The sequence below is a fragment of the Mycobacterium sp. NPDC048908 genome, assembly GCF_043197955.1.
Taxonomy (GTDB): Bacteria; Actinomycetota; Actinomycetes; order Mycobacteriales; family Mycobacteriaceae; genus Mycobacterium.
Genome location: NZ_JBICUE010000027.1, coordinates 1 through 52,774, shown reverse-complemented (window position 1 = coordinate 52,774; position 52,774 = coordinate 1). Strand labels below are relative to the sequence as shown.

Below are 52,774 nucleotides of genomic sequence, written 5' to 3'. Positions count from 1 at the left end.
CCCGGACCCATCCCGAACCCGGAAGCTAAGCCTGCCAGCGCCGATGATACTACCCAACACGGGTGGAAAAGTAGGACACCGCCGAACACAAATTAGGAATTGCCCCCCACACTTCGTGGGGGGCAATTCTATTTAGTATTCGCGAATGCGAATTGCGATTCCGCAAACGGCGGAATTGTCGCCGAATCGGTCGCGCCGTATCCTTTTGCGGGGCGGTTCGTGAAGGCAGGAAGGCAGCAGTGGGCGAGGACAGGCAGGGCCGAAGCGACGATCGGCGTCCCATTCGGTCCCCCAAGCGTGCCGCCGGCTCGAACGGTCCACGGCGCGGACAGCGGACCGACCGGCAGGCGCCGCGATCGTCCGGGCCCAATCGGGCGCGCAATGCTCAACCCGAACACGGCGAGGGCGAAGCGCCGCGACCGCAAGGGCCGCCGATTCCCGCGGAGATCGAAGCCAAGCAACTCTCACCCGAAATCCGGGGCGAGCTAACCACTTTGGATCGCTCGACCGCCGATGTGGTGGCCCGGCATCTGGTGGCGGCCGGCGAACTCCTCGAGGACGATCCACAAGCCGCGCTGGCGCATGCGCGCGCCGCGCGCGCTCGATCCGGGCGCATCGCCGCGGTGCGCGAGGCGGTTGGCATCGCCGCCTACCACTGCGGAGACTGGGCTCAAGCACTGGCGGAACTGCGCGCGGCACGCCGGATGGGCAGCAGGTCGCCGCTGCTGCCGTTGATCGCCGACTGCGAACGTGGCGTCGGGCGTCCCGAGCGCGCCATCGAGCTCGCCCGCGGTCCAGAAGCCGCACAACTCACCGGCGACGACGCCGACGAACTGCGCATCGTCGTGGCGGGCGCGCGCGCCGATCTGGGCCAGCACGAGCAAGCCCTCGCCATGTTGTCGACTCCGAAACTCGATCCGACCCGCACGGGCCAGACCGCCGCTCGGCTGTTCTACGCGTATGCCGAGACGCTGCTCGCGCTCGGCCGCAACCAGGACGCGCTGCAATGGTTCATCCATGCCGCGGCCGCCGACGTCGAGGGCGTCACCGATGCCGAAGAGCGCATCACGGAGCTTTCCTGATCGTGAGTACCCTTGCGCAGGACCATGATTGCTTACTTCTAGATCTCGACGGCACCGTCTTCCGCGGCCACGAAGCCACCCCAGGAGCCGTTGAGACGCTGAAGGTAGTCCGCTCCCGCATTCTGTTCGTCACCAATAATGCTTCGCGCGGACCCGCCGAAGTCGCACAGCACCTGTGCGCGATGGGCTTCACCGCCGGCCCGGACGACGTCGTCACCAGCGCCCAAGGTGCGGCGCATCTGCTGCAACAGCAGTTGCAGCCCGGCGCGGCGGTGTTGATCGTCGGCACCGAGTCACTTGCGGCCGAGGTGCGCAGGGTCGGCCTCACACCGGTCCGGCAATGGGCGGACGATCCTGTCGCCGTCGTCCAAGGACATTCGCCTCAGACTTCGTGGCCCGATCTCGCGGAGGCAGCGCTGGCCATCCGCGCCGGCGCTCTGTGGGTAGCCGCGAACGTCGACAAGACACTGCCCTCCGAGCGCGGGTTGCTGCCGGGAAACGGTGCGATGGTCGCCGCCCTGCGTGCGGCCACCGATACCAAGCCGCAGGTGGCCGGGAAGCCCGAGCCGACACTGTTGATGGATGCGTTGGCGCGCGGCAAGTTTCGCAGCCCGCTTGTCGTCGGCGACCGTCTCGACACCGATATCGCGGGTGCCAACGCCGCCGGGCTGCCCAGCCTGCACGTGCTGAGCGGCGTCAGCACGGCCGCCGACACCGTGCGTGCGGCGGTGGGACAGCGCGCCAACTACATCGCCGAGGACCTCCGCGCGCTCGACGCGCGCGCCGACTCACTTCGCATCGGACCGCATCCGGCGTGGTACGTCGACGTAGGCCCGACAGCGGTGACGGTGCAGTCCACGGGACGCGATCCCGGCGACCCGCTGTCGGTGGTTCGCGCCACCGCCAACGCGGTGTGGAGTGCTCAAGTCGACGGCAGCCGTGTCGTATTGACGGCGGGCGACGACATGGCGCGACAGGCCATGGACCGCTGGTCCCTGCTCGGTCCGCCGAATCGGCTAGCGTAAACACCGAAATGAGTACCGACCCCGACCAGATCCGCGCCCAGATCGCCGAGTTGCTGGCAGACGTGCCCGATCCCGCCCAGGAGGGCTCTGGCTTCGATCAGCTGGCCGATTCGGATATCGAGGCCGTCGCGGCGCGGCTCGAAGAGGCCCACGACCTGCTGGTGCATGCGTTGGAATCCGTCGAGAAGGGTTAACCGCTCGTGACGCGGCGCGCTCGTGTGGACGCCGAGCTGGTGAGGCGCGGCCTTGCGCGTTCCCGCCAGCAGGCCGCCGAGTTGATCGGCGCCGGGCGGGTCTCCATCGACGGCATGCCCGCGGCCAAACCAGCCACCGCGATCGCGGTCACGGCGTCCCTTCGGGTCGAGGGCGCTGACGAGCGGACCTGGGCATCGCGCGGCGCGCACAAGCTGATCGGTGCCTTGGATGCGTTCGCATTGCCGGTCGACAACCGGCGCTGTCTGGACGCGGGCGCGTCAACGGGAGGTTTCACCGAAGTGCTGCTTGACCGGGGTGCCCGGGAGGTGGTCGCCGCCGACGTCGGCTACGGCCAGTTGGCCTGGTCCTTGCGCAACGACCCGCGCGTGCACGTACTCGAACGCACCAACGTCCGTGACCTGACCTCCGAGGCGATCGGGGGGCCGGTCGACCTGGTGGTTGCCGATTTGTCGTTCATCTCGCTGTCCACCGTGCTGCCGGCGCTGACCGCCTGCGCCTCAGCAGAGGCGGATATCGTTCCTATGGTGAAGCCGCAGTTTGAGGTTGGTAAGGACCGGGTCGGAGCGGGCGGGGTGGTCTCAGACCCCGAACTGCGCGCGGAGGCGGTGCGCACCGTCGCGGACAAGGCCGCCCAGCTCCAATGGCATACCGTCGGCGTCACGGCCAGCCCACTGCCAGGGCCGTCCGGCAACGTCGAATACTTCCTGCACCTGCGCGCCATGGCCGACGCCCCGCTGCGGGGCGACGCGCTTGCGCACGCGATCCACCAAGCCGTCGCGGAGGGGCCGCAATGACCTGTGAACGCAACATCCTGCTGGTGGTGCACACGGGCCGCGACGAGGCCACCGATGTCGCGCGGCGTGTGGAAAAGGTGTTGGGCGACAACGGTATTGGGCTGCGACTACTTTCCGCGGAAGCTGTCGACCGCGGGCCGCTGCGTCTGGCGCCCGACGACATGCGTGCCCTCGGTGTCGACATCGAGGTGGTCGACGCCGACGAACGCGCCGCCGAGGGTTGTGAACTGGTGCTGGTGCTCGGCGGCGACGGCACGTTTCTGCGCGCCGCCGAACTCGCACGCAACGTCGAGATTCCGGTGTTGGGCGTGAACCTCGGCCGCATCGGTTTCCTGGCCGAGGCGGAGGCCGATCACATCGACACAGTGCTCGAGCACGTCGTCAAGCGCGACTACCGCGTCGAGGAGCGGATGACCCTCGACGTCGTGGTGCGCGCCCACGGTGAGATCGTCGAGCGCGGTTGGGCGCTCAACGAGGCCAGCCTGGAGAAGGGACCTCGGCTGGGCGTGCTTGGCGCGGTCCTCGAGGTCGACGGCAGGCCGGTGTCGTCGTTCGGCTGCGATGGCGTGTTGGTCGCAACGCCGACCGGGTCCACCGCATGGGCGTTCTCCGCCGGCGGACCGATCGTGTGGCCGGACCTGGACGCAATCATTGTGGTGCCCAACAACGCTCACGCACTGTTCGCCCGGCCGATGGTCACCAGTCCGGACGCCGCGATCGCCATCGAGGTGGAGGCGTCCGGCCACGACGCGCTGGTGTTCTGCGACGGTCGCCGCGAGATGACCGTCCCTGCCGGCGGCCGGTTGGAGGTGACGCGCTGCGGTACCCCACTGAAGTGGGTACGGCTGGACAGCGCGCCGTTCACCGACCGCCTGGTGCGCAAGTTCCGGTTACCAGTCAAAGGGTGGCGCGGGCAGTAGTGCTATCCGAAATCCGTATCGAGTCACTCGGTGCCATCAGCACCGCGACCGCCGAGTTCGATCGCGGGTTCACCGTGTTGACCGGTGAGACCGGTACGGGCAAGACGATGGTGGTCACCGGCCTGCATCTGCTTGGCGGCGCGCGCGCCGACGCCACCCGCGTACGCTCGGGCGCCGGTCGTGCGGTGGTCGAAGGCCGGTTCAGCACAACTGAACTCGGCGACGGCGTGGCGGCCAGGATCGACGACATCCTGGAGTCCTCGGGCGCAGAGCGCGACGATGACGGCAGTGTCATCGCCGCGCGATCCGTCAGCCGCGACGGTCCGTCAAGGGCCTACCTCGGTGGCCGCAGCGTGCCCGCCAAGTCGCTCAGCACGTTCACCAACGAACTGCTCGCCCTGCACGGTCAGAACGACCAACTGCGGTTGATGCGACCGGAAGAACAACGCGCGGCCCTCGACCGATCCGTCGACGTCGAATCGCAATTGAAACGCTATCGGCGGGTGCGCGGCGACTGGCTGGACGCCCGTCGCGACCTGGCCGACCGTAAGCAACGCGCCCGCGAGTTGGCGCAGGAAGCCGACCGGCTCAAGTTCGGGCTCAACGAAATCGACGCCGTCGCACCGGAACCCGGCGAGGACGAGGCCCTCGTCCTCGACATCAGGCGGCTGTCGGAACTCGACGCGCTGCGCGAGGCTGCGCAGTCGGCACGCGCCGCACTCTCGGGATTGGACGACGATCCGTCGGGCGCGTCGGCCGCCAACAGCGTGGGGCATGCGAAGTCGGTCCTCGAGGCCACCGATGATTCGACGCTGCGCGCGCTGTCCGAACAACTGGCCGGCGCGTTGGCCGTATTGAGTGACGTCTCGACCGAACTCGGCGACTATCTGGCCGGACTGCCCAGCGACGCAAGCACTCTGGAGACCAAGTTGGCCCGGCAGAGCGAGTTGCGCACCCTGACCCGCAAGTACGCGGCAGACATCGACGGTGTGTTGACGTGGGCGGCGGAGTCGCGAGAACGCCTCGAACTGCTTGACGTCTCCGAGGAGGCGCTCACCGAACTCGAGCGGCGTGTCGGTGAACTCGAAAGCAAAGTCGTCAGTGCGGCAACGGACCTCACCAAGTCGCGGGCCAAGGCCGCGAAGAGCCTCGCGAAGGCGGTCACCGCCGAACTGGCGGGCCTGGCGATGGCCGACGCGGAGTTCACCGTGACGGTCGCAGCCCTGCCAGCCCGCACCGACGATTCCGCGCCGCTGACTCTGCCGAACGGAGTCACCGTGCACGCCGGCCAGGACGGTGTCGACGCCGTCGAGTTCGGCTTCGCCGCACACCGCGGCACCGACGTGTTGCCGTTGAGCAAGAGCGCCTCCGGTGGCGAACTGTCGCGGGTCATGCTGGCCCTTGAGGTGGTGCTGGCGGCGTCGGCGGAAGGCACGACGATGGTGTTCGACGAGGTGGATGCCGGTGTGGGTGGACGCGCGGCGGTGCAGATCGGTCGTCGGCTGGCCAGATTGGCCCGCACGCATCAGGTCATCGTCGTGACGCATCTGCCTCAGGTCGCCGCCCACGCCGACGTTCACTTGATGATCGACAGTGCCGGCGGGCGCACCAAATCGAGCGGGGTGCGCCGCCTCGACGATGACGAGCGTGTCGCCGAACTCGCACGGATGCTCGCTGGGTTGGGGGAGTCTGACAGCGGCCGCGCGCACGCAAGGGAGTTGCTGGACGCGGCGCAGAACGACCGATCGGACTAGCGGCCGAGCACGGTGTCCATCAAGCGCGTGACGAACTCCGCGTCCGGCGCATCCACCGTGATCAACCGCCGGTAGAACATCGCGCCCGCCAGCGCAACGGAGGCCACGTCGGGGTCGATGCGGGACGGGAGTTCGCCGGCCTCGACGCCGGCCGCGATCGTGGCGGTCAACCTTTGCCGCCTGCGCCTCGAATAGCCGCGCAGGAAGTCCCGAACCGCGGGTTCCGTGTCGGCGGCGTGCACCAGCGCAGGCACACACGCCGACAACGGCGAATTGTGCAGGGCCTCGACCAAATGCTCGAGAATCAGCGCGACTCCTGCGCGCGCGTCGCCATCGGAGAACTCGGGCGCGGGGTCAGGCTGCACATTGAGCGTCTCGAGCGCGTCGGCGATCAACGCGGCCTTGTTCGGCCAGTGCCGGTACACCGTGCTTCGGCCGACGCCGGCGATGGCCGCTACCGACTCCATCCGGAAGCCGCGGTAGCCCGCCGTCGCGAACTCGTCGAGCGCAGCGCGCAGGATGACGCGACGCGACTCCTCGATGCGCGGGTCGAGGCGGTGCATCTTTTGGGACACTTCTGTATCATAACTTCTAGGAGGTGTAATGATGACCGAATTCAGCGTTCGCTACATCGTCGAGGATGTCGATGCGGCAGCGGACTTCTACACACGTCACCTTCACTTCGATGTGGTCATGAAACCCGGTCCGGGGTTTGCGATGCTGCGCAAAGATGACCTGCGCCTGCTGTTGAACACTCCGGGCGGCGGCGGTGGTGCCGGCCAGACGCTGTCCGACGGTTCGACGCCGCAACCGGGCGGGTGGAACCGCTTCCAAGTGCAGGTCGAGGACCTGGATGCCGCGGTGGCCGAACTCACGGAGGCGGGCGTCGCGTTCCGCGGTGACACGATCACTGGCCGGGGCGGGAAACAAGCCCTGGCAATGGATCCGTCGGGCAACCTCGTCGAGTTGTTCGAGGCGTATCAGGGCTGACACGACACTGTTGCACTTGTGACAAAAGGTGCTTCTGGGGCTGATGTTACGGCGCGCCTCCGACACCGCCGGATATCGGCCGAACAGAATGAGCCCCTATGAAGATGTCAGCGCTGCTCTCCCGTTCTGCCAACTCACGGCCGGGCATCACCGGCACCGCCCGAGTTGACCGCGACATCGATCGGCTGCTTCGGCGAGTCACCCCCGGCGACATCGTCGTCATCGACGCACTGGATCTCGACCGGATCACCGCCGACGCGCTCGTCGAGGCCAACGTCGCGGCGGTCATCAACGCGTCGCCGTCGATCTCCGGCCGATATCCGAACCTGGGCCCCGAGGTGCTCGTCGCCAACGGCGTCACGCTGATCGACGAGACCGGCCCCGAGGTCTTCAAGAAAGTGAAGGACGGTGCCCGCGTGCGACTGCACGAGGGCGGGGTGTACGCCGGAGATCGGCAACTGATTCTCGGTACCGAGCGCACCGACCTCGAGATCCACGAATTGATGCACGAGGCCAAGAGCGGCCTTGTCGCACACCTCGAGGCGTTCGCGGGCAACACGATCGAGTTCATCCGCAGTGAGTCTCCGTTGCTGATCGACGGCATCGGCATCCCCGACATCGATGTCGACGTCAACCGCCGACACGTGGTGATCGTCGCCGAGGACCTCAGCGCGGCGGCCGACTTGAAGGCGCTCAAGCCGTTCATCAAGGAGTACCAGCCGGTCCTGGTCGGGGTCGGCGTCGGCGCCGACGTCCTACGCAAGGCCGGCTACCGACCACAGCTGATCGTCGGTGACCCCGACAAGATCAGCGCCGAGACGTTGCGCTGCGGGGCGCAGGTGGTGCTGCCCGCCGACGCCGACGGCCACGCGGCAGGGCTGGAACGCATCCAGGATCTGGGCGTCGGCGCGATGACGTTCCCCGCCGCGGGGTCCGCTGCTGACCTGGCCCTGCTGTTGTGTGATCACCACGGCGCATCGCTGATCGTCACCGCAGGCCACTCAGCCAGCATCGAGGAGTTCTTCGACCGGTCACGCCAGCAGAGCAACCCGTCGACCTTTTTGACCCGGCTCAAGGTCGGCGAAAAGCTGGTGGACGCCAAGGCAGTTGCCACGCTGTACCGCAGCCGGGTGTCCGGCGGAGCGATCGCGCTTCTGGTACTCGCCATGCTGATCGCGGTGATCGCGGCGCTGTGGGTGTCGCGTGCCGACGCCGCGGTGCTCGACTGGGTCGCCGACTACTGGAATCGGTTCTCGCTCTGGGTCCAGGGCTTGGTTGCCTAGGGAGCTCTCATGATTTCCCTCCGCACGCATGCGATTTCCCTCGCTGCCGTGTTTCTGGCGCTGGCGGTCGGTGTGGCGCTCGGATCGGGTCTGCTGTCCAACACATTGCTGTCCGGGCTGCGTGACGACAAACATCAGCTGCAGAACCAGATCAACACGCTCACCGACGACAAGAACGCACTGAACGAAAAGCTCAACGCCGCAGGTGAGTTCGACGCTCAGATGTCGCCGAGGATTCTGCACGACGTGTTGCAGACCAAGTCGGTGGTGGTGTTTCGCACACCCGACGCCGACGACGATGATGTCGACGCACTGACCCGAATGGTCGGACAAGCCGGCGGCACGGTCACCGGCACCGTCGCGTTGACGCAGGAGTTCGTCGATGCGAACTCCGCAGAGAAGCTGCTGTCGGTGGTGAATTCGCCGATCGTGCCCGCCGGAACGCAATTGAGCACCAAGTCGGTGGATCAGGGATCGCAGGCCGGTGATTTGTTGGGCATCGCGCTGCTGGTCAACAGGGATCCGAAGGTGCAGGCGGTCGACGACGCTCAGCGCGACACCGTACTCACGGCGCTGCGCGACACCGGTTTCGTGACGTACGGCACTCAGCGCATCGGGGCCGCCAACACCGCGCTGATCGTCACCGGCGGGGGACTGGGCGACGGTGCGGGCAATCAGGGTGCCACGGTTGCGCGCTTCGCAGCGGGGCTTGCTCCCCATGGCTCGGGCACCGTGATCGCCGGCCGGGACGGGTCGGCGTCCGGCACCGCCGCCGTCGCGGTGACGAGGTCGGACGCCGGACTGAGCAGCGCGGTGAGCACAATCGACGACGTAAACGCCGAGCCCGGCCGGATCACCACCGTGCTTGCGCTGAGCGATCTGATCAGTGGCGGACGGCCCGGCCAGTACGGCGTCGGCCAGGGCGCCGCATCGGTGACCCTGCCCCAATAGCCCGCCTGCCCGCTCACCGAAGACGCGGGTCGCCCACTGGGCATATGGCCGTCAAAGGGGCTGCCCAGCGTCGAGGACTCGAAACCGCCTCTCAGACAGCACTATTCGTACTGTCGGGCCGCAAATCGACACAGTTTCTCGTGCGATCGCCTGAGGCCACGAGGTGACGTCATCGGGTCATCACATGCCCGTGCAATACTCGGTTGCGGGTCGGCCTCGCGGGGTATACCAGGCGTTTTCAGGAGGGGAATTCTGCAGTGATAATCGAACCCGCAAAGACGTTTTCTCGCACATTCAGGGGCTACGATGCGGCCGCGGTGGACGCCTACATCGAGGCATCGACCACCAAACAGCGGTTGCTGATGAACGATGTCGAAAGCTTGAGAGCGCGGCTGAAGGAACGCGACGACGAGGCCACCGCGTTGCGGAAGGAAGTCGCGACCCTCACGGATACCTCACCGGCACCCCAGGCAGTGCAACAGCGCATGGCAAAGATGCTGCGGCGGGCGGTCGACGAAATCGCCGAGATGCAGTCAGAAGCGCGCGCCGAGGCGGATGCGCTGATCACGGCGGCCAAGGACGAGGTCGATGCCGAGCGACGCACGCACGAGGAAGTGTTGGCGGATCTGGTCGCGAAGCGGACCGCCTTGACGGCAGAGAATGAGGCAACCAAGAAGGAGCTCGACGCCGAACTGGCCCGGATGCGTGCCGCAACCCGAACCGAGATCGAGGAGGCGTCGCAGGACGCCCAGCAGGAGCGCGAACAACTTCTCGCCGACGCGAAACAAGAAGCCGACTATTACCGTGAGCAGGCCTGGCGGGCGGTGAACGACGCACATGAGCAACGAATCAAGGTCCTGGAACAACTGATGGGCGTGTACCGCGACCTAGAAGCGGTTCCGGCGGCTCTTGAGTCGGCTTACCAGGAAGCAAAGAATGCCACGCAACCCAGCGTCGCGGCGCAACTGGACTGATCCGTTGCGGGCGAGCGACGATCGCACCGCCTGCGGCATCCTGCGAGCCAGAATGGGGTGATGCTTCGTCTCGACCCAGCTGTCGCCTGGTTACCGCTCGAGGTTCCGTCAACGTGACTTGCCCGTATTGCCAGGCACCTGTGGGCGAGGGCGGCGTGTGCGACAAGTGCGGACCGGCACAGAAAGACGTCACGCTGTCGGGTTGGCGGCCCGACCCGACCGGACGCCATGAAGGTCGGTATTACGTTGGGGGGCGGCCGACCAGCCGGGTCCGCAACGGGCGAGCACAAGCCAGCGACCCTACCGGCGGCGCCATGCTCCCGGACTACGTCGACCTTCCGGCACCCAACAAGCTCAGCATCCGATCAACCTGGCTAGGCACCGGGGCAGTCGTGGCGATCATCGTCATGCTGGCGCTGGTGTGGTGGGCGATGCGTGTATCGCATCGGCCTCAGTCGCCGCCTCCCGAGGAGCTCTATCTGTCAGTGCTGCACGATGCTGGGCTGGCGGGGCAATTCAACTCGGATGCCAACGCGGTCGCCCACGGCAAGCAGGTCTGCCGCGCGCTCGACGACGGCGGACCGCAACAAGGGTCGCCCGCCGACAAGATCGCAGTCGACGCCTTCTGTCCGCGATTCACCAGCGGTTTCCACATCTTCGAAACTGTCACCGCTACAGGGACATTCGTGCTGACCGCGGCTGGCCCCGACGCGCTGGTCAGCTCGATCGCCTCAGATGGGTCGTCCTGTCACGGAGTCAACGGGTACGCCGACATCAATGGCGACACTCAAGTCATCGTGCGCAACGGCCACGGCGACATCCTGAGCACGACCGCATTGGGCCAGGGCCATGGCGACGATCAGACCTGCACCTTCTCGTTCCGCTTTCCGGTCACGGAAGCCCAGGACCGCTATGTCGTCTCGGTCAGCCATCGTGGCGACTTCGTCTACACCTTCGATCAGCTAGCACATCAAGGCGTACACATTCGCCTTGGCGGCTAGTCACGTTGTGGAAAAGGGGCTTTCATGCGAATGCCGCGTACCGTCGCAAATTTCAACCGCCGTGTCACTAATCCAGCGGCTCGTTCGATCACACCGTGGCTTCCCGGTCTAGGGACACTTGAACATGTCGGACGTAAGTCCGGCAATCCATATCGAACACCTCTGTTGGTTTTCAAGACCCGAGACGGCTTCGTCATTCTCATCGGCTACGGGGTGAAGTCGGACTGGCTCAAGAACGTATTAGCGGGAGGCCCGACGGTACTGCACAAGCGGGGCCAGGTTGTCCATTTGGCCAGCCCGCGGCTCGTGAGTAAGGCTGAGGGTGCGAACCTCGTCACACCGGCATTCCGACTGTTCTATCGCCTGTTCCCTTACGACGAAGCAGCGTTGGTGTTGACGAAGACCGCGTAAACGCGGGTCTGCCCGGAACGGGCCTGGTCGCCGGCCGGGACGGCTGTGCGGCGGGTACCGCGGTCGTGGCGGTGGCCAGGTCGGACGCTGGGCCGAGCAGCGCCGTGAGCACCGGCCAGGGCGCGGCATCGGTAACCGGGCCGCAGTGAACGCGGATGGCGTGTCAGCACCGGCTTGTCGGCGTCGGTGTTAGGGTGGGGTTCCGTGGGTCGGCAGGCCCCAGCTAGTTCAGCGATCCCCTGCCCGTCGTCACGGAGGTTGCTCTTGCCAGCGTTACGCAAGCACCCGCAAACCGCCACCAAACACCTCTTCGTAACGGGCGGCGTGGTTTCTTCTCTCGGTAAGGGCCTGACGGCGTCCAGCCTCGGCCAGTTACTCACCGCGCGGGGCTTGCAGGTCACGATGCAGAAGCTGGACCCCTATCTCAACGTCGACCCCGGCACCATGAACCCGTTCCAGCACGGCGAGGTCTTCGTCACCGAGGACGGCGCCGAGACCGATCTCGATGTCGGGCACTACGAGCGCTTCCTGGATCGCAATCTTTCCGGCTCGGCCAATGTGACGACGGGACAGGTCTATTCGTCGGTGATCGCGAAGGAGCGCCGCGGCGAATACCTCGGCGACACCGTCCAGGTCATCCCACACATCACCGACGAGATCAAGAGCCGGATCCTGGCAATGGCCGCAGCGGACGCCGAGGGTCACCGGCCCGACGTCGTGATCACCGAGATCGGCGGCACCGTCGGCGACATCGAATCGCTGCCCTTCCTGGAAGCCGCCCGCCAGGTGCGCCACGAGGTCGGCCGGGAGAACTGCTTCTTCCTGCACTGCTCGCTGGTGCCCTATATGGCGCCGTCGGGTGAGCTGAAGACCAAACCGACGCAACACTCCGTGGCCGCCCTGCGCAGCATCGGTATCACGCCCGACGCGCTGATCCTGCGCTGCGACCGCGACGTGCCCGAACCGCTGAAGAACAAGATCGCGCTGATGTGCGACGTCGACATCGACGGCGTCATCTCCACTCCGGACGCACCGTCGATCTACGACATCCCCAAGGTGCTGCACCGCGAGGAGCTCGACGCCTATGTGGTGCGTCGGCTGAATCTGCCGTTCCGCGACGTCGACTGGACCCAGTGGAACGACCTGCTGCAGCGGGTACACGAACCGCACGAAACCGTGCGGATCGCGTTGGTGGGCAAATACATCGACCTGTCCGATGCCTATCTGTCGGTGGCAGAGGCACTGCGGGCAGGCGGCTTCAAGCATCGCGCCAAGGTCGAGATGCGCTGGGTGGCTTCAGACGACTGCGAAACCGAGAGCGGTGCCGCCGCCGCGCTCAACGATGTGCACGGCGTGCTGATCCCCGGCGGGTTCGGCATCCGCGGCATCGAGGGCAAGATCGGCGCCATCACCCACGCGCGTAAGCGGGGGTTGCCGGTACTGGGGCTGTGCCTTGGGCTGCAGTGCATTGTGATCGAGGCGGCCCGAACGGTTGGCCTCACCGAAGCCAACTCCGCCGAGTTCGACCCCAAGACACCGGATCCCGTCATCTCCACGATGGCCGACCAGCGCGACGCGGTGGCAGGCGAAGCCGATCTCGGCGGCACCATGCGACTGGGTGCCTATCCGGCCGTGCTCGAATCGGGATCGATTGTGGCGCAGGCCTATCAGGCCACCGAAGTGTCCGAGCGGCACCGCCACCGCTACGAGGTGAACAACGAGTACCGCGACCGTATCGCCGAAAGTGGGCTGAAGTTCTCCGGCACCTCACCGGACGGACATCTGGTGGAGTTCGTCGAGTACGCCGCCGACGTTCATCCGTTCATCGTCGGCACCCAAGCGCACCCGGAACTCAAGAGCAGGCCCACCCGGCCGCATCCGCTGTTCGTCGCGTTCATCGGTGCGTCGCTGAACTACAAAGCCGAGGAACGGTTGCCGGGCATGGATATTCCGGAGCAGCGTGCGAATGGCGTCGAGCATCACGACAACGGCACGCAACTGCTGCAAGAGCCTGCGGCCCGTGGCTGACCACGAGTTCGAGACAGTCACCAGCGAAACAATCTATGTCGGTCAGATTTTCGCGCTGCGCACCGACCAGGTGCGAATGCCGCAAGGCAACATCGCGCGACGGGAAGTCATAGAGCACTACGGTGCCGTGGCTGTTGTCGCGCTGGACGCGGGCAACAACGTCGTCATGGTCTACCAGTACCGGCATCCGGTCGGCCGCCGACTATGGGAACTGCCCGCCGGTCTGCTCGATCTCGGTGGTGAACCGCCGCACCTCTCCGCCGCCCGCGAACTCAGGGAAGAGGCCGGACTCGAGGCGGCCGAGTGGCGCGTTTTGGTCGACCTCGTCACGGCGCCCGGATTCAGCGACGAATGTGTACGCGTCTACCTCGCGACCGGCATCACCGACGTCGGCCGTCCAGAGGCTCATGACGAGGAGGCCGACCTGCAGGTGGATTGGGTCCCTCTGGAACAGGCCAGACGCATGGTGTTGAACGGCGAAATCGTCAATTCCATTGCGATAGCGGGCATCCTCGCTGCCCACGATGTCGAGGACCCGGCCACGCTTCGGCCCGTGGACGCGCCATGGATCGACAGGTCGAAGGCGTTCGCGGCGCGCCAGGCGGACAAATGACCGCGTTCCGCTGCGCGCTCGATGATCAACTGCAGGGCTATCTCGACCACCTCACCATCGAGCGCGGCGTCGCGGCCAACACCCTCAGTTCCTATCGCCGGGACTTGCGCCGGTACTCCGAGCACCTGACCGAGCGGGGCATAGACGATCTCGCGAAAGTCACCGAGGCCGATGTCAGCGACTTTCTGGTATCCCTTCGCCGCGGCGATCCGGAGACGAAAATCACGCCGCTGTCGGCGGTTTCAGCGGCGCGTGCGGTGGTGGCCGTGCGGGGCCTGCACCGCTTCGCCGCCTCCGAAGGGCTCACGGCGGTCGACGTGGCGCGGGAGGTCAAGCCACCGACCCCGAGCCGGCGACTGCCCAAGAGCCTGTCCATCGACGAGGTGCTTGCCCTGCTCGAAGGCGCGGGCGGCGACGGCGAGGCCGACGGGCCGCTGACGCTGCGCAACCGGGCCCTGCTCGAACTGCTGTACTCGACAGGCGCGCGCATATCAGAGGCGGTCGGTCTCGACATCGACGACATCGACACCCAAGCCCGCTCGGCGTTGTTGCGCGGTAAGGGTGGCAAGCAGCGACTGGTCCCGGTCGGCAGGCCAGCCGTCAGCGCGCTCGACGCCTACCTGGTGCGCGGCCGCCCCGACCTGGCCCGCCGCGGCCGCGGGACGCCCGCGATCTTCCTCAATGCCCGCGGCGGACGGTTGTCACGACAAAGTGCCTGGCAGGTGCTGCAGGACGCCGCCGAGCGGGCCGGAATCAAGGCCGCGGTCTCACCCCACGTGCTTCGGCACTCCTTCGCGACGCATCTGCTCGAGGGCGGCGCCGACGTCCGGGTGGTGCAGGAGTTGCTCGGACATGCTTCGGTCACGACGACGCAGATCTACACCATGGTCACCGTGCATGCGCTGCGTGAAGTGTGGGCGGGCGCCCACCCGCGGGCGACGTGATCCTGTCAGTCGACCAGGTACTCCGACTCCAGGACAAGATCGGGCATCAGCGATTGGTACTCGCCGTGCGTCTTGTGCTCGATGGTGTCGAAGAGGCTGCCCTGCTGCTGGTTCATGAATTCGCGGTACTTGGGTGAGCCTGGAAGCAGGATGTTGTCTGCGACGACGATCGAGCCCCGGTGCAGCCAGCTCCTCTCGAGGATGCTCTGCAGGTCCGGTAGGTAGGCGCTCTTGTCGTGATCGATGAACACCAGGTCCAGCTTGCGAGCGGCGAAGCCGTGTTCGTTGGCCAGCGCGTCGAGGGTCACGCCGCCGTCGCCGATGGTGCCCACCACACATGTGACCCGGTCGGCGATGCCAGCGTGTGCCCAAATACGCTGCGCCACTTTGGCATTGGCCGCTGACAGCTCGACAGAGAACACCCTGGCGGACGGCGCCGCACGAGCGATTCGCAGCGAACCGTAGCCGCAGTAGGTGCCCAACTCCAGCGCCAGGCCGGGGTGGGCCCGGCGGACCGCGGCATCCAGCAACTCACCCTTCTCATCGCCGACGTTGATCAGGAACGACTTCTCGTAGGCGAACTGGTCGACCTTGGCGATCACGTCGTCGATGTCACCCCTGCGTGCGTTGGCGACGACGTAGTCAGCGGCGGCGGCTTCGCGTCCGTCACCGATCTGGCCGGTCTTGGTGATGTTGTGGGCGCCCATCGCGAGCCGCCAGAACGACCAGCGCAGGAACGGCAACCGCCGCTTGAGGCTCATAGCCGTCAGCGTATTCGGACGATTCGGCTGATTGGGCTCGACGTTGCCTGCGGGTCTGCCAGTCCAGGCAGTCACCGCCCGTTAAACTTGCCCGGATGTTCGGAATGCCTTCTGCGTGCCTGACCAGCGACGGTCCGGCATGACCGACGAAGCAGAAGGGTCCGAACTGGGCCTGACCGGTCGGCTACCGAGAACCATTCCAGAGCCGAAGCCGAAGAACGTGCACGGCCCGGCCAAGGTCATCGCGATGTGCAACCAGAAAGGCGGCGTCGGAAAGACGACGTCGACCATCAACCTCGGCGCGAGCCTCGCGGAATACGGTCGCCGGGTGCTGCTGGTCGACCTCGATCCGCAGGGAGCGTTGTCGGCCGGGCTGGGCGTGCCGCACTACGAACTCGAGAACACGGTGCACAACCTGCTGGTCGAGCCACGGGTGTCGATCGACAACGTGCTGATCCACACCCGGGTGCCGGGCATGGACCTGGTGCCCAGCAACATCGACCTGTCGGCCGCCGAGATCCAACTGGTCAACGAGGTCGGCCGCGAGCAGTCGCTGGCCCGTGCGCTGTATCCGGTGCTCGACCGCTACGACTACGTGCTGATTGACTGCCAACCGTCGCTGGGCCTGCTCACGGTGAACGGGCTGGCGTGCAGCGACGGCGTGATCATCCCGACCGAATGCGAGTACTTCTCGCTGCGTGGCCTAGCACTGCTGACCGACACCGTGGACAAGGTGCACGACCGGCTCAACCCGAAGTTGTCCATCAGCGGCATCCTGATCACCCGTTACGACCCTCGCACCGTCAATTCCCGCGAAGTGATGGCCCGCGTGTTGGAGCGGTTCGGCGATCTAGTGTTCGACACGGTCATCACCCGCACGGTGCGGTTCCCCGAAACCAGTGTGGCGGGTGAGCCGATCACCACCTGGGCACCGAAATCCGGTGGGGCCGAAGCGTACCGGTCGTTGGCGCGCGAGGTCATCGACCGGTTCGGCGCGTGAACGACGTCCAGTCAGCGCCGCAGGAGCAGACCGAGCAGAGCGGTTTCCAGGTCCGGCTGAGCAATTTCGAGGGTCCGTTCGACCTGCTGCTGCAACTGATCTTCGCGCACCGCCTGGACGTGACCGAGGTCGCGCTGCATCAAGTGACCGACGACTTCATCGCCTACACCAAGGCGATCGGTCCGCAGTTGGAGTTGGAGGAGACGACGGCGTTCCTCGTCGTCGCGGCCACGCTGTTGGACCTCAAAGCCGCGCGGTTGCTTCCCGCCGGTGAGGTGCACGACGAGGACGACCTGGCGCTGCTCGAGGTCCGTGATCTGCTGTTCGCGCGGTTGCTGCAGTACCGGGCGTTCAAACACGTCGCGGAGATGTTCGCCGAGCTCGAGGCCGCGGCGCTGCGCAGCTACCCGCGGGCGGTGGCGTTGGAGAAGCGCTACGAGCAACTGCTGCCCGAGGTCATGCTGGGCGTCGACGCCGAGAACTTCGCGCAGATAGCCGCCGCGGCGTTCACCCCGCGCCCGGTGCCGACTGTGGGCACCGACCACCTGCACCAGGTCGTCGTTTCGGTGCCCGAGCAGGTGAGCAATCTGATGAACCTGCTGGAAACCCGGGGCATCGGGCAATGGGCGTCGTTCGCCGAGCTGGTGGCCGACTGTGGCGCGCCGATCGAGATCGTTGGCCGATTCCTGGCGCTGCTCGAGCTCTACCGGGCGCGGGCGGTAGCATTCGAGCAACCAGAACCGCTTGGTGTGCTCCAGATTTCGTGGACCGGCGAACGGCCCACCAACGAACACCTGGCGGCGGAAGTAGACCAATATGACTGACGATTTGCCGGCCGAAGCCGCCGCGGACCCTCCGACCGATCTCGATTTGGGTATCGACGTCGCGACCGCACCCGAGCTGGACGTCTCCGAACTCGGCGCGGCGCTCGAGGCGCTGCTGTTGGTGGTGGACACCCCGGCGACGGTCGATCAGTTGGCCGCTGCGACAGACCAGCCGGCGTACCGGGTGGCGACCAGGCTGCAGACGATGGCCGAGGAGCTCGCGGCCAGAGACAGCGGCATCGATCTGCGGGAGGCCGGCGGTGGCTGGCGGATGTACACGCGGGCACGGTTCGCTCCGTACGTCGAGCGGCTGTTGCTCGACGGTGCCAGGTCCAAGCTGACCCGCGCGGCGCTGGAGACGTTGGCGGTGGTGGCCTACCGCCAACCGGTGACGCGCGCGCGGGTGAGCGCGGTGCGTGGCGTCAATGTCGACGCGGTGATGCGCACGCTGCTGGCGCGCGGACTGATCACCGAAGCCGGCGTGGATCCCGATAGCGGGGCGGTGACGTTCGCGACCACCGAACTGTTCCTGGAGCGGCTGGGATTGACGTCGCTGGCCGATTTGCCGGACATCGCGCCGCTGCTGCCCGATGTCGACGTGATCGACGATCTGAGCGAAACACTGGCCGAGGAGCCGCGTTTCATGAAGCTCAACGGCGCGGCGCCCGCCGGTGGCGAACCCATGTCATTCGACGTAGACCAGGAGTGAGATGGCTGACTCCGAAGGCGTGCGTCTGCAAAAAGTGTTGTCGCAGGCCGGAATTGCATCGCGCCGCGTCGCCGAGAAGATGATCCTCGACGGCCGGGTCGAGGTCGACGACAGGATCGTCACCGAGCTCGGCACGCGAGTGGATCCGGACGTGTCGGTGATCCGCGTCGACGGGGCCCGCGTTACGCTCGACGACACCTTGGTACATCTGGCGATCAACAAGCCGCGCGGTATGCATTCGACAATGAGCGACGATCGTGGCAGGCCGTGCATCGGTGACCTGGTCGAGCACCGAGTGCGCGGCAACAAGAAGCTGTTCCACGTCGGGCGGCTCGACGCCGACACCGAGGGGCTGATGCTGTTGACCAACGACGGCGAACTGGCGCACCGATTGATGCATCCCTCGTTCGAGGTACCCAAGACGTATGTGGCGACGGTCGACGGTGCGGTGCGGCGGGGACTGGGCCGCACGCTGCGCGACGGCATCGAACTCGACGACGGGGTCGCACGAGTCGATGATTTCGCGTTGGTCGACAAGGTGCCCGGTAAGACGTTGGTCCGCGTGACATTGCACGAAGGGCGCAAGCGGATCGTGCGCAGGATGCTGGCGGCGGTCGGCCATCCCGTGCTGGAACTGGTGCGCACTGACATCGGATCGGTGTCTCTCGGTGATCAGCGGCCAGGCAGTATCCGGGTGCTGAGCCGCAAGGAGGTAGGGGAGTTGTACAAGGCGGTGGGCCTGTGAGCTCCTCGCTGGTGGTCGCCGTCGACGGGCCCGCCGGAACTGGAAAGTCCTCTGTGTCAAGAGGTTTGGCTCGGTCACTGGACGCACGCTATCTGGACACCGGTGCCATGTACCGGATCGTGACGCTTGCGGTGTTGCGTGCCGGCGTCGATCTGGACGATGTCGATGCCATCGCCGCGGCGGCGGCCGACGTCGACCTCGCCGTCGGCTACGATCCGGACGCGGACCGCTCTTACCTTGCCGGAGAGGATGTTTCGACCGAGATCCGCGGCGACGAGGTGACGAAGGCGGTGTCGGCGGTGTCGGCGGTGCCCGCGGTGCGGGTGCGGCTGGTCGAGATGCAGCGTGAGTTGGCGGTCGGTCAGGGCAGCGTCGTGGTCGAGGGCCGCGACATCGGCACGGTGGTGCTGCCCGACGCCGACGTCAAGATCTTCCTCACCGCGTCGGCCGAAGAACGGGCGCGACGGCGCAACGAGCAGAACATCGCCTCTGGGCTGCCCGACGACTACGAGGCGGTGCTGGCCGACGTCAAACGGCGCGATCATCTGGACTCGACGCGGAAGGTATCACCGTTGCGGGCCGCCGAAGATGCGCTCATCGTCGACACCAGCGATATGACCGAATCTCAAGTGGTGGCCCATCTGCTCGACCTCGTCAAGCAGCGGGCCGGGGCGCCGCGATGAGTGACGACACGTGGAGCGACGAAACCGATTGGGAACTGGGCGCCGAAGAGGTCGCCGAGGCCATCGAGGAGGCCGCGGCGCCGCCGCCGGTGGTTGCTGTCGTCGGCCGCCCGAACGTCGGCAAATCGACACTGGTCAACCGCATCCTTGGCCGTCGCGAGGCGGTCGTTCAGGATGTGCCGGGGGTGACGCGCGACCGGGTTTCCTACGACGCGCTGTGGAGCGGCAGGCGTTTCGTCGTGCAGGACACCGGCGGGTGGGAGCCGGACGCAAAGGGCTTGCAGCAGTTGGTCGCCGAGCAGGCCTCGGTCGCCATGCGCACCGCGGACGCAATCATCTTCGTCGTCGATTCGACGGTCGGGGCCACGACGGCCGACGAGGCGGCGGCCCGGCTGCTGCAACGCTCGGGCAAGCCAGTCTTCTTGGCCGCCAACAAGGTTGACAGCGAACGCGGTGAAGCCGACGCGGCGGAGTTGTGGTCACTGGGACTCGGCGAGCCGCATCCCGTCAGTGCGATGCACGGTCGCGGGGTGGCCGACCTGCTCGACAAGGTGACCGAGTCGCTGCCCGCCGTCTCGGAGATGGCCTCGGGCGGAGGAGGTCCGCGCCGAGTCGCGTTGATCGGCAAGCCCAATGTGGGCAAGAGCTCGCTGCTGAACAGGCTGGCTGGTGACGAGCGGTCGGTGGTGCACGACGTGGCGGGCACGACGGTCGATCCGGTGGACTCGCTGATCGAGATGGACGGCAAGCTATGGCGTTTCGTCGACACAGCGGGATTGCGCCGCAAGGTCGGTCAAGCCAGCGGTCACGAGTTCTACGCCTCGGTGCGCACGCATGGCGCGATCGACGCCGCGGAGGTGGCGATCGTGTTGATCGATGCATCGCAGCCGTTGACCGAGCAGGACCAGCGGGTGTTGTCGATGGTGATCGAGGCGGGCCGGGCGTTGGTGCTGGCGTTCAACAAGTGGGACTTGGTCGACGAGGACCGGCGCTATCTGCTGGACCGCGAGGTCGACCTGCAGCTCTCCCAATTGCAGTGGGCGCCGCGGGTGAACATCTCGGCGAAGACGGGCCGCGCGGTGCAGAAGCTGGTGCCCGCGCTGGAGACGTCGCTGGCGTCGTGGGACACCCGCGTGCCCACCGGACGGCTGAACACTTTCTTCAAGGAGGTGGTGGCGGCCACACCGCCACCGGTCCGTGGAGGTAAGCAACCGCGAATTCTGTTCGCCACTCAGGCCACTGCGCGGCCACCCACGTTTGTGTTGTTCACCACAGGTTTTCTCGAGGCCGGCTATCGGCGCTTCCTTGAGCGGCGGTTACGCGAAACGTTTGGGTTCGAGGGCAGCCCGATCCGGATCAACGTCAGGGTGCGGGAAAAGAGAGGCGCTAAGTCTCGATAGGGTTGGGCAAATGCCCGTCTCCCACATGATCCTGATCGCCCTGGCGGGTGTCGGGGCGGGAGCGATCAACGCCGTCGTCGGTTCGGGCACGCTGATCACGTTTCCGACCTTGGTGGCGCTGGGCTTTCCGCCGGTGACGGCGACGATGTCGAATGCCGTCGGCCTGGTCGCCGGCGGGGTGTCCGGCACGTGGGGCTATCGCCGGGAGTTGCGCGGGCAATGGCATCGGCTGCGCTGGCAGATCCCGGCGTCGTTGGTCGGCGCCTTGTTGGGCTCGTGGCTGCTGCTGCATCTGCCGGAGAAGGTGTTCGAACAGGTGGTGCCGGTCCTGCTGGTGCTCGCGCTCGGCCTGGTCGTCGTCGGGCCGAAGATCCAGGAGTGGGCGCGGCGGCGCGCGGAGTTGTCGGGCCAGTCGCCAGAGCACGTCAGCGGTAGGCGGATGGCGGCGCTGGTGTTCGGCACTTTCGCGATCGGGATCTACGGTGGCTACTTCACGGCGGCGCAGGGCATCATGCTGATCGCGGCGATGAGTGCGCTGCTGCCGGAGGACATGCAGCGGATGAATGCAGCCAAGAATCTGCTGTCGCTGTTGGTGAACATCGTGGCGGCGGTGGCGTACACCCTCGTCGCATTCGACCGGATCAACTGGGCGGCGGCTGGATTGATCGCGGTGGGGTCACTGCTCGGCGGGTTCCTCGGTGCGCACTACGGACGACGGCTGTCGCCGGCGGCGTTGCGCACCGCGATCGTGATGGTCGGCGCAATCGGGCTGTATCGCCTGGTGACCGTTTAGAACCGGCGCCGGTTGGCCTCCTGTTCGAGGACGGCGTCGAGGTCGGACAACCGTTCCATCGACGACACCGCGCGCTGGGTGCGGTTGTTCTTCGACAGCCGATCTCGATGACGGTTCACGAACGCCCAGTAGCCTGCGGTGAACGGGCAGGCGTCCTCGCCGAGGCGCTTCTTCGGATCGAATGCGCACTCGGCACAGTGGTCGCTCATCTTGTTGATGTACGCGCCGCCCGCGGCGTAGGGCTTGGTGGCGAGTTTGCCGCCGTCCGCGTGCTGGCTCATCCCGATCACGTTGGTGGGCATCACCCACCGAAATCCGTCGACGTAGGCGGTGGCGAACCACTCGGCGAGGGCATCGGGCCGGTAGCCGCGCTGCAGGGCGTGATTGCCGAGCACCATCAGCCGCTGAATGTGGTGGGTCCACCCGCGGTCACGCACGCCGGCCAGTGCATGGCGCAGGCACTCGGCGGTGACGGCGTCGGCGTCGAGTTGTGTCCACCACTCGGGCAGCTTCGTTCGCGCCTGCAGTTCGTTGTTTCGGGTGTAGGCCGGGCCGAACTGCCAGTACAGGTGCCACATGTATTCGCGCCAGCCCAAAATCTGGCGGATGAAGCCTTCGACGGCAGCCAGCGGGGCCTTCTTGGTGCGGTAAGCCTGCTCGGCGGCGTACACCGCGTCGAGAGGATGCAGCACACCTAGATTCAGCGGCACAGACAGCAGCGAGTGCGACATCGCCCAGTCCTGTCCCATGATCGCGTCTTCGTACCGGCCGAACGAGGGGAGACGGTGCTCGATGAATCGGGCCAGCGCGCGCCGCGCCTCCGACGGCGTGACTGCGAACAGCCGAGGACCATCGACCCCGACTGTGTCGAGGTTCATCCGGTCGAGGTCACGGCGAACCTGTTCATCGATGTCGTCTTCTCGAGGTTTGTACGGCGGCGGCACACCAAGTGTGGACTGCTTTCGTGGCGGCGGCTCGCGGTTGTCCGCATCGTAATTCCATTGGCCACCAACGGGTTCCGAGCCATCCATCAGAACGTCGAAGCGGCGGCGTTGGTCGCGGTAGAAGTCTTCCATCCGGAAGCGGGTGCGGGTGCCCGCCCAATCCGCGAATTCGGCCCGTGGCAGAGCGAAGGTCGGGGTGGGCAGGACGTCGGCGACGAGTCCGCGTGCCGCGAGGCGGTGAACGAACCTTTCGGCGGCATGTGAGGTGGGCTGATGCACCAGGACCGGTCGCCCGAAGCGTTCGAGCGCATCGGTGTAGGTATCGGACTGGATCAGCGTGGCGCGATCGCCGAGGTCGCGGGCAGCGTGCCGCAGGGCGGACAGGACGAGGTGAAGCTTCTGGCGGTGATAACGGCGTCGACGTAGCGCGCTGGTGGCCTCGACGAGAAGGACCTCGCGATGGGCGTGTTCGCCGCCGTGAACCGCAGGACCGAGTTGGTCGGCGAAAAGCCAGAGCGGAATGTCGTCGTGTGCGCTCACCGTGTGGAAGTACCCACTGGTGGCGGTTGGGATTGTGACGTCACGCTGCGGTAGGCTTTCGACCTGCTGCCGGCGATCCCGGCAGCACCGCGGGCTGTGGCGCAGTTTGGTAGCGCACTTGACTGGGGGTCAAGTGGTCGCAGGTTCAAATCCTGTCAGCCCGACCGACATTGACGCAGGTGGGGAGCGGTTTTGGAGGTGGCCGGAGCCGCCTTTTTCATACCCGGTGGGGGTGTGGATAGCAACACGGATAGCGACGGCTACTTAGCCAAGGATGCCGAGGTGACTGGCCAGGGATTCGACTGCTGCCCGAGCAGTGTCATCGCTGGTATGCCCGTATGTCGCCGGTGATGGCGATCGAGCTGTGCCCGAACAGATCGGCCACCGCCTTGATGTGCACTCCTGACTCCAACCAGGCTACGGCGGCGCTGTGCCGAAGCGTGTGCACGCCGACGTCGGACATGCCCGCCTTCTGCGCCGAGATCTGGACGGTGCGCAGAATGTTGCTCGGGTCGACCGGCGTTCCGAGCTCGGTCGCGACCCAGCCCGTTTTCGGGCCTCTGGTTGCCAACCGCAAGTCGCTCGGCTGCCTGCGGTGCGGTTGGCGCAAGAGAAACGGTCAAACGCCTCCCCGATGCTGATTTGGTGACAGCATCCCCTGAGCTGCCGCTCCACAGGGGAAGCCAGCGGCGCTGTCCGCCCAGTGCTGAACCACAGGGATCAAGGAGGGTCGGTAGGCGACGACTGCGGCGGCGATGATCACGCCCATGTCGTGCTGGGAAAACCGCTCCTCGCCGGTGCTGACTATGGAGCCGACACTGGCGTCGCCCTGCGGAGAGGCGCTCAGTTCATCCAAGAGGTCATGAGCGAAAGCGACCATCGCCTGAGGATCGGGGTGAGACACCCCGTTCTCGTCGAGCAACCCCAGATAGGTCGCGTCGCCGTGGGAGTCGGGAATGGCTGAGGCCAACGCTGATGCACCGACCATCAGGCCCAGTATCGCCATCAGTAACGCTGCCGCCTGTATCGGAACTTTCATCCTGTTCTCCTTCACGCTCGCGACGTGGCCTGGCGGATGACCCCCGCATACAGCTGGGCCTCAAAGTTGTTGATCTGGAGGATGGTTCGGAACTACAGGACCTGGTTTTGTCGGTGCATCATGTCGGATAACGTTCTCAAACACCCCCATGACGAAGACCATTGAGAACAACAACGGCCACGCCTACATAGAACAGATGCAGCAGATTCGGGTACTCCAAGGTGGCCCGCCGGGCGACAACCCCCGGGCGTCGCCCGGCGGACAGTCGCCAAGTCCAAACCGCCCGCATTGTCGGCAGAACCAGACGAAGCACCGCTAACATATCGGCGGTTCTGTCATGGCGTGTGGACGGCGCAGTTTGCATCGTTGCACCGACCCCGTCAGATCGCCTCGAGGGTACCTATGGGGTACCTATTCCGGTGGGATGGATGAAATCGACGAGATAGACGCTCCGCTTCCGGACGCGTAGTCATACGCCGACTCGATCTCCGCCTGGGCGGATGCATTCTCGTCCGCCAGCCTTGTGCTGACTTCAGTTGAAACGACCATCGAATACGCCTCCGCGAGGTGAAGCAACTCTAAGTCGCTCGCCTTTCCCGCCTGTTCTCGTATCGCTACGAGCAATTCTTCGGCGGCTTGGTCGGCTAGCTCTTTGAGGTCAGCCATTTCTCCTCTATCGGGCTTGTTGCCGCGGAACGCCGCTGCTTAATCGCCTTTCAAGGCGTCTTTGACCTTTTCGCCAGCATCCTTCAGGCTCGATTTTGACTGGTCGACCTTGCCCTCGTTCTGGGTGTCCTTGTCGCCTGTCACCTTGCCGAGGCCCTCTTTCGCTTTGCCGCCTAGGTCCTCGATTTTGTTGCTGGCTTTGTCGTCGGCGCCCATGGTGGGCCTCCTTCGGTTCGTGGTGGCTTATGGCCCGGAGTGGGGCTGTGCGGTGGATACCTCTGGGACGCTCATTCCAAACCGCACCGCGGCCTAGATACCCAACCGGGCCGCCACCCTCGGGAGAGTTAATCGGCGGCGGGGGCGTGCAATCGACAGTGCTCGATTGCACCTGCTGTTTCACCATGTCGAGCTTGTTATCCCACTCCCCAAGGGCCTTCCGTGAACGCGGTTAGTCCTTCGGCGAGGAGCTTGGCCGTCGGGTTCTCGGTGGCTGGCGACTTCGCGGAACTTATTAGCGGCGGTCGAGGGCCCAGGCGCTGCCTAAGACGTTATCCAAGGGCACCGACGACCCATCGTGGATGTTTTCTGACGCAACGCAGGTTAGAGACGCGCGAGAAGTGGTTAATACCAGCTATTGACGGGTGAGAAAATATGTCTCCCGGACCCCTTTCCGGTCAGGCGCTCACCGGTCGGGCGCCCAGGGGCCCCGCCAGGCGCCTAATCCCCACGCGCCTGACGGGGCGGGACGGCGTTCGGCGGGCCAGGCTCGCTGCTGAACTTCCAGGGTCACCCCGTCGAACACCTCACGCCGACCCAAGACGTGACCAACCTCAGCGCCGACGCTGTTGAGCGCATTCCTCGTATGGGTCGCCGCTAAACGGGATTCGATCCGCCACCAAGGGAGCGCGGGTGGGGGCCGATCACTTAGATACGACGTGCGCTGTCGTTATCCGGCTCCCACTACGGACTGAATACGTCGGCGCCGACGTGCCGGGCGACCTTCTCGAGCCTCCGCATGATGGTCGATTCCTTCACGATGCCGTCGGGCTGTCCCCAGTGGCGATCAACTGCGCGGCGAGCTGACGCGCTTCGCCCGGGGTCAGCTAGCCCATGACTTCCAGGCCACCACTCTCCAATTCACGCGCTACCTCTCGGTGGGCATTGCTAGCGCCCTGATGGACTAGTTCACATGTAGTTCACGCTGTCCGATTTAGGCCTGGGAAAGTGGCTGTGAGCTCTATCGAAAGACCGTGTCGACGGATTGTGTCGTAACGCCGGATGCCATCAGGTTTGGCCCTCGGCTTTCCGCACCCGGGTACCCCCGCACCGGGTCCGACGAGGAGGCCGATCACCGGGTCGGACACCGTTGATCCGCCTGAACCGCTTCAGCATTGGCCTGCTGCGCCGTCAACATCGTTGCCTGCCTTGCGCTTTCGCCAGTGTGCGTTGCCGGACCCGAAACTTTGCTGACATTCACCCTGTCGGCCGCCAACGACGTTGCCGCCCTACAGGCTCGGTGTTGGCGCCCGCTGCTGTGCCGCCGGGATAGCTCTGCTGGCCGCCCGTGCATGGGATCGCCCTCGCCGTCCGAGCGGGAGCCTCGGGCGCGGTTTATCGTTACGCGGTCAGTGCGCAGCCGGGCGAGCCGATGACGGGTGTTCGTGAGCGGTGGGACGGGTTTCGCCGCCCCACCGCTTCGCGATATGTCGGGATCAGATGCTGAACGCGTTGCGCATGCTGGCCGCCTTTGTCGCTTCGCCGAGCGGCGGAAGGCCGAGCATGTCTTCGGTGGTGCGAAGCAGCGAGTAATGCGTGAAGGCATCGCTTGCCTTGGTGCCCGGAACCACCGTCGGGGCGATCACTTCGGTGAGGACCTGGTTGCTTCCGGCGCCACCCTCGTCCCAAGTCAGGACAATGGCGGTGTTACCCGACTGGTATTCGGTGCTGTTGATCAGCTGCGGAATCAGGGCCGACAGGTACTTGTCTCCGGTCTGCAGCTCCCCAGGCACGCCAGTGCCTGCGCAGTTGTCGTGCATGTCGTCGCACAGGTCGGGGGTGATGAAGGTGAACTTTCCGCTGAGGTCCGGTGTGGAGGCCGTGTTGTCAAACGGGATGTCCTTCTGCTGGCACAACGTCGAGAAGTTCTTCTCGACGTAGTACGCCGCAGGGTTGTGCTTCGGCGCGTACTTGCCGTCGGTGTGCTGCCCGCAGTTGGTCTTCATCGACTCGTTGAGTGCGCGCCAGTCACCGCCGAGTTGGGAGAAGATGCTATCGACGTTGAGCGGGTGTGCCGGCGGGTCCGCATCGTCGGTGACTCCCTGAGGGGAACCAGATGTCATGGCGATGTAGTTGGGCAGACTGGGATTGGTGATCGCGTTGTAGTTTGTTGCCTCTCCGCACAACCCGGCGAGCTTGTTGATGTAAGGAGCATCGGCAGAACCATTCACCTGCGCAAAGCTCTTGTTCTCCATCACGATCCACACCACATGCTCGTATTTGGTGTTGGCGGCTTTCTGAGCGACGCCGCAGGGCTTATCCGGGGTGGGCCGACTACTCGGGGTGTCCCCGTTCGCGACACCCGGCATGACAGCCAGTGCGCTCATCGCAGCTGCGGCTGCAACTACAGCCATCCGTGCCACGCGGCGGTGGCGGACATGAGATGCGTTCATTTCCAATTCCTTTCGAGGGGGGAGCCGGACGCCTCCTCGAGTCCGACCTTCGCAGTCTTGAAATGTTGTTTGTCCCAATCGTTTCCAGGGGCTGGACATCAGCTGTCACTTAACTTAACAACAGCCTCAATTCTCGCATCAGTATCTTTCGTCCCTTTTGCCACAGGCATGCTCAGGTGTCGACAGCCGAGGTCGGCCCGCTCGCACTCCGATTGCCTGGGGTTGCGAGGAGGGCCTGGCGACGCGCGCGACCGCCGTTCCTCGATGAGCGTCACCATGGAGCCCGAATCAGACTGGCGGTAACACCAAATAACCGGTCACCCAGTGCTGGGTGTTTCGCCGGTGGTCAGGCGTCAAGATGAACGCGACATCGCCAAGTTATTGAACCCCCAGGGTGACGCCACACGAAGGCCCACTCCTTCCCGCGGCTTGGGTGCCCTCGCCAGGAACGAGGCGGCCAAGTGCCCGGTCGATCTCGTGCAAACCGACGCGGCGGCACCCGCCATTTCCGACAACGCGTTCGAGCCCCGCCCACGTCGAGGCTGTTTTTGAGCCGCCAACCCGTGTAGTAGAAAGTCTCGCCTCGACGGCGGCGCGCATTACACGCAGTCCGTAAGACGGCGCTGCTAATTCATTCCAAAGCTGTCTCGGGCAACGTCTCGAAAACCTCGTCGAACAAGTCGAGCACCGCACGCCATGCCCGCGGAGTGTGCGTTGGGTGATAACCGACGCCGGGCACGGTGGCCGCGGGGTGAGTGATCCCCTCGGCGTGCGACCCATCGGGGTTTGTCGGCCGGGCCCAAAACGCGTGCTTGGCGCCGCCATAAACATTCACCCGCCAGTCGACTCCGGCGTCCTGGAGTGCGCGGCCAAACGTGAGGATCTGGTCAGGTGTGCAGATCGGATCTTCGGAGCCGGTACACAGAAGGAATGTGCCGCTTACCTCGTTCCAGTCCTCCGCGCTGACGTCCGACAGGCCGGGATGAACGACAGCAACGGCCTTGAACGCAACCCCCGCCCTGGCGAGTTCGAGCACGATACGGCCGCCGGCGCCGTAGCCGAGGGCGGCGAGCCGATCAGCGTCGACACCGGGCACCGCGAGAAGGACATCAAGCGCGGCACGACCAATAGCCTGCATCCGCTGAGCATCGCCCAACAGGGGCATGACCCTGGCCAGCATCGCTTCCGGCCTACCGAAGAACAACTGACCACCGTGATAATCCATCGCCAAGGCTGCGTAACCGTGCGCAGCCAGGTCGTCGGCGCGGCGCCGTTGATAGTCGTCGAGGCCGATCCCGTCGTGTCCGATAAGCACAGCCGGCCAAGGCCCCTCGCCGGGCGGGCACGCCAGGTGCGCGACCATCGTCAGGCCGTCTACGTCGTAGGTGAGTTCACGCGTTGCACCCATCAACCCAAGCTATCGAGCGGTTGCCATACGCGTCGTCATGGTTCGCTTTCGGCCGAAGTCGCAGGCACATGCAGTCAGCAATCGGGCTGACGAGCCGACTTTGTGGGCATGGTGCGCCCGTCGTGACGGATTGGCGCAGCCCGGAGGCGGTTTCGGAGCAATGCAGAGCCGCCTCTATGGCGCTCCACAAGGGCTGTGCAGGACGAGGGGCTATCGGGCTTTACGCTGGAGCCTAGGTAGACAACGCTTACATCGAGGCAAGCGATGGCCAACGAACGAACGGAGCGGGCAGCCCTTGCGGCTGACCTCGAACGGGCGCGCGCCGACTTCAAGCGGTTGTTGGTTATTGCAGCCGACGACGACTGGAACAAGCCGTTGTCGGGCACACGCTGGACCAACGCAACAAGGTGCCGATCTCGATGCCCTTGGAGAGGTTCACCAGTGTGGCGCGATCGTCGATGAACGGGGTCCGAGGTGGCCCGAATGGCAGCCGACAACTGCATGCCGGGCGCGAACCGGGTGTTGCGGTGACAGGCGTTGATCTCGTCGGCGACCTCGGGCTCTCTCGCCCACAGTGTCACCGAGTTCCCTGCATCCGCGAGCACGCCGCAAATCGCGCAGCCCCAGGCGCCCGCGCCCATCACTGTCACGTCTGCCACCGATTCACCCTAGCCGCGCCAAATTGCCCAGTTGGCAGAGTTCGGCCGGTTGCCGGGGGACGCCGCTGTTCCCGCTGTCTTGTTCAGCCCGTTATGGTTTCGGCGGGCCGGCCTCGATGGTTGTGGCTCGCTCGATCTCGGGGCGCTGGACAGTCGACGGTAGCGATCAGCAGCCCTTGGTGAAGCCGCAGGGCACGGTCGCCTTTTCGGCGGGAGTAGCGATCGCGACGGGGGCCACGGTAGGCGGGGTGGTTGTGGTTGCGGTGCCACCGAGTGTCATTTGGCCACTGGACACGACGGGCACAGTTTCGGGTCCGGCTGCCTTCTCTTCGCCCAGAGCAATTGCGAATGCGCCCGTCGCTATGAGCGCGGCGCCGACAACCAGGGTTCCTCGCATCTTCACCGACTGCTGCATGGCTGTCCCTCCTGGTCTCTGTGGTGTGCCTCCGTAGCAAGTGCGTGTGTCCTGAGAGTTGCTCGCTGAACTGGGTTACGGCTGGATAGATTCTGGCAATCCGCTACGAATCTGACGGGCGGGGAATCGACCGGGGCGCCGACGTCAGAGCGCTCGTAGGCCGGCCAGGGTCCTACTGATCAGTTCGCGTCGTTCGTCGATTGTCATGGCGCCGCCGAGGGGAGCGCGCACCCGCAGATAACCCTCCGACACCAGCTCGTCGACCAAGAACCGCGTCGCTCCGAGTGGCAACGACAACCTAGCGGCGATCTCCGCGACCGTGGTGCTGTGGGTGCACCATGTCAGGATCTGGCCCCGCACATCATTTCTCGGCCAACGCGGTGGCTTCGCGGCAGTGTTGACCGATTCGATCGGAGCCTCGAGCGGCAGTTCGACATCGGCGTCGATACGACCCGCGGCTACTGGTTCTGGGAACCAGTCCTGCTCTCGGGCACTGAGCGAATGTCGTGGTTCGTGATTCTCCAGAAACCACAGGGCCTGGTCGGCGTGCACCGACGCCCGCACTTCATTGGAAACGACCTTGAGTACGGTGCGGTCGGTGTCGATGACGAACGTTGTCCGTTTGACGGGCAGCAGCCGGGCCAGCAGGCCGCGACGCCGCGCGTGCCGACTGTGCCGGGCCGACTCACGCGCCAGCACGGATCCACGCAGCTTGGCGAACCTGCCTCGGCGCACGCCGAACAGCTCGGACACCACGCCGTCTTCGTCGGACAGCAGCGGATAGTCGAACGAGCGTTGTTGGGCGAAGTGGGCTTGCCTGTCGATGGTGTCGGTACTGATGCCAACACGCTGTGCGCCGACCGCGGCAAATTCGCTGCTCAAATCCCGAAAATGACAAGCCTGGGCTGAGCAGATGGGTGACGACGCCAGCGGGAAGAAGAACAGCACGACCGGCCTGTCGGAAAGGAGTGCGGACAGGGTCCGAGGCCGACCGGTGTGGTCATACAGAGTGAAGTCAGGCGCCTTCTCGCCCGCGATCATCGGCAAAGACTAGCGCGGGGACGCTCGGCGCGACGCCCGACTCAAACGAATTACGCAGGCGGTGGGGGCGGCGGTACCGCTCCGCCGCAGCCGCCAGGCGGCGCTGGCTGTGGAATCGGTCCGCCCCCGACGACGCATTGCAGCCCGGGTGACAGCAACCCGAAAGGATGGCCGATCATCGGCGCCCCGTACTGAATCGCATGCCAGAACGTGCCATCGGGATAGGGCACGCCGTCGCAGTACGCGAGAGAGATCTGCGAGCCCATACCGCCGCCAGGGCAATAGCCCGCCTGCATGTTGGGCATGTGGGGGTCGGGAGCAGGGTCGGCATACGCTGGTGCGGCGACTAACAGCGCAGCCGCAACGGCCAATCCTGTAATCAAGTTCCGCATACCCGCCCCCCTTGGACCGCATTTCCGCACTATCTCCTGCAATTGTGCCCCTCATGAACCGCCGACGTAGTTGATATAGCAAACATTTTCGAGCTCGGGTCAGGAGCCCCAACTCATCGGGGATTCGTGGATTTCAACCCGCGGCGCTACGGGCGCTCGGTAGCGTCAGCGGACCCGGACAAGGTCCCATCGAAACAGGATTCAGAGGGAGCAGGGTGGGAGTTCGACGACGCACTCGACGCTTGGTCGTATCCGGCGTGGTCTGCATGGGCCTGCTCGCGGTTGCGCCACTACAGCAGGCATCGGCAGCACCGGTCACGGAGTGTGACGGCGTGGCCTGCGAGGTGGCGGACAATGTCGGCACTGCCGTTCACGTAGTGATCCACAAGTTCTTCCAAGAGGTGGCCGACCCCGACCAATGCACCGGCGCATTGACTCTTGCGACCGTTCGCCGCGGATCGTCGGTGCTGCTTTCGCAAGGCTCCTTGTCTGACGACACCCCGAAGGTCGCGATCGGTCAGTTCTATCGCTCCCGAATGAAAGATGGCACTTGCGAAGCGCTTTACATAACGAGCGCACCTGTGCTACCGACGTTCAACGCCCAATTCGTCGGTCCCGACGGCCAACTGAGTTCGACGTTCGGACCGGTGACGTCGGAGTCCGTCACCGACCAGCCCGGCATCCAACAGGCCGTTCGGATCGATATGGAATTCCCACCTGAATCATGAAATCCGTTGCCGCAGAGCAGGTTCAATGAGTCACGGCGGATGCGTCGCCAGGTACTCGGCGACGGGAATCGCTGTCTCCTCGGCGTAGCCGATCGGCAGAACAACGTCACCGGCTGTCGTGGGATAGTAGACGTCCCACCGGTAATAACTCATGAACGCTGCCGGGTCCGCCATCAGTACCGCCGCATAGTCGTTGACCGCCCGCACGTACGCGTCGGAGTTGTTGTACCGATAGATGGCGTGATCACGGTCGGTGGCAAAACCGTTGGCCGCCAACATTCGACCCGCCGCCATGATGCTGTCATGCGGTGAGTGGATATCACCGCCGTCTCCGTAGGCCGCGAACGTCGACGGCAGGAACTGCATGGGTCCTTGTGCGCCGGCGGTGCTCACCCCGTTGATGCTCCCGAAGCGCGTCTCGACGAAATTGATCGCCGCCAGATAGTTCCAGCCAACCCCCGAGGCCGATTCCGCTTCGCGGTACTCACTCATCAGCTGCTCGGCGGGTGCCGGGGCTTCGATGCGCCAGGCCGGCAACGTGTCGTTGGCGTGCGCCAGCGTGACAAGATGGCGACGGGCGTCGATGTTGAGGTCATAGACCTCGACCATGGGCGCGGGGATCCGCGGCCGTGTGATCGCGTCCCACTCGGGATGATGCCCGATCGCGCGATACGCAGCCTGCTGACGGCGTGCCGCGGCCGCCAGCGTCGCCTCCGACGCTGACGGATCGTGCAGCGTCTGGTCATCAGCGACGAGATCATCAGCAAGTTGGGCCGGGTCCTGCGCCAACCCGGGCTGCGCTCCGGTGGGCGCCTCGGGCGCCGTCGTCTCGTCCAGCATGGTCGCGCTGGCCGCCGTCGTGGACGTCGCCGGGGGCGCAGCACTCGGCGGTTTGGCCTGCGAACACCCCACGGCCACAACCAAAGTGGTGCCGAACAGGACGGCAAGGCAGCACCGGCGCGCGGTCACGACCGCATCGAATCGAGGAAGTACGTCTCTTTGCCTGTCGGGTAGCCGCCACCGTCGGTGGCGATGTGCACGTGATCGAAATGGTTGGCGGTTTCGTTGCCGTAGTCCGCGGTCCAACTCGGAGCGGCCTGAGCCGGGTAGAAGCCCTGCCGCCAGATCACGTGCAGCACGCCCCACTTCTTCGCCATGGCCAATGCATATCCAGCGATCTGGTTGCCCAGCGCAATGCCCTCGTCGGAGTGATAGTTCGGGATCATCACGTCGATCGCCAACCCGTTGGGATGCCACTTCAGCGGATCCTGGCGGAACCCGCCGATCGTCTTGATCTCGGGGAACATCACGGCGATCGCACGCGCCACCCAGATGGTGTGGATCTGCAGGCCGTTTTCCGGCGCGATGCCGGCAGGCAACGCGAACCGGAAATCCTGGCCGGCGACGGGGGCGCTCGCGGCCAACAACTCCGCCTCGGTCGGGGCCGCAACTTTGGGCGCACCCGGCGGCGCGGGCACCTGCGTCGTCGGGGTGACCGCGGCATGCTCAGGACCGTGGCGCGGTTCGCCGCCCTGCGCGTAGAACATGCCGGCGGCCAGCACCACCGACGCTCCGAGTGCCAGCCAGCGGCCGCGGCCGTTGGCTAACAGGTTTCCGCCCACGGCCAGCACCTTACTGCTGTACCCGGCGCGAAGTGGCTACCTTCACCAAAGGTTGAGAGTTACGCGATCATCGGGTCGATCTGTGACCTCGGCACCAGAACCTGCAGAGCACCGGCCGCGTCCGGCAGCAGCACGCCCTGGTCGAAGAAGAAGATCACCCCGTCATTGACCACGGCGAAATTCTGGTAGTTGTTCGGGTTGTACAGCGCGGCGGGTGCGATCGGCAGCGGCGGCGGCGCCGTCGTAGTGGTCGTCGTCGGCGTCGTCGGGGCCTGTCCCGGCTGCGCGGGCGGTGCGGCCGGGGGCGCCGGGGGTGCCAGCTGCTTCTGAAGTTCTGCCTGAACAATCGGCGCGACGATCTTCAGCGGATCATCAACCCGCCACAACGGCGTGTTGTTCTTATCGTCGGGCGCGGCCGTCCAGATGATCGCCTTGCGATAGCTCTGGTCCCAGTTGAATGCCTTGTACATGGTCTGCGGATGCGCGCCGCCGACATTCTGATAGACCTTGAACACCACCGCTTGGGTGCCGCGCGGCGGTACCGCCGAGTTGTACTCGGTTGGGGTGATCTCCAGCTCATACGGCGTATCGCGGGGCGCGCCCGACTTGGCGACGTTGAGGAATCCGTCCCTGGCCTGCGCGATGTAGTCGGCCACCGACTTCTGGTCGGGATAGTCCAACGGAATGCTGATATTGACGGTATATCCGGGATCGCTGAGCTGGATTTCGCACGTCCGGCCGGTGTTGCCGCCCTTGAGTTCGGCGCAATAATCCTTCGGGGCGGCGGTGGCCACACCGGCCGAGCCGAAGACGGCGAGAGCCGCAACGAGGGCGGCCATATTGAACCTGCGCATGTCGAATCCCTCCGAGCAAACAGCGGCACCACGCCGCGCACGAGAGATTAGCGCGTAGTACTACTCATCCGCTAAGCGCCCTGGCCAGGCATGCTGGGACCATGACGCGCGCCAAGCCCACGCCCGGCTCACGTATGGTCGCCGGGAACACTCCGGTCAGCCGTGATCGCGCAGTCGACGTCGCCAGGCTCGCGGCCCTCGTCGTGGTCATGTTCGGGCACTGCGCGCTGCTGCTGGCCACCATCGACAGCAACGGGCTGCACATCGGCAACCTTCTTGGCGAGATCCCCGCGATCACCCCGATCACCTGGGTGGTCCAGGTCATGCCGCTGTTCTTCTTGGCGGGGGGCGCTGCGGGGGCCTACGGCTGGCGCGCCGGTACACCCTGGGGCACTTGGCTTTTCGCCAGAGCCCAGCGGTTGTGCCGACCGGTGTTCTGGTATCTCGCGGCATGGTCGGCCGGACTTGTCGCCGCTCGACTGACTCTCGGCGCGGAATCGGCGGAGGGATTGGGGCGCGAATCCGTCGCGCCGCTGTGGTTCCTTGGCGTATATCTCGTGGCACTCGGCTTCGTTCCCGCCTTCACCCGGTTGAAGACGGCCCGCGGCATCGCCATTCTCGTCGCGTCGCTGCTGGTTGCGGCGGCGGCAGGGGACTGGCTGCGCATCGCGGTCGGCGCCACTAGCGCAGGTGTCGCCAACTACCTCGTTGTCTGGCTGATCCCCGTTGCGATCGGTGTGGCATATGCGCGTCGGTTGATCGGCGTTCGCCCCGCATTGCTGGTCGCAGGCGCCGCGCTCGTCGCGCAGACGTTGCTCGCCGTGGTCGCCCCCTATGACGTCTCACTGGTCGTGACGGGCACCGAACACGTGTCGAACGTGTCACCGCCCACTCTGCTGCTGGGATTGCACTGCACCTGGATGTCCTGCGCGTTCGTCGCCTCGGCCGACGCCGTCCGCCGCTTCGCTGCCCGACCCCGCGTCTGGCATGTCGTGGTGGTTGGCAACAGGGGAGCGATGACCCTTTACCTTTGGCACATCCCCGCGATCGCAGTCGCTGCCTTCGCGCTGAACGCGGTGGGCCTCGACGCGTATGACGTTGATGCACCATGGTTTTGGGCCCGGCTCGCGCTGCGGGCGGTCGTCTTCGCGGGCGTCATGGCCGTCATATTTCGATTGCTGGCACCGCTGGAGCATCGCCGACTGCCGTGGTGGGATGCGCAGGCCTGTTCCAGCCGCACTGCCGCGACGATCGCCGGTGCTCTGACTTGCGTTGCCGGCGTTGCGCTTCTGCTGTTGGCCAAGGACGGCCTCGGCGACGCCGCGGGGTGGACGGAGTTGGGGTGCTTCGTCACCGCCGCGGCCGCCGCGCGGCTAGCCGCTACGCGCCGAGCGCCGGCCCGATAGTGGTGTTCCAGGATTCCTGCATCTCCGACCCGAACAAGCCCCACGTATGCGAGCCTTCCTGGCGCACCACGTAGTTGATCGGTATCCCCGCCGCCGCAGCCGAATCGGCGAACACCTTGGTGCTGTCGGCGATGATGCGCTCGATCAAGCCACCCGCGATGTTCGGCCCGAAGTCAGGCGGCAGTTGGTCGACCGCACCAACCCCGCCGGTGGCCGAGGCGGCGGCGTAGACCGCGACGCCTTTGAGCTTCGTGACGTTCTTCGACGGGTCGTGGGCGACCCAGAGCGGACCGCCCGCGGGGCCCCACATTGCATCGGCACTGGCGCCGCCACCGCCCAGCGCCAACGCCACCTGTTGGGGCTGATCGGACGGGTTGAGCAGACCGCTGTACGAGCCGACGGCGCGATAAAGTTCCGGCGCCTGGACTGCATAATCGACCGCTGTGCCGCCGGTGCTGGACAGTCCGCCGACGGCGTTGCGGCCATTGGCGTTGTACTGCTTGTTCATCAGCGGTGGCAGTTCCTTGGTCATGTACGTCTGGTACTGCTTGCTTCCGTCGTCGACCCAGTCGGTGTACCAGCTGAACGCGCCGCCGAGTGGGGAGACGACGTTGACGTTCTTGTTGGCGAAGAAGCCCTGGATGTCGGTCATGCCGAACCAGCTCTTGCCGCCGGGCGGAACGGTGCCGCCGGGATCGAGATCGTCGCCGCCGTCGATGCCGGGCAGCAGATAGAACGTCGGCGCCCCCGACTTCGGGGCTTTGAAGACGTCGTTCACCACGACCTTGTTCATCGCGGGGGAGTAGACCGAAACCTTGTCCCACCGATCCGTGACGTGCTGAACATCGGTGATGTGTGCGCCCTGCGGCACGCCACCGGGCGGGTAAGCCAAGGCGAGGGGTGTTGACAGAAACGAGAAAACCAGCATCAGCGCCGCGGCGAACGCGCAAAAACCACTCTTCAGTTGGGTCACCGGCTGATTATGGAGTTCAGCGAAGCGCCGGGCAACCTTTTCGACTTTTCACGTACCGACGCACCCGCCCAGCTTCGATACGGCGACTCGGCGATGGCGTTGCGCTGCAACGAAACTTGTGGTCGATTCGGAACTTGGCGGCGGTGAATCGCCCTGTCGCCCCGCGAATTTGGCTTCGATACCCGGCGGCGGTTTACAGCCCTGGCACAGCTGAGTAGATCCGGGCGCACTGTTGGATCGGTGGTCGCCAACCGCGTCTGCACTTCCGCGGGCGCCACGCTTGTTGATGTCAGATGATCGGTGCGTCAGGGGCGGGCGGCGCAGCAGGGGCCGAAGGCGGACCGGGCGGTACCGGGCCAGTGGGCAAATGTGGTGTGGGGTCGGGAATTCCGGCGCCGGCCAGCGGAGGTGTGACCGGAGCCGCGGGTGCAGACAGCGGTGAAGGCGCCGGCGTGGCCTCTGGGCCGGGAACCGGGCCCGTGACAGAAGGTTGCGCCGCCGCATCCGCAGCCCAACTCGCCTGCAATTGACTAGCGGCGAAAGTTGCGCCCTGGTCGACCATGCCGCCGTCGATGTACGTGTTGTGAGCCGAGAAGCTCCTCCCGCTGGTATCGCATACCAGGTCGTTGTCGACGCACAATTCGATGGTCTTGCCGACATACTGCGGTCCGACTGTCACGGCGGGGTCGTTGATGGCGCGCATGAAACGGGTGGAAGGCTTACCGAACAGAGCGACGGCGGAGATGTGGCTGGCCACCTCGGGTGGCATCGGTGCCGGCACATCCGCAGGCGAAACTCCTTCGGGTACAACGTTCGCGGTGACAAAGCCGATGACTGCGGCGCCTTGCGAAAAGCCACCCAACACCATCTTGGTCTTCGGACAGTTCGCCGCCGTCGCGAGGATGTGCGAGCGGGCATCGTTGATTCCGTCGACGGCGGTGGGGAAGTCGATGGTCGCGGGATAGTCGACCGCGTACACCCCCAGCGATTTTCCGACCGTCCTGGCGCGCAGTGCTTCGACGAAGGCCTCACCGGTGGGCCCCACTCCAGGTGCCTCGGTCGTGCCGCGGGCGAAAACGACCTCGGCATCCGGGCACGGTTGCGCCTCTGCGGGCGGCGCCTGGGTGATCTGCAAGACCGAAGTGGCCAGGGCCGCAACGCCGAACGAGATGGCGAAAAGGCGTGATGTCACCAACTCATGCTGACACACTCGAGCCCCTGATGCGCGTCGGGCGAAAGACAGCCCGTACCAATCTTGCAGCGCAGCGACAGCAGCGACTAAGCGTGGCCTCGCCATGGCCGACCTCCCGACTCAACGATGTCATCTATGTCGTGAGACAGCCGCCGAGCGTTACGACAACCCGGATGCTGCCCGCCTGGCTGAAACGGATTGCAGGCGATTGTACGTATCGACGCACCAATAGCACAGACTGTGAGAGGTTTCCTTAAGACTTGCTAACGCGGGTCTTTCGGCTCGCTAGATGCGACTCGCTACGAAAGTCGCTGCCTGGTTGACCATTCCCGTCTGGATGTACGCGGTGTGCGCACCCCAGTCCCAGCCGTCGGAGCAGATCGGGTCGTTCGGCACACACAAGTCGACGGTCTTGTCCGCATAGAGCGCGCCGATCCCCGGCAGTGGGCCTCGCGAGAGCGTGTCGGCAAACGCACTCCTGGGGGCCCCGAAAAGTGCTGCGGCCGCAACGTGATCGGCGACTTCCGGTGGCAACGTCTCGGTGGACAGATCGATCACCCCGGCGCCCTGGGAGTAACCGCCAAGCACCAGGCGAGTGCCAGGGCACGCCGCTGCCATCGACTGGATGTGGGCGCTCGCGTCGCGGGCGCCTGCGGGCGTACTCGTATCGAAGTCGCGACTGGCCGGGTAGTCAACCGCGTACGCCGCCACCGATCGACCGCTCAACTGCGTGCGAACCGAGTCGACAAACGCCTGTCCGATGCCACCCGCGCCCGGTGGCTCCGTCGTGCCGCGCGCGAACACGATCTCGACGTCTGGGCACGGCGCCGCACTCGCGGCTGGGACCGCGAGCGTGAACGCGGCGACCGCCACGAATCCAACTAGGCAGGTGATGCAGCGCGAACTGGTGTCCATGCTGATATGTCGCGTTACCCGCCGCGAATGTCACAGCCTGGGAACACACGGGCGCGCAGCTGCTTGTCGCTTTGCACAGAAACGACGCGCGAGACAGCGCACCGGCTGCCACATTTCTCGCATCAGGATCGACGAGAGACGGGTCAGGCGACTCGTTCCAGCAGAGGTACTGCGCGCGCGATTTCAGGTCGGTCGACCCGCGGTCCACGCGAGCGCCGGGGATGGAGCGACACAAGGGACCCGGTGCGGACGACGCCAAGGGGTCCTTGCCGTGCGAAGCGGGCGATCACACTGCTCCGCACTGCCAGGGCGGCTTTGGCCTGCCGATAGCCGACTCGTATGCCGGCCGCGCAGATGATCAGAAGCCCGCCGATGCCGGGAAGCGCGAAGGCGGCAAGCGCCGTCAGCGATGCGGGCGCCAGAACCGCCCTGACGGTGTGCTCCAGGAACGCCCTGACGGTGTGCTCCAGGAACGACAGCGGGCTCGTGGGAGCGGCGGCCTCGGTGGCCAACGGAGCCATCCCGGCTAGCGACAAATCGGTGCTCAGCCCGACCGTTGCGATTCCGCCGAGCGCCGTGGCCGTAGCGACATCGCCGCGCAGCGGCATCGAGCTGACTGGTGAGATCGGCAGAATAGGCGATGCCGCCGGAGGCGTCGGCGGTGTGGGGGCTGCGGGCCCCATCGCCGCCAATGTGGAAAGGCCGAGCCCTGATCCGACGTTCACCGGTTGCGCGAGGGGGGCGTTGATCCCAGGGAACACCAGGAGCGAGTACAAGTCGCCGGGCACCTCCACGAGGGGCGCTACCGCGTCGTTGACCGAAATGAGCATGTCTTGTACCGACGTGATCACGTCGGCGACCGGGGTTTCGGAGGTGGGCAACGCCGCGAGAACACCAGGAACCGACATCGCCACGCCCGCGACCTTCGCCATGGCGGTGGTGACGGGCTGCACGGCCTTCAGCGCAGGGGGCAACACGTTGTCAGGAGTGGCGCTGGGCGGGGCCGGGGTGGGCGCAACGGTGTTCGTTGTCGGCGGGGTCGGGTCCGATTCCGCGGCGAACGCCTTCGAGTCGCCCGCGACATCCACATCGTTGGCGGCCGGCACGACCTCGGTCTCCGGCGCCGGGGTGTCGGGAACTGGAGCGATGGGCGTCGGCGTGGCTTTCACGATGACCGGTTTCTGCACCGGCCTACTCACCGCGTGCAGCTTGTTGAGCACGTCTTGAATCGCGCGACCGATTGGCGACTTCGGGGTGGTAGCCGCGGTCGTGGTCGAGGCGCTGGCCGGCGCGACGCTGGGAGGGGCCGATTCGGCACCCTGGCTCTGGGTGGTTGTTCCGGCAGAATCGTCGGCCGAGGCGATCGCACCGCCGGCGCTTCCGACGAGGAGGCCGGTCGTGAGCACGCAGACACCCGCTGCGAGGCGCATTTGCGTCGAAATCTTGATCTCCTCCCACCAGCAAGCGATCTCGTCGGTAGGTAACGTGCGACATTCTCGCACAGTTTTCCTCCCCAATTCACACGATTGTGCAGGCAATCGGGCCAGATGAGAATAGGTAGCAAACTATTTCTGGGAAAGTTCTGAAATTAGGGTTTGTCAGCCGCCCTACACAGCGTATGAAAGGGGTTTGCTGATAACGGCGTGCGGTGCAGTTTCGGCCACAGATGCTGCCGCAGCGGCGGGCGGCCCGCCGCGCCGGCATAGCCCGGCGAACCGCTCTGACGAGCCATAATCTTCGCTAGCGTAAATAATCTTCTGACAATCGCGGCCGCGTTGCCGCATTCCACCGTGGTCTCGGGAATTCTGCCGGGTAAGTTTCGTTTGCAACGGCCGTAACCACGCAAACCGGCGTCAAGATCAAATCCAACTGGGACGACAATCTGCGAGCAAGTTTGCCAGCACGTCGCCGTCCAGCCAGCCCCGTCCTTCGCGATCATTGCGAGTGCAACCCTCGCCATCGTGTTCGTTCTGTTAAGCGGCGTGACATGCTGCGATCCCGGTCTCGTGTCGGGCATCGGCGATATCGACCCGCAACCGCACGACCGGTCAGCTGTCATGGACCGGGCGAGACGATCGGGGAAAGGGTGCCGAAGCGGCCGGCGGTGCGGCCCGGTCATGCGGAACTCATTGGCGATCGTGTGACGTCTCGCCCGTACCTCGAGGCTGCATCCGGCGCCGAACATCAGCCGATCACCAATGACCGTCTGCCGCGATCTCGGGTCAAACGCCTTCCCCAGAACGGGCAGCCGCTCGTTTTCCTCACCGTGGGGGTATCCGCCTGCACGGCTTGGGATTACGTGGGCTCGCGGATCCCAAAGACCGACCCCGCTCACCGAACACGCTATGGGACCTACGAGTAGCCGACTCACTGTGAGGGTCATGCCGTCACGCGAAGCCGAACGTCGAGGTGCCAACGTCGACGGTGCCGACCGACCCACGCTCCGCAAGATCTACCGATCACGACCGTGCCCTCCGAGGGGTGCGCACCGCGGTGGATCCGGTGGGACTGCCGCTCTCAGCAAACAGTGAACAACGGACTCACGCGGCCTGTCCTCGCGGTGAACAGGTCGGCGCGGTGCCCGACGGCGCGCCTGGCTGAGTTTCCATGTCTACCGTCAACATTCACAGTGCGAGGTGACGGGTAACGGCGTTGGACCGCATGCCGATAAACGCGGCAAGCCGTAGGTGCCCGCTGTCTGGATACGACGAGATGACGGGGACGGGTGAGCAAACTATGCTCACTTCGGGTGAGCGCTTGACCCGCGACGGCGACGTCGGTTTCGCGACGAGAGTGGGGCCATAGTGCAATCAGTGCTGGGACTGTCGGTGACGTCCACCAGCGTTGGCTGGGTGCTGCTGGACGGGCACGGCCGCGACGCCACCGTCCTCGACCACGACGCGTTCGATATCCAGCCCGGTGTGCATGGCGCCGACGTCGACGCATCACCGCACACCGCGGCGGCCCGCGGCGCACAAGCGATCGCGGCCGCGAGCGGTCACAAGGTGGGCTCTGTTCATGTGACGTGGACCGAGGGTGTCGAGGCAGGTGCGGCGGCCCTTCTGAAGTCGCTGGCGGACTTGGGCTTCGACAATGTGCAAGCGGTCCCGGTCAGGCGGGCGGCACAAAGCTGGGGTATCGAAACCGGACGGGAAAGCGAACACGCCAAGACCGGGCTGTGCATCTTGGAGCCCGACGTGGCGACAATCATGATCATCGCCACCGGCGCAGGCTCTGTGCGCACCGCGATCATGGACAACCGCGACTCTGCCGAAGATCTCGTTGAATTGCTGCGGACGGTGTTCCGCAGGGACGGTTGGCTGCCCGAGAGCCTGTACCTCGTCGGAGCGCATGCTGATCTGGACGAAGTCACACAGCCGATCACAGACGCGTTGCCCATCCCGGTATCTGATTCGGTCGACACCCAATTGGCGCTCGCGCGCGGCGCGGCGCTCGCCACCATAGACAATGTCGACAGCGATTCGGTACACGCAGCCGAGGAGCCGCTCGAAAAGCCTTGGCGCATAACGCGTCCGAAGAAACCGACCGCCCCGGAGACGCAACAGCCGGTCGTGGAGTCCGCGGTAACCCAGGTGATTGCGACACCGAGCGTCGATTCGCCAAAACGTGAGCGGCCATTGCTGCTCGCGCACGCCAAGAAGCTGACCCTCGGGGCTGCGGCTGTGGCGATCTTCGGTGCCGCACTGTCGCTCGCCGCGGGTTCGGCGCTCAACGTCGAAACGAACACCGCGCAAGCGGCAGACACCACGGACTCGGGCGCCTCGGAGACGTCGGCAAGTGTCCACCCCGTGCCGGTGGCGCCTGCACCGGTGCTTCAACCGTTGGCGGCCGCACCGCCTGCCGTACCACCACCGGCGCCGGAGACGCTCTCGAGTCCTGCCCAGCCGATAGCGGTCAGCACGCCCGAGCCTGCTGCCGTCCCCGTTCCGCACTTGACGGAGGCCACGGCGCCGACCACCTCGGTTCCGGTCGCCGCGCCGGTTGCCCCGTCACTCCCTGCGGCATCCCTCGATGCACCGGTAGCTACGTCCCCACCTGAGGCCGCCGCCCTCGCTGCGCCGGTTGCTCCGCCACCCGAGGCGACCCCTCTTGGTGTGCCGCCTGCCGTTGGCCCGCCCGCTGCAGTGGCCCCTGCGCCTGCCGTTGTCCCGCCCGCTGCAGTGGCCCCTGCGCCTGCCGTTGTCCCGCCCGCTGCAGTGGCCCCTGCGCCTGCCGCCCCCGTGGTGCCGCCGACTCCCGCCGACGGCAGTCAACCGCCACCCTCGGATCCCATTCAGCAGGCGTTGAGCCCGCTGTTCAGTGGGTTGCCCTGACCGCTACGGCTTGACGCCGATGGTGATCAAGTCTGACAGCACCTGGGTCCATACCGGACGGTGAACCCGGTGCTGATCATCGACTCGAAATGCTGCGTGCCCGAAAAGTCTCCGCATCTCGGCCGGCGTCGGGTTATGCGCGGGATTCAACCGATTCGCGGAAAGCCGGCGCCAGGAGAGCGGTTGCCGGGGGCTCAGCGTCGCCACGGCCACGAGACCGCTCGGCGCGAGTACGCGGTGAAACTCGCGCAGCGCGACCGGTTGGTCGAAGAAGTGATACGCCGAGGTGGTGACGACGGCGTCCAGAGTCCGTCGTCGAACGGCAGCTGCTCGGCGGCCGCTTTTCGCCAGTGCACGTTCGACGCGCGCGCCCTTGCCTGAGCGAGCATGCCTTCGGACATGTCGACGCCGTAGACCTCGTCGGGTCGCAACTCCTTCGCGATCCGATCAGCGAGAATACCTGTGCCGCAGGCGATGTCGGCTATCCGGCGGGCGCCGTGGTGGCTGAGCACCAAAATCACCTCGTCCTGGGCCGGGCGATACACCCACTGCTGCAGGACACGTAGGTCGTACAGCGGCGCAGCGAAACTCCAGAACCGCGTAACCGCTTCGTTGAGCGTTCGCCGAGGCGCTGAGGTCACCAAGTCCAGACTGTCGGATCGCTCGGCGGGTAGTTCATGCAGATGTCGGTGCCGTGCGCGGCGACGCCCTTGTTGTTGAAGAACAGCTTGGCCCAGTTGCCCCAGCGGGTGGCCATCTGCTCGTAGTAGACGTTGGTAGCCGTGTCTTCCGAGTACTGGCGTCGTGCGGCGTAGTCAAGCGAGAAGAACCAGTAGATGCGATCGCGGGCGCCGTCTTGAACGTCGACCGGCCGGTTCTTGTAGTCGGTCATATAGCGCTCGTAGTAGACCGGTTCAACGTCACGCACGGCCGCCATGTACTGGTCGACGGTGCACGTGGTCTTCAGGATTCGATTCGGAATCGGATAGTCGTCGCTGGCGTCGGCCGACGCGACGGCCGGAACGGTCACCGCCGCCACGCAGAGCGCGGCCGCCGCGATACTCGCTTTGATGAACATGTCTGACTCCTTATTGATGGGCGGCGGCGTCGAGTACTGGCAGCTTATCGGGGCAGTAAGTGCGAAGCGAAGCACCGAGGAACTGCCATGCCTGCTCCGTGGTGCTGCCCTTGGGCAGTTGCAGGAAGACGAACTTCGCCGACTTGTCGGCGTCCGCATCGAGCCCGTTGTAGAGCCGCTTACAGGTGATCTTGCCGATCCACGCGTTGTAATCCTTCGGGCCGTAGATGCCGTACGTGTGGAGTTCGTTGGCGAAGTCCGTGTCGGGGTCCGCGTGCGCCGGAGCGGCGAACACCAGGGCGGGCGCCACCGCGGCGGCGGCCAGCGTAGCGAGTCTCATTCCCTTCATCACACACCTATCTGATCGGACCCGTTGGGTTTTCGTCGTCGGCACCGCCGGCGCCGACGCGGACCGGGGAGTGGGCCGAATGCCGCGCCGGCTTCGGCCACGGTGCTGGTACGGGCCGCGTTCGGACATTCTGCGGCCACCAGAACCAGCGGCCCATCAGGGCCGCGATCGACGGCGTCATGAATGATCGGATCACCAGCGTGTCGAACAGCAGGCCGAGACCGATCGTAGTGCCCACTTGGCCAACCACGATCAGATCGCTGACCACCATCGACATCATGGTGAACGCGAACACCAGGCCCGCCGACGTGACCACCGCGCCGGTGCCGGCCATCGACCGGATGATGCCGGTCTTGATGCCAGCCGGTATCTCTTCCTTGAACCTGGACACCAACAGCAGGTTGTAGTCGGAGCCCACCGCCAGCAGGATGATCACCGACATCGCGAGGATCATCCAATGCAGCGGGATGCCGAGAACGTGTTCCCAGATCAGCACGGACAAGCCGAACGACGTACCCAAAGACAACAACACGGTGCCGACGATGACCGCGGAGGCGATCACCGCTCGGGTCAACAGCAGCATGATGATGAATATCAGGCAGAGCGACGAGATACCGGCGATCAGAAGGTCCCAGTTCGAACCTTCCTGCATGTCCTTGTAGGTCGAGGCGGTACCGGCCAGGTAGATCTTCGAGCCCTCGAGTGGCGTGCCCTTGATCGCCTCGAATGCCGCGTTCTTGATCTGCGGAATCAACTTGATGCCCTCGGGCGTTGCCGGGTCACTCTCGTGAGAGATGATGAACCGCACGGCTTTTCCGTCGGGAGAGACGAACATCTTCATGCCGCGTTTGAAGTCGGGGTTGTCGAAGACTTCCGGCGGCAGGTAGAAGGAGTCGTCGTTCTTTGATGCATCGAACGCCTGGCCCATCGCGCCCTGGTTCTCCTGCATCGCCTTCATCTGGTCCTGCTGGCTCTTCTGGCTCTGATACATGGTCAGCGTGATGTGCTGCATGCTCTTCATCGTCTCGATCATCGACGGCATCAGCGCCACCATCTGCGGCATCAACGTGTCGAGCTTCTCCATGTCGGGAAGCAGGTTCTTGATGTCGTCGGTCATCGTGTCGATGCCGTCGAGCGTGTCGAAGATGGACCTGATCGACCAGCAGACGGGGATGTCGAAGCAGTGCGGTTCCCAGTAGAAGTAATTGCGCAGCGGCCGGAAGAAGTCATCGAAATCCGCGATGTGATCCCGCAGCTCCTCGATGTCGACCGTCATGCCCTTCATCTTGGTGACCATGCTGTGCGTGGTGGCCGCCATCTCCACGGTGATGCTCTGCATTCGCTCCATCGTGTCGATGGAGGTTTGCATGTCATTGGCCTGCTTCAGCATGTTGGCCATGACCTTGTCCATGTAGTCCTGATTCATCTGCTGGCTGGTGCCCTGCATGCTGATCAGGAACGGGATCGAGGTGTGCTCGATCGGAGTGCCCTCGGGACGGGTGATGGACTGCACCCGGCCTACGCCGGGCACGTGGAAGATGCTCTTGGCGATTCGATCGATGACCAGCATGTCCGCCGAATTGCGGACATCGTGGTCGGTTTCGACCAGCAGCATTTCCGGGTTCATCCGGGCCTGCGGGAAGTGGCGGTCGGCGGCCGCGTAGCCGAGGTTCGCCGGAATGTCCTTGGGCAGATAGTCGCGGTCGTTGTAGCTCGGCTTGTAGGACGGCAGCGCCAACAACCCGATCAGCGCCAGCGCCACCGACGCGGCGAGAATCGGTCCTGGCCAACGCACGACGGCGGTGCCGACTCGCCGCCAGCCGCGGGTCTTCATCGCCCGCTTCGGGTCGAACAAACCGAACCGGCTGCAGACCGTCAGCAAGGCGGGCGCCATGGTCAGTGCCGCCGCGACCGCGACGAGCATGCCGATCGCCAACGGGATACCCAGCGTCTGGAAGTACGGCAGCCGCGTGAACGTCAGGCAGAACGTCGCACCGGCGATGGTCAGACCCGAGCCGAGGATCACGTGCGCGGTGCCGTGATACATGGTGTAGAACGCGGTTTCGCGATCCTCACCGTTCTCGCGGGCTTCGTGATACCGGCCGACGAGGAAGATCGCGTAGTCCGTGCCCGCGGCGATCGCCAGGGTGGTGAGCAGGTTGACCGCGAACGTCGACAGCCCGATCAGGTCGTAATAGCCAAGAGCGGCAACGATTCCCCTGGCGGCCGCCAGCTCGATGAACATCATCACCAGGACCAGGAGCACGGTCACGATGGATCGGTAAACGAACAACAGCATCACGAAGATCACCACGATCGTGAGAGCGGTGATCAGCTGGATGCTCTTGTCGCCGGCGTGGTGCTGGTCGGTCATCAGGGGCCCTGGCCCGGTGACGTAGGTCTTGATCCCCGGCGGCGGGGGCGTGTCGTCCACGATCTTGCGGACGGCTTCCACCGACTCATTCGACAGGCTCTCGCCCTGATTGCCGGCGAGATAGACCTGAACGTAGGCGGCCTTGCCGTCGGCGCTCTGCGCACCCGAGGCGGTCAACGGATCGCCCCAGAAGTCCTGAATGTGTTCGACGTGCTTCTTGTCGGTCTCGAGCTTGTCGATCAGCGTGTCGTAATACTTGTGCGCGGCGTCGCCGAGCGGCTGATCACCCTCCAGCACCACCATCGCTGAGCTGTTGGAGTCGAATTCCTGGAAGGTCTTGCCGACACGTTGCATCGCCTCGAGCGAGGGTGCGTCGTTGGGAGCCAGCGATACCGCGTGTGCCTCACCGACCTTTTCCAGCTGCGGGGCAACGACGTTCACGATCACCGTCAGTGCGATCCAGCCCAGCAGGATGGGCACGGAGAACAGCCGGATGAAGCGCGGGATGAACGGGTGCGCCCCGACATGGGTGTTACTCATGCGGATTTCACCAGGCAGAAGGTCTGGGCGTTCACGCCGTCGCTGGTCCTCTCGTCCTTGACCACACCGTCGACGGTGATCCGGCACGTGATACTGCTGCCGTCGCCCTGCGCGATGATGTTCGGGCTGGCTGCGGGCGCGGTGGTGGTCAGCGTCAGTTCCCACGGCAGGGGCGCGTTGAGCGCCTTCTGCGGTTGAGCGTCCAGATCGAGGTAGTTGATGGTGGCGATGTTGCCGTCGCCGAAGATCTCGTACTTGACGACCTTGGGATTGAACGGCTCGGGATCGTTGACCAGGCCCGCGCCCGGCTTGGTGAGCACGGTCTGGCCGAAGAAGCCGCGGAAGCGGTCCACGACGAACACCGCGATGACCACCACCAGCAGGATGACCAGCAGTACCCAGAAGCGCTTGGCGAAACGCAACATCAGACGATTCGCTCCCGACCCTCGCTACTCATTCACGCCCTCTTCTAATGCCTGTTCACGGCAGCCGCAGCTATAATTTAGCCGGTATAACTTCTCATCGCGAAACGATTACCTCAAGCGATTGTGTCGCTGGTCACCTCCCTGCCACTGGACAGTGCTGGGTCACTGTGCTGCGCGGTTGCCTGATCCCAGACCGGCATCTCGAAGCGGTCGAGGCAGCGCTCGATGAAGGCGGTGGCCTCCTCGTGGCCGTGCGTGATGCCGAGTCCCTGTTCGTGCATCACCATCCGGGCCAGGCCGCCCATGATCATCGACATGACCACGGGCGGGAATTGCTCGAGGTCCACGCCGCGGGCCTTCAGCGCCAGAGTCACCACACCCTCTTCGAGGTCGCGAAAGCGCATGGCGTACGCCGAGATCTCGCTGCGGATGGCCTTGCGGTGGTTGGCCATGGCCAGGAACTCGGTGAAAAGCTGGGCATCGGTCGCGCTGTTGAGCAGCCACAAAGCATGCAGGGGTTGCGCATCGGCGATCGCCTCGCGTTGGCGCTGCAGATTGTGCTCGGCCTTGTCGCGCAGGACGGCCACGAACAGGTCGTCCATGCTGGGGAAGTAGTAATGCACCAGCGCGGGTTTGACGCCCGCTTTGGCGGCCACCCGCCTGGAGGTCGCGGCGGCATAGCCCTCTTCGAGCATGATTTGGGCGGTCGCCTCGATCAGCGCTTCCCGAGTTGCCTCCCGGCCAATGCGGGGCTGCTCGTCAGCGGGCTTGCTCGGCATGAAGGCAGACTAATGGTTGGGCGACCGCCCAACAACCGCTACGCGCTAGGTCTGCGCGGGCGGCAGCAGCGAGCCGAGCCGCCTCACGGCGTCAGTGATCGTGTCCGCGCGGTCCGCCCCTGTTTCGAGCTTGCGTCCGACAGCGCACCCCAGCAGGAACGTGGACAGCGGGGTCATCTTGCGCTCCACTCGGTGCGCGACGTCGCCCGCCGTGCCGAGCAGTTGTGTCGTCTCCTCAGACGTCAGGGGCTGCTCACCGAGGGCGTGCGCGAGTTCGTCGATCCAGTTCTCCATGCCTGCAGTATCGGCGCCCCACCGAACTGAACTTGCTATTTTTACTAAGATACGTGTGGGCGCCAAAAGGGTGATGTCGTTGACCGAAGTGAACTGGACCCCGTTCGACGTGCCGTGGGCGGTGCAGGCTGTGGACCGGATCCCCAAACAGCGCTACTACGACGACGAGTTCTATGCGCTCGAGGCAGAACTGTTCTGGCCGCGCGTGTGGCAGATGGCATGCCGTCTCGAGGAGATTCCGTCGCGCGGCGACTTCGTGGAATACGAGATCCTCGACCAGTCGGTCATCGTGGTCCGTGTCGGTGCCGACGACGTCCGCGCCTTTTACAACGCGTGTCGCCATCGGGGGATGAAGATCGTCGAGGGCTGCGGCTCACGCCGGAACTTCGTCTGCCCGTTTCACGGTTGGTGCTGGAGTCTCGACGGGGCCAACACCTTTGTGTTGCGACCCGAGATCTTCGACGAGAAGAACCTCGCCGCAGACGATCTCGGTTTGGTTCCCGTCCGATGCGAATTGTGGGGCGGCTGTGCGTGGATCAACCTCGACAACGGCGCGCCGCCGTTGAGGGAATGCATCGAGCCATTCGCGTCCAGGCACGACGAGTGGAAGGTCGGCGCGCTGCGCACCGAGTGGTGGAAATCGTGTCTGCTACCGGTCAACTGGAAGCTGGCGACCGAGGCCTTCATGGAGGGCTATCACGTTCCCCAGACCCATCCGCAACTGCTGCCGTCGTCGCACCGCGTCGAGGCATCGCCGGTACATCCGATCATCGAGACCAGCCTGCACTTCATGCGCACACTGGGCTCGGGCATGGGAGGCATGACGCACGAGAACGATGTGCGGATCGCCGAAGGGCTGCAGAACATGTCGCTCCCCGACGATCCCGCCTCGGCGATGGCAATCTGGCGCGGCGCGGTCAATGACGCGGTCACCACGTGGCACCGAGCTCGCGGCTGCGACTTTCCGGATCTGAATGATCTGGACCGTCGTGGGGTGATCGACCCGATCGGGTTCTGCTTCCCGCATTACTTCATCCTTCCGCAATACAGCAGCGCCTCGTCGTATCGCATCCGTCCGCTCGGACCGGAGCAGACACTGTTCGAGATCTGGTCGCTCACCCGCTATCCGAACGATCGGTCCCAGGGACGGCCAACGCCGCCCGAACCGCTGGCGCCCGACGACCCGAGCTGGCCGACGATCCCGGCCCAGGACTTCTCCAACCTGCCGCGCCAGCAGAAAGGCCTGCACGTCAAGGGATTCGAATTCATGCGATTGTCGAAGGAGGTCGAAGGACTGATCTCGAACTTCGAGCGTGTCGTCGATGCGTTCCTCGCTGAGGTTCCCTACCACCAGCTTGTCGGCGCGATCCAGAAGACGAACACGACCATCGACGTGCCCATCGCCGACCTCGGAATTTCGCAGCAGGTTCGGGCATGGTGAACTGGGACGAGTCCGTCGACCTTCTCATCGCGGGTAGCGGCGGCGGCGGAATGGTCGCCGCGTTGGCCGCTCGGGACTCCGGTATCGAACCGCTGGTCGTCGAGAAGCAAGACCTCATCGGCGGCGCCACCGGGATGTCCGGCGGCATGGTGTGGCTGCCCAACAATCCGCTGATGATCGCGGATGGCATACCCGATTCACATGAAGACGGTCTGGCGTACTTCGACGCCGTCGTCGGTGACATCGGCGAGGCGTCATCGAGTGCCCGCCGCGAAATGTTCTTGACCGCGGGCTCCGAGATGATCGACTTCCTGATCGGCAAGGGCGTGCGCTTCGTGCGCTGTCCCGGCTACACCGATTACTACCCGAACCACAAGGGCGGCAACACAGCTGGACGTTCGATCGAGGGTGTCCCCTTCGATGCGGCAGCGCTGGGGGAGTGGAGCACCAAGATCCACCCTCCGTTGGCCAAAAACTACGGGCAGGGCTTCGTGGTGAAGACCAACGAGTTGCGGTCGGTGCAGTACTTCAACCGATCACCGAAGGCCTTCGCCGTGGCGATGCGCGTGTTCGCGCGGTCCAGGGCGGCGCGGTTACGGCGCCGCGAGATGCTCACCAACGGCGCCTCACTGGTTGGCCAGATGCTCACGGTGCTGATCGACCTGCCCGGTGAGCCGCCGATCTGGACGAACACTGCGTTGGACGATCTGATCGTGGAGGACGGTGGCGTCGTCGGCGCCCGGGTGATTCGAGATGGCGTCGCGCTGAACATCGAAGCGCGCAAGGGGGTCCTGCTCGCAGCGGGAGGATTCAGTCGCAATGCGGACATGCGCCGTCGGTACAGCGGTGACCAGCCCAACGAAGCAAAGTGGTCGATCGCGAACGCCGGCGACACCGGTGAAGTGCTACAGACGGCGATGCGGCTCGGTGCGAAGACCGATCTTCTGGATGAGGCGTGGTGGCTGCCTTCGGTTTTCGTCGCCGATCCTCGTGCCAGGGCAATCGGTCAGGCCCGGCAACGGCCGGGCGCCATCTACGTGGACGGCACCGGCAAGCGGTTCTGCAACGAGTCCAACTCCTATGTGGAAGTCGGCAAGGCGATGTACGCCAACCGGGCCGTGCCGTGCTGGCAGGTGTTCGATGAAGGGTACGTCGGTCGCTATGTATCCGGTGCCAACCCGCTCAAGAAGCGTCGGCTGCCGGAAGAGGTGATCGAGTCAGGAGTGATCGCGCGGGCTGACACCATCGCCGATCTAGCGCGCCAGATCGGCGTCCCGGCAGAGGGTTTGGAGCATACCGTCCAGCGCTTCAACACCTTCGCAGCTGACGGTCAAGACCCCGACTTCGGCCGCGGCCAGTCGGCCTACAACATCTGCCTTGGTGATCTAGGGTACAAACCCAATGCCGCACTCGGACCGATCGACCGCGCGCCGTTCTACGCCACCAGGGTGTTTCCCGCCGACGTCGGTACATGCGGAGGAGTCATCACCAACGAGCACTCACAGGTCCTCGATCAGAACGACCGGGTGATCAACGGCCTGTACGCGACCGGTAATATCACCGCCACCGTGATGGGCCGTACCTATCTCGGCGCGGGCGGCAGCATCGCGAACACGATGGTCTTCGGCTATGTCGCGGCCCGGCACGCGGCGAACAGGTAGCGTTCTTCTGCCGAGCAGACGCAAAACTGCCTATTTTCCGCCGGCGGTTTCTAGCGCTGGGTGCAACAGCTTCTTGTTGAGGGGTTGTCATGAGGGTTCCGCGTTATCCGTTTGTGGGTCGTCGGTTCTGGGAGT

52 protein-coding genes, 1 tRNA gene, 1 rRNA gene and 3 pseudogenes are annotated in these 52,774 nt (G+C 65.2%); 29 read left to right on the top strand and 28 right to left on the bottom strand.

Going from position 1 to position 52,774, the window contains the following annotated elements; genetic code table 11:
* The 7 genes from rrf to recN all read left to right on the top strand — a co-directional run.
* Positions 1-87 (top strand): 5S ribosomal RNA (gene rrf, locus ACGFK1_RS32700); the annotation flags it as partial.
* Between the two features lie 194 nt (positions 88-281).
* Positions 282-1,082 carry a tetratricopeptide repeat protein gene (locus ACGFK1_RS32695; RefSeq protein WP_393439902.1) on the top strand — a complete coding sequence of 267 codons (801 nt, stop codon included), beginning with the start codon at positions 282-284 and terminating at the stop codon, positions 1,080-1,082.
* Between the two features lie 2 nt (positions 1,083-1,084).
* Complete coding sequence (locus ACGFK1_RS32690; RefSeq protein WP_393439884.1) at positions 1,085-2,107, top strand: HAD-IIA family hydrolase; 1,023 nt, start codon at positions 1,085-1,087, stop codon at positions 2,105-2,107.
* An 8-nt stretch (positions 2,108-2,115) separates the two neighbouring features.
* Entirely contained in the window at positions 2,116-2,301 is a 186-nt protein-coding gene (locus ACGFK1_RS32685) for a hypothetical protein (protein ID WP_393439881.1), read from the top strand.
* A gap of 6 nt (positions 2,302-2,307) precedes the next feature.
* Positions 2,308-3,117 (top strand): TlyA family RNA methyltransferase, encoded by an 810-nt coding sequence (locus ACGFK1_RS32680; protein ID WP_393439878.1) that lies wholly within the window; start codon positions 2,308-2,310, stop codon positions 3,115-3,117.
* A complete protein-coding gene (locus tag ACGFK1_RS32675) occupies positions 3,114-4,037 on the top strand; it encodes an NAD kinase (RefSeq protein WP_393439875.1) in 924 nt (307 codons plus the stop codon). The genes ACGFK1_RS32680 and ACGFK1_RS32675 overlap by 4 nt, the downstream gene beginning before the upstream one ends.
* Positions 4,037-5,791, top strand: coding sequence for a DNA repair protein RecN (gene recN, locus ACGFK1_RS32670; protein ID WP_393439899.1), 1,755 nt, complete (start codon positions 4,037-4,039; stop codon positions 5,789-5,791). The genes ACGFK1_RS32675 and recN overlap by 1 nt, the downstream gene beginning before the upstream one ends.
* Here the strand turns inward: recN and ACGFK1_RS32665 are convergent.
* A complete protein-coding gene (locus ACGFK1_RS32665) occupies positions 5,788-6,366 on the bottom strand; it encodes a TetR/AcrR family transcriptional regulator (protein WP_393439872.1) in 579 nt (192 codons plus the stop codon). The genes recN and ACGFK1_RS32665 overlap by 4 nt on opposite strands.
* Positions 6,367-6,397: 31 nt before the next feature.
* Here ACGFK1_RS32665 and ACGFK1_RS32660 point away from each other — a divergent pair, with 31 nt between their 5' ends.
* From ACGFK1_RS32660 to xerD, 9 genes are all read left to right on the top strand, one after another.
* Complete coding sequence (locus ACGFK1_RS32660) at positions 6,398-6,781, top strand: VOC family protein (RefSeq protein WP_393439869.1); 384 nt, start codon at positions 6,398-6,400, stop codon at positions 6,779-6,781.
* Positions 6,782-6,879: 98 nt separating this feature from the next.
* Positions 6,880-8,064, top strand: a complete 1,185-nt coding sequence (steA, locus tag ACGFK1_RS32655) for a putative cytokinetic ring protein SteA (protein ID WP_393439866.1) — start codon at positions 6,880-6,882, stop codon at positions 8,062-8,064.
* A gap of 9 nt (positions 8,065-8,073) precedes the next feature.
* Positions 8,074-9,015: a copper transporter gene (locus ACGFK1_RS32650; protein ID WP_393439863.1), complete on the top strand. Its 942-nt coding sequence runs from the start codon at positions 8,074-8,076 to the stop codon at positions 9,013-9,015.
* Between the two features lie 257 nt (positions 9,016-9,272).
* The gene (locus ACGFK1_RS32645) at positions 9,273-9,989 is read left to right on the top strand and encodes a DivIVA domain-containing protein (protein WP_393439896.1); all 717 of its coding nucleotides are present in this window, start codon (positions 9,273-9,275) and stop codon (positions 9,987-9,989) included.
* Between the two features lie 113 nt (positions 9,990-10,102).
* The gene (locus ACGFK1_RS32640; protein WP_393439860.1) at positions 10,103-10,990 is read left to right on the top strand and encodes a DUF732 domain-containing protein; all 888 of its coding nucleotides are present in this window, start codon (positions 10,103-10,105) and stop codon (positions 10,988-10,990) included.
* A 24-nt stretch (positions 10,991-11,014) separates the two neighbouring features.
* Positions 11,015-11,401: a nitroreductase family deazaflavin-dependent oxidoreductase gene (locus ACGFK1_RS32635; protein ID WP_393439857.1), complete on the top strand. Its 387-nt coding sequence runs from the start codon at positions 11,015-11,017 to the stop codon at positions 11,399-11,401.
* Between the two features lie 264 nt (positions 11,402-11,665).
* Positions 11,666-13,429: a CTP synthase gene (locus ACGFK1_RS32630; protein ID WP_393439854.1), complete on the top strand. Its 1,764-nt coding sequence runs from the start codon at positions 11,666-11,668 to the stop codon at positions 13,427-13,429.
* Positions 13,422-14,042: an NUDIX domain-containing protein gene (locus tag ACGFK1_RS32625; RefSeq protein WP_393439851.1), complete on the top strand. Its 621-nt coding sequence runs from the start codon at positions 13,422-13,424 to the stop codon at positions 14,040-14,042. Before ACGFK1_RS32630 ends, ACGFK1_RS32625 begins: the two co-directional genes overlap by 8 nt.
* Complete coding sequence (gene xerD / locus ACGFK1_RS32620) at positions 14,039-14,986, top strand: site-specific tyrosine recombinase XerD (protein WP_393439848.1); 948 nt, start codon at positions 14,039-14,041, stop codon at positions 14,984-14,986. The genes ACGFK1_RS32625 and xerD overlap by 4 nt, the downstream gene beginning before the upstream one ends.
* Before the next feature lie 5 nt (positions 14,987-14,991).
* Here the strand turns inward: xerD and ACGFK1_RS32615 are convergent, their stop codons facing one another.
* Positions 14,992-15,747, bottom strand: coding sequence for an O-methyltransferase (locus ACGFK1_RS32615; RefSeq protein ID WP_393439845.1), 756 nt, complete (start codon positions 15,745-15,747; stop codon positions 14,992-14,994).
* 139 nt (positions 15,748-15,886) lie between these two features.
* Here ACGFK1_RS32615 and ACGFK1_RS32610 point away from each other — a divergent pair, with 139 nt between their 5' ends.
* The 7 genes from ACGFK1_RS32610 to ACGFK1_RS32580 are packed head-to-tail and all read left to right on the top strand — an operon-like array spanning position 15,887 to position 21,901.
* Complete coding sequence (locus tag ACGFK1_RS32610) at positions 15,887-16,747, top strand: ParA family protein (protein WP_393439842.1); 861 nt, start codon at positions 15,887-15,889, stop codon at positions 16,745-16,747.
* The gene (locus ACGFK1_RS32605; protein WP_393439839.1) at positions 16,744-17,571 is read left to right on the top strand and encodes a segregation/condensation protein A; all 828 of its coding nucleotides are present in this window, start codon (positions 16,744-16,746) and stop codon (positions 17,569-17,571) included. The genes ACGFK1_RS32610 and ACGFK1_RS32605 overlap by 4 nt, the downstream gene beginning before the upstream one ends.
* The gene (scpB, locus tag ACGFK1_RS32600; RefSeq protein ID WP_393439836.1) at positions 17,564-18,280 is read left to right on the top strand and encodes an SMC-Scp complex subunit ScpB; all 717 of its coding nucleotides are present in this window, start codon (positions 17,564-17,566) and stop codon (positions 18,278-18,280) included. Before ACGFK1_RS32605 ends, scpB begins: the two co-directional genes overlap by 8 nt.
* A gap of 1 nt (position 18,281) precedes the next feature.
* Positions 18,282-19,025: a pseudouridine synthase gene (locus ACGFK1_RS32595; protein WP_393439833.1), complete on the top strand. Its 744-nt coding sequence runs from the start codon at positions 18,282-18,284 to the stop codon at positions 19,023-19,025.
* Positions 19,022-19,708 (top strand): (d)CMP kinase, encoded by a 687-nt coding sequence (cmk, locus tag ACGFK1_RS32590; protein WP_393439830.1) that lies wholly within the window; start codon positions 19,022-19,024, stop codon positions 19,706-19,708. Before ACGFK1_RS32595 ends, cmk begins: the two co-directional genes overlap by 4 nt.
* On the top strand, positions 19,705-21,108 hold the full coding sequence (gene der / locus ACGFK1_RS32585) for a ribosome biogenesis GTPase Der (protein WP_393439827.1): 1,404 nt from the start codon (positions 19,705-19,707) through the stop codon (positions 21,106-21,108). The genes cmk and der overlap by 4 nt, the downstream gene beginning before the upstream one ends.
* A 10-nt stretch (positions 21,109-21,118) precedes the next feature.
* Positions 21,119-21,901 (top strand): sulfite exporter TauE/SafE family protein, encoded by a 783-nt coding sequence (locus ACGFK1_RS32580; RefSeq protein WP_393439824.1) that lies wholly within the window; start codon positions 21,119-21,121, stop codon positions 21,899-21,901.
* Here ACGFK1_RS32580 and ACGFK1_RS32575 read toward each other — a convergent pair.
* On the bottom strand, positions 21,898-23,385 hold the full coding sequence (locus ACGFK1_RS32575) for a cryptochrome/photolyase family protein (RefSeq protein ID WP_393439821.1): 1,488 nt from the start codon (positions 23,383-23,385) through the stop codon (positions 21,898-21,900). The genes ACGFK1_RS32580 and ACGFK1_RS32575 overlap by 4 nt on opposite strands.
* 90 nt (positions 23,386-23,475) lie before the next feature.
* Between ACGFK1_RS32575 and ACGFK1_RS32570 the strand changes: the two genes are divergently transcribed.
* Positions 23,476-23,549, top strand: a tRNA-Pro gene (locus tag ACGFK1_RS32570).
* A gap of 155 nt (positions 23,550-23,704) precedes the next feature.
* Here ACGFK1_RS32570 and ACGFK1_RS32565 read toward each other — a convergent pair.
* From ACGFK1_RS32565 to ACGFK1_RS32515, 11 genes and pseudogenes are all read right to left on the bottom strand, one after another.
* Entirely contained in the window at positions 23,705-23,956 is a 252-nt protein-coding gene (locus ACGFK1_RS32565) for a tyrosine-type recombinase/integrase (protein WP_393439818.1), read from the bottom strand.
* A gap of 48 nt (positions 23,957-24,004) precedes the next feature.
* Positions 24,005-24,424: a DUF732 domain-containing protein gene (locus tag ACGFK1_RS32560; RefSeq protein WP_393439815.1), complete on the bottom strand. Its 420-nt coding sequence runs from the start codon at positions 24,422-24,424 to the stop codon at positions 24,005-24,007.
* Between the two features lie 411 nt (positions 24,425-24,835).
* Positions 24,836-25,090: a hypothetical protein gene (locus ACGFK1_RS32555; protein ID WP_393439813.1), complete on the bottom strand. Its 255-nt coding sequence runs from the start codon at positions 25,088-25,090 to the stop codon at positions 24,836-24,838.
* A gap of 39 nt (positions 25,091-25,129) precedes the next feature.
* Entirely contained in the window at positions 25,130-25,306 is a 177-nt protein-coding gene (locus ACGFK1_RS32550) for a CsbD family protein (protein ID WP_393439810.1), read from the bottom strand.
* Positions 25,307-26,802: 1,496 nt separating this feature from the next.
* Complete coding sequence (locus ACGFK1_RS32545; RefSeq protein ID WP_393439807.1) at positions 26,803-27,693, bottom strand: alkaline phosphatase family protein; 891 nt, start codon at positions 27,691-27,693, stop codon at positions 26,803-26,805.
* A gap of 697 nt (positions 27,694-28,390) precedes the next feature.
* Positions 28,391-29,167: a dienelactone hydrolase family protein gene (locus ACGFK1_RS32540; RefSeq protein ID WP_393439804.1), complete on the bottom strand. Its 777-nt coding sequence runs from the start codon at positions 29,165-29,167 to the stop codon at positions 28,391-28,393.
* A 74-nt stretch (positions 29,168-29,241) separates the two neighbouring features.
* A complete protein-coding gene (locus tag ACGFK1_RS32535; RefSeq protein ID WP_393439893.1) occupies positions 29,242-29,808 on the bottom strand; it encodes a 2-dehydropantoate 2-reductase N-terminal domain-containing protein in 567 nt (188 codons plus the stop codon).
* Positions 29,809-29,992: 184 nt separating this feature from the next.
* On the bottom strand, positions 29,993-30,241 hold the full coding sequence (locus ACGFK1_RS32530) for a hypothetical protein (RefSeq protein WP_393439801.1): 249 nt from the start codon (positions 30,239-30,241) through the stop codon (positions 29,993-29,995).
* 144 nt (positions 30,242-30,385) lie between these two features.
* Positions 30,386-30,643, bottom strand: a pseudogene (locus ACGFK1_RS32525) (DUF742 domain-containing protein); the annotation flags it as partial.
* Between the two features lie 114 nt (positions 30,644-30,757).
* Positions 30,758-31,282 (bottom strand): annotated as a pseudogene (locus ACGFK1_RS32520) (peroxiredoxin); the annotation flags it as partial.
* 50 nt (positions 31,283-31,332) lie between these two features.
* Positions 31,333-31,674 carry a hypothetical protein gene (locus ACGFK1_RS32515; protein ID WP_393439798.1) on the bottom strand — a complete coding sequence of 114 codons (342 nt, stop codon included), beginning with the start codon at positions 31,672-31,674 and terminating at the stop codon, positions 31,333-31,335.
* Positions 31,675-31,916: 242 nt separating this feature from the next.
* Here ACGFK1_RS32515 and ACGFK1_RS32510 point away from each other — a divergent pair, with 242 nt between their 5' ends.
* On the top strand, positions 31,917-32,402 hold the full coding sequence (locus ACGFK1_RS32510; protein ID WP_393439795.1) for a hypothetical protein: 486 nt from the start codon (positions 31,917-31,919) through the stop codon (positions 32,400-32,402).
* Positions 32,403-32,432: 30 nt separating this feature from the next.
* Here ACGFK1_RS32510 and ACGFK1_RS32505 read toward each other — a convergent pair whose 3' ends face one another.
* The 3 genes from ACGFK1_RS32505 to ACGFK1_RS32495 are packed head-to-tail and all read right to left on the bottom strand — an operon-like array spanning position 32,433 to position 34,878.
* Positions 32,433-33,371 carry a transglycosylase SLT domain-containing protein gene (locus ACGFK1_RS32505; protein ID WP_393439792.1) on the bottom strand — a complete coding sequence of 313 codons (939 nt, stop codon included), beginning with the start codon at positions 33,369-33,371 and terminating at the stop codon, positions 32,433-32,435.
* A complete protein-coding gene (locus ACGFK1_RS32500) occupies positions 33,368-34,033 on the bottom strand; it encodes a glycoside hydrolase (protein WP_393439789.1) in 666 nt (221 codons plus the stop codon). The genes ACGFK1_RS32505 and ACGFK1_RS32500 overlap by 4 nt, the downstream gene beginning before the upstream one ends.
* Before the next feature lie 50 nt (positions 34,034-34,083).
* Positions 34,084-34,878 carry an RsiV family protein gene (locus ACGFK1_RS32495; protein WP_393439786.1) on the bottom strand — a complete coding sequence of 265 codons (795 nt, stop codon included), beginning with the start codon at positions 34,876-34,878 and terminating at the stop codon, positions 34,084-34,086.
* Between the two features lie 101 nt (positions 34,879-34,979).
* Here ACGFK1_RS32495 and ACGFK1_RS32490 point away from each other — a divergent pair, with 101 nt between their 5' ends.
* On the top strand, positions 34,980-36,284 hold the full coding sequence (locus ACGFK1_RS32490; RefSeq protein WP_393439783.1) for an acyltransferase: 1,305 nt from the start codon (positions 34,980-34,982) through the stop codon (positions 36,282-36,284).
* Here the strand turns inward: ACGFK1_RS32490 and ACGFK1_RS32485 are convergent.
* From ACGFK1_RS32485 to ACGFK1_RS32470, 4 genes are all read right to left on the bottom strand, one after another.
* Positions 36,259-37,257 (bottom strand): alpha/beta hydrolase, encoded by a 999-nt coding sequence (locus tag ACGFK1_RS32485; protein WP_393439780.1) that lies wholly within the window; start codon positions 37,255-37,257, stop codon positions 36,259-36,261. The two genes, ACGFK1_RS32490 and ACGFK1_RS32485, sit on opposite strands and share 26 nt — an antisense overlap.
* Before the next feature lie 289 nt (positions 37,258-37,546).
* Positions 37,547-38,452: a cutinase family protein gene (locus ACGFK1_RS32480; protein WP_393439890.1), complete on the bottom strand. Its 906-nt coding sequence runs from the start codon at positions 38,450-38,452 to the stop codon at positions 37,547-37,549.
* 282 nt (positions 38,453-38,734) lie between these two features.
* On the bottom strand, positions 38,735-39,364 hold the full coding sequence (locus ACGFK1_RS32475) for a cutinase family protein (RefSeq protein WP_393439777.1): 630 nt from the start codon (positions 39,362-39,364) through the stop codon (positions 38,735-38,737).
* 143 nt (positions 39,365-39,507) lie between these two features.
* The gene (locus ACGFK1_RS32470) at positions 39,508-40,770 is read right to left on the bottom strand and encodes a hypothetical protein (protein ID WP_393439774.1); all 1,263 of its coding nucleotides are present in this window, start codon (positions 40,768-40,770) and stop codon (positions 39,508-39,510) included.
* A gap of 1,407 nt (positions 40,771-42,177) precedes the next feature.
* Here ACGFK1_RS32470 and ACGFK1_RS32465 point away from each other — a divergent pair.
* Positions 42,178-43,698, top strand: a complete 1,521-nt coding sequence (locus ACGFK1_RS32465; RefSeq protein WP_393439771.1) for a hypothetical protein — start codon at positions 42,178-42,180, stop codon at positions 43,696-43,698.
* A 3-nt stretch (positions 43,699-43,701) separates the two neighbouring features.
* Here the strand turns inward: ACGFK1_RS32465 and ACGFK1_RS32460 are convergent.
* The 7 genes and pseudogenes from ACGFK1_RS32460 to ACGFK1_RS32430 all read right to left on the bottom strand — a co-directional run bounded on the left by ACGFK1_RS32460 (position 43,702) and on the right by ACGFK1_RS32430 (position 49,537).
* Positions 43,702-44,339 (bottom strand): annotated as a pseudogene (locus ACGFK1_RS32460) (class I SAM-dependent methyltransferase).
* Positions 44,336-44,776 carry a DUF5078 domain-containing protein gene (locus ACGFK1_RS32455; protein ID WP_393439768.1) on the bottom strand — a complete coding sequence of 147 codons (441 nt, stop codon included), beginning with the start codon at positions 44,774-44,776 and terminating at the stop codon, positions 44,336-44,338. The pseudogene ACGFK1_RS32460 and the gene ACGFK1_RS32455 overlap by 4 nt, the downstream one beginning before the upstream one ends.
* 10 nt (positions 44,777-44,786) lie before the next feature.
* A complete protein-coding gene (locus ACGFK1_RS32450) occupies positions 44,787-45,116 on the bottom strand; it encodes a DUF732 domain-containing protein (protein ID WP_393439765.1) in 330 nt (109 codons plus the stop codon).
* A gap of 16 nt (positions 45,117-45,132) precedes the next feature.
* Entirely contained in the window at positions 45,133-48,039 is a 2,907-nt protein-coding gene (locus ACGFK1_RS32445; RefSeq protein WP_393439762.1) for an RND family transporter, read from the bottom strand.
* Positions 48,036-48,464: an MmpS family transport accessory protein gene (locus tag ACGFK1_RS32440; RefSeq protein WP_393439759.1), complete on the bottom strand. Its 429-nt coding sequence runs from the start codon at positions 48,462-48,464 to the stop codon at positions 48,036-48,038. The genes ACGFK1_RS32445 and ACGFK1_RS32440 overlap by 4 nt, the downstream gene beginning before the upstream one ends.
* Positions 48,465-48,577: 113 nt before the next feature.
* Entirely contained in the window at positions 48,578-49,243 is a 666-nt protein-coding gene (locus ACGFK1_RS32435) for a TetR/AcrR family transcriptional regulator (protein WP_393439756.1), read from the bottom strand.
* 45 nt (positions 49,244-49,288) lie between these two features.
* Positions 49,289-49,537, bottom strand: a complete 249-nt coding sequence (locus ACGFK1_RS32430; RefSeq protein WP_393439753.1) for a DUF6457 domain-containing protein — start codon at positions 49,535-49,537, stop codon at positions 49,289-49,291.
* A 73-nt stretch (positions 49,538-49,610) separates the two neighbouring features.
* Between ACGFK1_RS32430 and ACGFK1_RS32425 the strand changes: the two genes are divergently transcribed.
* Together ACGFK1_RS32425 and ACGFK1_RS32420 are read left to right on the top strand one after the other, a co-directional pair.
* The gene (locus ACGFK1_RS32425) at positions 49,611-50,978 is read left to right on the top strand and encodes an SRPBCC family protein (protein WP_393439887.1); all 1,368 of its coding nucleotides are present in this window, start codon (positions 49,611-49,613) and stop codon (positions 50,976-50,978) included.
* Positions 50,972-52,639 (top strand): FAD-binding protein, encoded by a 1,668-nt coding sequence (locus tag ACGFK1_RS32420; RefSeq protein WP_393439750.1) that lies wholly within the window; start codon positions 50,972-50,974, stop codon positions 52,637-52,639. The genes ACGFK1_RS32425 and ACGFK1_RS32420 overlap by 7 nt, the downstream gene beginning before the upstream one ends.
* The last annotated feature ends 135 nt before the right edge of the window (positions 52,640-52,774 follow it).

Bases quoted from the DNA above. Each gene is read 5' to 3' on its own strand.
- ACGFK1_RS32685 (WP_393439881.1), top strand. From the start codon at position 2,116: ATGAGTACCGACCCCGACCAGATCCGCGCCCAGATCGCCGAGTTGCTG.
- ACGFK1_RS32675 (WP_393439875.1), top strand. From the start codon at position 3,114: ATGACCTGTGAACGCAACATCCTGCTGGTGGTGCACACGGGCCGCGAC.
- ACGFK1_RS32660 (WP_393439869.1), top strand. From the start codon at position 6,398: ATGACCGAATTCAGCGTTCGCTACATCGTCGAGGATGTCGATGCGGCA.
- steA (WP_393439866.1), top strand. From the start codon at position 6,880: ATGAAGATGTCAGCGCTGCTCTCCCGTTCTGCCAACTCACGGCCGGGC.
- ACGFK1_RS32650 (WP_393439863.1), top strand. From the start codon at position 8,074: ATGATTTCCCTCCGCACGCATGCGATTTCCCTCGCTGCCGTGTTTCTG.
- ACGFK1_RS32635 (WP_393439857.1), top strand. From the start codon at position 11,015: ATGCGAATGCCGCGTACCGTCGCAAATTTCAACCGCCGTGTCACTAAT.
- xerD (WP_393439848.1), top strand. From the start codon at position 14,039: ATGACCGCGTTCCGCTGCGCGCTCGATGATCAACTGCAGGGCTATCTC.
- ACGFK1_RS32615 (WP_393439845.1), bottom strand. From the start codon at position 15,747: ATGAGCCTCAAGCGGCGGTTGCCGTTCCTGCGCTGGTCGTTCTGGCGG.
- ACGFK1_RS32610 (WP_393439842.1), top strand. From the start codon at position 15,887: ATGACCGACGAAGCAGAAGGGTCCGAACTGGGCCTGACCGGTCGGCTA.
- scpB (WP_393439836.1), top strand. From the start codon at position 17,564: ATGACTGACGATTTGCCGGCCGAAGCCGCCGCGGACCCTCCGACCGAT.
- ACGFK1_RS32595 (WP_393439833.1), top strand. From the start codon at position 18,282: ATGGCTGACTCCGAAGGCGTGCGTCTGCAAAAAGTGTTGTCGCAGGCC.
- der (WP_393439827.1), top strand. From the start codon at position 19,705: ATGAGTGACGACACGTGGAGCGACGAAACCGATTGGGAACTGGGCGCC.
- ACGFK1_RS32580 (WP_393439824.1), top strand. From the start codon at position 21,119: ATGCCCGTCTCCCACATGATCCTGATCGCCCTGGCGGGTGTCGGGGCG.
- ACGFK1_RS32560 (WP_393439815.1), bottom strand. From the start codon at position 24,424: ATGAAAGTTCCGATACAGGCGGCAGCGTTACTGATGGCGATACTGGGC.
- ACGFK1_RS32555 (WP_393439813.1), bottom strand. From the start codon at position 25,090: ATGGCTGACCTCAAAGAGCTAGCCGACCAAGCCGCCGAAGAATTGCTC.
- ACGFK1_RS32550 (WP_393439810.1), bottom strand. From the start codon at position 25,306: ATGGGCGCCGACGACAAAGCCAGCAACAAAATCGAGGACCTAGGCGGC.
- ACGFK1_RS32545 (WP_393439807.1), bottom strand. From the start codon at position 27,693: ATGAGCGCACTGGCTGTCATGCCGGGTGTCGCGAACGGGGACACCCCG.
- ACGFK1_RS32540 (WP_393439804.1), bottom strand. From the start codon at position 29,167: ATGGGTGCAACGCGTGAACTCACCTACGACGTAGACGGCCTGACGATG.
- ACGFK1_RS32535 (WP_393439893.1), bottom strand. From the start codon at position 29,808: ATGGGCGCGGGCGCCTGGGGCTGCGCGATTTGCGGCGTGCTCGCGGAT.
- ACGFK1_RS32530 (WP_393439801.1), bottom strand. From the start codon at position 30,241: ATGCAGCAGTCGGTGAAGATGCGAGGAACCCTGGTTGTCGGCGCCGCG.
- ACGFK1_RS32515 (WP_393439798.1), bottom strand. From the start codon at position 31,674: ATGCGGAACTTGATTACAGGATTGGCCGTTGCGGCTGCGCTGTTAGTC.
- ACGFK1_RS32495 (WP_393439786.1), bottom strand. From the start codon at position 34,878: ATGCGCAGGTTCAATATGGCCGCCCTCGTTGCGGCTCTCGCCGTCTTC.
- ACGFK1_RS32490 (WP_393439783.1), top strand. From the start codon at position 34,980: ATGACGCGCGCCAAGCCCACGCCCGGCTCACGTATGGTCGCCGGGAAC.
- ACGFK1_RS32475 (WP_393439777.1), bottom strand. From the start codon at position 39,364: ATGGACACCAGTTCGCGCTGCATCACCTGCCTAGTTGGATTCGTGGCG.
- ACGFK1_RS32455 (WP_393439768.1), bottom strand. From the start codon at position 44,776: ATGTTCATCAAAGCGAGTATCGCGGCGGCCGCGCTCTGCGTGGCGGCG.
- ACGFK1_RS32450 (WP_393439765.1), bottom strand. From the start codon at position 45,116: ATGAGACTCGCTACGCTGGCCGCCGCCGCGGTGGCGCCCGCCCTGGTG.
- ACGFK1_RS32445 (WP_393439762.1), bottom strand. From the start codon at position 48,039: ATGAGTAACACCCATGTCGGGGCGCACCCGTTCATCCCGCGCTTCATC.
- ACGFK1_RS32440 (WP_393439759.1), bottom strand. From the start codon at position 48,464: ATGTTGCGTTTCGCCAAGCGCTTCTGGGTACTGCTGGTCATCCTGCTG.
- ACGFK1_RS32435 (WP_393439756.1), bottom strand. From the start codon at position 49,243: ATGCCGAGCAAGCCCGCTGACGAGCAGCCCCGCATTGGCCGGGAGGCA.
- ACGFK1_RS32430 (WP_393439753.1), bottom strand. From the start codon at position 49,537: ATGGAGAACTGGATCGACGAACTCGCGCACGCCCTCGGTGAGCAGCCC.
- ACGFK1_RS32425 (WP_393439887.1), top strand. From the start codon at position 49,611: ATGTCGTTGACCGAAGTGAACTGGACCCCGTTCGACGTGCCGTGGGCG.
- ACGFK1_RS32420 (WP_393439750.1), top strand. From the start codon at position 50,972: ATGGTGAACTGGGACGAGTCCGTCGACCTTCTCATCGCGGGTAGCGGC.